Source organism: Corynebacterium sp. TAE3-ERU16, assembly GCF_019209935.1.
GTDB classification, from domain to species: domain Bacteria; phylum Actinomycetota; class Actinomycetes; order Mycobacteriales; family Mycobacteriaceae; genus Corynebacterium; species Corynebacterium antarcticum.
In genome coordinates this window covers 1-57,167 of record NZ_JAHUTN010000010.1, presented here as the reverse complement: position 1 = coordinate 57,167, position 57,167 = coordinate 1, and the positions used below count along the sequence as shown (strand labels likewise).

Annotated in this window: 51 protein-coding genes; 14 read left to right on the top strand and 37 right to left on the bottom strand. The window is 68.0% G+C overall.

What is annotated here, in order from left to right:
• The first annotated feature begins 4 nt into the window (after positions 1 to 4).
• A complete protein-coding gene (locus KRX55_RS10320; RefSeq protein WP_218407650.1) occupies positions 5 to 436 on the top strand; it encodes a DUF2631 domain-containing protein in 432 nt (143 codons plus the stop codon).
• A 195-nt stretch (positions 437 to 631) separates the two neighbouring features.
• Here KRX55_RS10320 and rlmN read toward each other — a convergent pair whose 3' ends face one another.
• Positions 632 to 1,729: a 23S rRNA (adenine(2503)-C(2))-methyltransferase RlmN gene (gene rlmN, locus KRX55_RS10315; protein WP_200257079.1), complete on the bottom strand. Its 1,098-nt coding sequence runs from the start codon at positions 1,727 to 1,729 to the stop codon at positions 632 to 634.
• An 83-nt stretch (positions 1,730 to 1,812) separates the two neighbouring features.
• Between rlmN and KRX55_RS10310 the strand changes: the two genes are divergently transcribed.
• Positions 1,813 to 2,187, top strand: a complete 375-nt coding sequence (locus KRX55_RS10310; protein ID WP_218407649.1) for a LapA family protein — start codon at positions 1,813 to 1,815, stop codon at positions 2,185 to 2,187.
• Between the two features lie 87 nt (positions 2,188 to 2,274).
• On the opposite strand, the gene KRX55_RS10305 is transcribed toward KRX55_RS10310, so the two are convergent.
• The 5 genes from KRX55_RS10305 to rpsB all read right to left on the bottom strand — a co-directional run bounded on the left by KRX55_RS10305 (position 2,275) and on the right by rpsB (position 7,126).
• A complete protein-coding gene (locus KRX55_RS10305) occupies positions 2,275 to 3,333 on the bottom strand; it encodes a phosphatidate cytidylyltransferase (protein ID WP_218407648.1) in 1,059 nt (352 codons plus the stop codon).
• A 100-nt stretch (positions 3,334 to 3,433) separates the two neighbouring features.
• Positions 3,434 to 3,991: a ribosome recycling factor gene (frr, locus tag KRX55_RS10300; RefSeq protein ID WP_200257073.1), complete on the bottom strand. Its 558-nt coding sequence runs from the start codon at positions 3,989 to 3,991 to the stop codon at positions 3,434 to 3,436.
• 147 nt (positions 3,992 to 4,138) lie between these two features.
• A complete protein-coding gene (pyrH, locus tag KRX55_RS10295; protein ID WP_200257071.1) occupies positions 4,139 to 4,870 on the bottom strand; it encodes a UMP kinase in 732 nt (243 codons plus the stop codon).
• Between the two features lie 214 nt (positions 4,871 to 5,084).
• Positions 5,085 to 5,912 (bottom strand): translation elongation factor Ts, encoded by an 828-nt coding sequence (tsf, locus tag KRX55_RS10290; protein ID WP_218407647.1) that lies wholly within the window; start codon positions 5,910 to 5,912, stop codon positions 5,085 to 5,087.
• Between the two features lie 341 nt (positions 5,913 to 6,253).
• A complete protein-coding gene (gene rpsB, locus KRX55_RS10285; RefSeq protein ID WP_218407646.1) occupies positions 6,254 to 7,126 on the bottom strand; it encodes a 30S ribosomal protein S2 in 873 nt (290 codons plus the stop codon).
• 427 nt (positions 7,127 to 7,553) lie between these two features.
• Here rpsB and KRX55_RS10280 point away from each other — a divergent pair, with 427 nt between their 5' ends.
• The gene (locus KRX55_RS10280) at positions 7,554 to 8,087 is read left to right on the top strand and encodes a murein hydrolase activator EnvC family protein (protein WP_218407645.1); all 534 of its coding nucleotides are present in this window, start codon (positions 7,554 to 7,556) and stop codon (positions 8,085 to 8,087) included.
• Here KRX55_RS10280 and KRX55_RS10275 read toward each other — a convergent pair.
• The 8 genes from KRX55_RS10275 to rplS form a co-directional block, all read right to left on the bottom strand.
• On the bottom strand, positions 8,062 to 8,949 hold the full coding sequence (locus KRX55_RS10275; protein WP_218407644.1) for a tyrosine recombinase XerC: 888 nt from the start codon (positions 8,947 to 8,949) through the stop codon (positions 8,062 to 8,064). The two genes, KRX55_RS10280 and KRX55_RS10275, sit on opposite strands and share 26 nt — an antisense overlap.
• A gap of 322 nt (positions 8,950 to 9,271) precedes the next feature.
• Positions 9,272 to 10,468, bottom strand: a complete 1,197-nt coding sequence (gene dprA, locus KRX55_RS10270; protein WP_218407643.1) for a DNA-processing protein DprA — start codon at positions 10,466 to 10,468, stop codon at positions 9,272 to 9,274.
• A complete protein-coding gene (locus KRX55_RS10265) occupies positions 10,461 to 11,990 on the bottom strand; it encodes a YifB family Mg chelatase-like AAA ATPase (RefSeq protein WP_218407642.1) in 1,530 nt (509 codons plus the stop codon). The genes dprA and KRX55_RS10265 overlap by 8 nt, the downstream gene beginning before the upstream one ends.
• Positions 11,977 to 12,342 (bottom strand): YraN family protein, encoded by a 366-nt coding sequence (locus KRX55_RS10260; protein ID WP_218407641.1) that lies wholly within the window; start codon positions 12,340 to 12,342, stop codon positions 11,977 to 11,979. The genes KRX55_RS10265 and KRX55_RS10260 overlap by 14 nt, the downstream gene beginning before the upstream one ends.
• Before the next feature lie 775 nt (positions 12,343 to 13,117).
• Positions 13,118 to 13,423, bottom strand: a complete 306-nt coding sequence (locus KRX55_RS10255) for a DUF2469 domain-containing protein (protein ID WP_198736179.1) — start codon at positions 13,421 to 13,423, stop codon at positions 13,118 to 13,120.
• Positions 13,420 to 14,094 carry a ribonuclease HII gene (locus KRX55_RS10250; RefSeq protein ID WP_218407711.1) on the bottom strand — a complete coding sequence of 225 codons (675 nt, stop codon included), beginning with the start codon at positions 14,092 to 14,094 and terminating at the stop codon, positions 13,420 to 13,422. Before KRX55_RS10250 ends, KRX55_RS10255 begins: the two co-directional genes overlap by 4 nt.
• 44 nt (positions 14,095 to 14,138) lie before the next feature.
• The gene (gene lepB / locus KRX55_RS10245; protein ID WP_370625827.1) at positions 14,139 to 14,963 is read right to left on the bottom strand and encodes a signal peptidase I; all 825 of its coding nucleotides are present in this window, start codon (positions 14,961 to 14,963) and stop codon (positions 14,139 to 14,141) included.
• Positions 14,964 to 15,124: 161 nt separating this feature from the next.
• Positions 15,125 to 15,466: a 50S ribosomal protein L19 gene (rplS, locus tag KRX55_RS10240; RefSeq protein WP_218407639.1), complete on the bottom strand. Its 342-nt coding sequence runs from the start codon at positions 15,464 to 15,466 to the stop codon at positions 15,125 to 15,127.
• A gap of 254 nt (positions 15,467 to 15,720) precedes the next feature.
• Here rplS and KRX55_RS10235 point away from each other — a divergent pair, with 254 nt between their 5' ends.
• Positions 15,721 to 16,191: a rhodanese-like domain-containing protein gene (locus KRX55_RS10235; protein WP_218407638.1), complete on the top strand. Its 471-nt coding sequence runs from the start codon at positions 15,721 to 15,723 to the stop codon at positions 16,189 to 16,191.
• A 23-nt stretch (positions 16,192 to 16,214) separates the two neighbouring features.
• On the opposite strand, the gene KRX55_RS10230 is transcribed toward KRX55_RS10235, so the two are convergent.
• The gene (locus tag KRX55_RS10230) at positions 16,215 to 18,536 is read right to left on the bottom strand and encodes a Tex family protein (protein ID WP_218407637.1); all 2,322 of its coding nucleotides are present in this window, start codon (positions 18,534 to 18,536) and stop codon (positions 16,215 to 16,217) included.
• 100 nt (positions 18,537 to 18,636) lie between these two features.
• On the opposite strand from KRX55_RS10230, the gene KRX55_RS10225 reads away from it, so the two are divergent.
• Together KRX55_RS10225 and KRX55_RS10220 are read left to right on the top strand one after the other, a co-directional pair.
• The gene (locus tag KRX55_RS10225) at positions 18,637 to 18,993 is read left to right on the top strand and encodes a GntR family transcriptional regulator (protein WP_218407636.1); all 357 of its coding nucleotides are present in this window, start codon (positions 18,637 to 18,639) and stop codon (positions 18,991 to 18,993) included.
• Positions 18,994 to 19,012: 19 nt separating this feature from the next.
• A complete protein-coding gene (locus KRX55_RS10220; protein ID WP_218407635.1) occupies positions 19,013 to 19,972 on the top strand; it encodes a hypothetical protein in 960 nt (319 codons plus the stop codon).
• Here the strand turns inward: KRX55_RS10220 and trmD are convergent.
• Positions 19,969 to 21,207, bottom strand: coding sequence for a tRNA (guanosine(37)-N1)-methyltransferase TrmD (trmD, locus tag KRX55_RS10215; protein WP_218407710.1), 1,239 nt, complete (start codon positions 21,205 to 21,207; stop codon positions 19,969 to 19,971). The genes KRX55_RS10220 and trmD overlap by 4 nt on opposite strands.
• A 5-nt stretch (positions 21,208 to 21,212) precedes the next feature.
• Positions 21,213 to 21,725, bottom strand: a complete 513-nt coding sequence (gene rimM, locus KRX55_RS10210; protein WP_218407634.1) for a ribosome maturation factor RimM — start codon at positions 21,723 to 21,725, stop codon at positions 21,213 to 21,215.
• Positions 21,726 to 21,836: 111 nt separating this feature from the next.
• Between rimM and KRX55_RS10205 the strand changes: the two genes are divergently transcribed.
• Together KRX55_RS10205 and KRX55_RS10200 are read left to right on the top strand one after the other, a co-directional pair.
• Positions 21,837 to 22,667 (top strand): class I SAM-dependent methyltransferase, encoded by an 831-nt coding sequence (locus tag KRX55_RS10205; RefSeq protein ID WP_218407633.1) that lies wholly within the window; start codon positions 21,837 to 21,839, stop codon positions 22,665 to 22,667.
• Positions 22,668 to 22,674: 7 nt separating this feature from the next.
• Positions 22,675 to 23,076: a cupin domain-containing protein gene (locus KRX55_RS10200; protein WP_218407632.1), complete on the top strand. Its 402-nt coding sequence runs from the start codon at positions 22,675 to 22,677 to the stop codon at positions 23,074 to 23,076.
• Between the two features lie 56 nt (positions 23,077 to 23,132).
• On the opposite strand, the gene KRX55_RS10195 is transcribed toward KRX55_RS10200, so the two are convergent.
• Positions 23,133 to 24,752, bottom strand: a complete 1,620-nt coding sequence (locus KRX55_RS10195) for an ABC-F family ATP-binding cassette domain-containing protein (protein ID WP_218407631.1) — start codon at positions 24,750 to 24,752, stop codon at positions 23,133 to 23,135.
• A 221-nt stretch (positions 24,753 to 24,973) separates the two neighbouring features.
• On the opposite strand from KRX55_RS10195, the gene KRX55_RS10190 reads away from it, so the two are divergent.
• Entirely contained in the window at positions 24,974 to 26,452 is a 1,479-nt protein-coding gene (locus KRX55_RS10190; protein ID WP_370625826.1) for a peptide MFS transporter, read from the top strand.
• A 496-nt stretch (positions 26,453 to 26,948) separates the two neighbouring features.
• On the opposite strand, the gene rpsP is transcribed toward KRX55_RS10190, so the two are convergent.
• Complete coding sequence (gene rpsP / locus KRX55_RS10185) at positions 26,949 to 27,434, bottom strand: 30S ribosomal protein S16 (protein ID WP_218407629.1); 486 nt, start codon at positions 27,432 to 27,434, stop codon at positions 26,949 to 26,951.
• Positions 27,435 to 27,801: 367 nt separating this feature from the next.
• On the opposite strand from rpsP, the gene KRX55_RS10180 reads away from it, so the two are divergent.
• Positions 27,802 to 28,023: a hypothetical protein gene (locus tag KRX55_RS10180; RefSeq protein WP_218407628.1), complete on the top strand. Its 222-nt coding sequence runs from the start codon at positions 27,802 to 27,804 to the stop codon at positions 28,021 to 28,023.
• Between the two features lie 19 nt (positions 28,024 to 28,042).
• On the opposite strand, the gene ffh is transcribed toward KRX55_RS10180, so the two are convergent.
• The 4 genes from ffh to KRX55_RS10160 all read right to left on the bottom strand — a co-directional run bounded on the left by ffh (position 28,043) and on the right by KRX55_RS10160 (position 33,712).
• A complete protein-coding gene (gene ffh / locus KRX55_RS10175; protein ID WP_218407627.1) occupies positions 28,043 to 29,707 on the bottom strand; it encodes a signal recognition particle protein in 1,665 nt (554 codons plus the stop codon).
• Positions 29,708 to 29,812: 105 nt separating this feature from the next.
• Entirely contained in the window at positions 29,813 to 31,945 is a 2,133-nt protein-coding gene (locus tag KRX55_RS10170) for a [protein-PII] uridylyltransferase (RefSeq protein ID WP_218407626.1), read from the bottom strand.
• Positions 31,946 to 31,950: 5 nt separating this feature from the next.
• Positions 31,951 to 32,289, bottom strand: a complete 339-nt coding sequence (locus tag KRX55_RS10165; RefSeq protein ID WP_218407625.1) for a P-II family nitrogen regulator — start codon at positions 32,287 to 32,289, stop codon at positions 31,951 to 31,953.
• Positions 32,290 to 32,383: 94 nt separating this feature from the next.
• Positions 32,384 to 33,712 carry an ammonium transporter gene (locus KRX55_RS10160; RefSeq protein WP_370625825.1) on the bottom strand — a complete coding sequence of 443 codons (1,329 nt, stop codon included), beginning with the start codon at positions 33,710 to 33,712 and terminating at the stop codon, positions 32,384 to 32,386.
• A 278-nt stretch (positions 33,713 to 33,990) separates the two neighbouring features.
• Here KRX55_RS10160 and KRX55_RS10155 point away from each other — a divergent pair, with 278 nt between their 5' ends.
• On the top strand, positions 33,991 to 34,542 hold the full coding sequence (locus tag KRX55_RS10155) for a DJ-1/PfpI family protein (RefSeq protein ID WP_218407624.1): 552 nt from the start codon (positions 33,991 to 33,993) through the stop codon (positions 34,540 to 34,542).
• Positions 34,543 to 34,601: 59 nt separating this feature from the next.
• Here the strand turns inward: KRX55_RS10155 and KRX55_RS10150 are convergent, their stop codons facing one another.
• A complete protein-coding gene (locus KRX55_RS10150) occupies positions 34,602 to 34,778 on the bottom strand; it encodes a transposase (RefSeq protein WP_218407623.1) in 177 nt (58 codons plus the stop codon).
• A gap of 59 nt (positions 34,779 to 34,837) precedes the next feature.
• Between KRX55_RS10150 and KRX55_RS10145 the strand changes: the two genes are divergently transcribed.
• The gene (locus tag KRX55_RS10145; protein ID WP_218407622.1) at positions 34,838 to 35,743 is read left to right on the top strand and encodes a hypothetical protein; all 906 of its coding nucleotides are present in this window, start codon (positions 34,838 to 34,840) and stop codon (positions 35,741 to 35,743) included.
• 232 nt (positions 35,744 to 35,975) lie between these two features.
• Here KRX55_RS10145 and ftsY read toward each other — a convergent pair whose 3' ends face one another.
• The 12 genes from ftsY to KRX55_RS10085 form a co-directional block, all read right to left on the bottom strand.
• Complete coding sequence (gene ftsY, locus KRX55_RS10140) at positions 35,976 to 37,994, bottom strand: signal recognition particle-docking protein FtsY (protein WP_255567762.1); 2,019 nt, start codon at positions 37,992 to 37,994, stop codon at positions 35,976 to 35,978.
• Between the two features lie 199 nt (positions 37,995 to 38,193).
• Entirely contained in the window at positions 38,194 to 41,844 is a 3,651-nt protein-coding gene (locus tag KRX55_RS10135; protein WP_218407621.1) for a hypothetical protein, read from the bottom strand.
• Between the two features lie 157 nt (positions 41,845 to 42,001).
• On the bottom strand, positions 42,002 to 45,487 hold the full coding sequence (gene smc / locus KRX55_RS10130; RefSeq protein ID WP_218407620.1) for a chromosome segregation protein SMC: 3,486 nt from the start codon (positions 45,485 to 45,487) through the stop codon (positions 42,002 to 42,004).
• Between the two features lie 25 nt (positions 45,488 to 45,512).
• Positions 45,513 to 46,019: a hypothetical protein gene (locus KRX55_RS10125; protein WP_218407619.1), complete on the bottom strand. Its 507-nt coding sequence runs from the start codon at positions 46,017 to 46,019 to the stop codon at positions 45,513 to 45,515.
• Complete coding sequence (locus tag KRX55_RS10120) at positions 46,016 to 46,309, bottom strand: acylphosphatase (protein ID WP_218407618.1); 294 nt, start codon at positions 46,307 to 46,309, stop codon at positions 46,016 to 46,018. Before KRX55_RS10120 ends, KRX55_RS10125 begins: the two co-directional genes overlap by 4 nt.
• Before the next feature lie 130 nt (positions 46,310 to 46,439).
• Complete coding sequence (locus KRX55_RS10115; RefSeq protein WP_218407617.1) at positions 46,440 to 47,915, bottom strand: alanine/glycine:cation symporter family protein; 1,476 nt, start codon at positions 47,913 to 47,915, stop codon at positions 46,440 to 46,442.
• A gap of 34 nt (positions 47,916 to 47,949) precedes the next feature.
• Positions 47,950 to 48,834: a bifunctional DNA-formamidopyrimidine glycosylase/DNA-(apurinic or apyrimidinic site) lyase gene (mutM, locus tag KRX55_RS10110; protein WP_218407616.1), complete on the bottom strand. Its 885-nt coding sequence runs from the start codon at positions 48,832 to 48,834 to the stop codon at positions 47,950 to 47,952.
• 9 nt (positions 48,835 to 48,843) lie between these two features.
• Positions 48,844 to 49,644, bottom strand: coding sequence for a ribonuclease III (rnc, locus tag KRX55_RS10105; protein WP_370625824.1), 801 nt, complete (start codon positions 49,642 to 49,644; stop codon positions 48,844 to 48,846).
• Positions 49,641 to 50,177 (bottom strand): YceD family protein, encoded by a 537-nt coding sequence (locus KRX55_RS10100; RefSeq protein ID WP_218407614.1) that lies wholly within the window; start codon positions 50,175 to 50,177, stop codon positions 49,641 to 49,643. The genes rnc and KRX55_RS10100 overlap by 4 nt, the downstream gene beginning before the upstream one ends.
• Before the next feature lie 72 nt (positions 50,178 to 50,249).
• Positions 50,250 to 51,023 (bottom strand): DivIVA domain-containing protein, encoded by a 774-nt coding sequence (locus KRX55_RS10095; protein WP_218407613.1) that lies wholly within the window; start codon positions 51,021 to 51,023, stop codon positions 50,250 to 50,252.
• A 171-nt stretch (positions 51,024 to 51,194) separates the two neighbouring features.
• Complete coding sequence (gene gdhA, locus KRX55_RS10090; protein ID WP_218407612.1) at positions 51,195 to 52,538, bottom strand: NADP-specific glutamate dehydrogenase; 1,344 nt, start codon at positions 52,536 to 52,538, stop codon at positions 51,195 to 51,197.
• A gap of 173 nt (positions 52,539 to 52,711) precedes the next feature.
• On the bottom strand, positions 52,712 to 53,776 hold the full coding sequence (locus KRX55_RS10085; RefSeq protein WP_218407611.1) for an esterase/lipase family protein: 1,065 nt from the start codon (positions 53,774 to 53,776) through the stop codon (positions 52,712 to 52,714).
• A 60-nt stretch (positions 53,777 to 53,836) separates the two neighbouring features.
• Between KRX55_RS10085 and KRX55_RS10080 the strand changes: the two genes are divergently transcribed.
• Positions 53,837 to 55,009, top strand: a complete 1,173-nt coding sequence (locus tag KRX55_RS10080; RefSeq protein ID WP_218407610.1) for a glycerate kinase — start codon at positions 53,837 to 53,839, stop codon at positions 55,007 to 55,009.
• Here the strand turns inward: KRX55_RS10080 and KRX55_RS10075 are convergent.
• The gene (locus KRX55_RS10075; RefSeq protein WP_218407609.1) at positions 54,979 to 55,377 is read right to left on the bottom strand and encodes a hypothetical protein; all 399 of its coding nucleotides are present in this window, start codon (positions 55,375 to 55,377) and stop codon (positions 54,979 to 54,981) included. The genes KRX55_RS10080 and KRX55_RS10075 overlap by 31 nt on opposite strands.
• Before the next feature lie 31 nt (positions 55,378 to 55,408).
• Between KRX55_RS10075 and KRX55_RS10070 the strand changes: the two genes are divergently transcribed.
• Complete coding sequence (locus KRX55_RS10070) at positions 55,409 to 56,788, top strand: DUF4921 family protein (protein ID WP_218407608.1); 1,380 nt, start codon at positions 55,409 to 55,411, stop codon at positions 56,786 to 56,788.
• The last annotated feature ends 379 nt before the right edge of the window (positions 56,789 to 57,167 follow it).

Below are 57,167 nucleotides of genomic sequence, written 5' to 3'. Positions count from 1 at the left end.
TGACGTGTCTGGTTCCGACCACAACGTTCCCCAGGTCCACAACGGAGTGTCGACCCTCGATGAGCCTTCGGCAGCCTGGGGCTGGCACGGTCTCAGCCGTCAGGCAGTCCAGATCTCGGGCTGGATTTCCGTCGCGTTCCTCCTCGCCTACCACTTCGGCAACCATCACGGACACGTGGAGACGATCTGGCTGTTCGCCATCACCGCCCTGATCGTGGTCGGGCTCCTGCTGAACCTGTTCCAGCCGAAGCTGAACCAGGTACGCACCGTCACCGCGCACAACAAGCCCATCGACCACGTCGAACCCGACTGGGCCCACGATCAGCACACCCTCAGCGGCGTCTACGCCGATCTCACCGATTCGCAGCTCCGTTCCCTGAACATCGATCCGGCCACCGTCCGCGGACGTTCCGGGAACCACGCCATCGACGCCTGATTCTCTCCGCGTAGATAGAGAAGGACCCGCGATCCACCCCGGATCGCGGGTCTTCTTCTGTCCCGGACGCTGGCCGGGTGCTCATCCGTTCCGGGCGTTGCGCGCCGGCCGACCGTGCGGCGCGACTCCGGGCGGACGTCCCGAGGTCGGTCAATCCGCGGACGGCCGCGGGTGTCTTTCGGAGTCGCGCAGGTGTCAGCGTTCCTCGGCGGCGAGCTGGCCGCACGCGGCGGCGATCTCCTGGCCGCGGGTGTCCCGGACGGTACAGGCCACGCCCTGTGCGGCGACGCGGCGGACGAACTCGTTCTGCCGGTCCTTCGGTGAGGCGTCCCACTTCGATCCGGGGGTCGGGTTCAGCGGGATGAGGTTCACGTGCACCCGTGCGCCCAGTGCGTTCCTGAGCTTCTTCCCGAGCATGTCCGCACGCCAGTCCTGGTCGTTGATGTCCCGGATCAGCGCGTACTCGATGGACACCCGGCGCCCCGTCCGGTCCGCGTAGTACCGGGCGGCGTCCAGGACCTCCTCCACGGACCACCTGTTGTTCACCGGTACGAGCGAGTCACGGAGTTCGTCGTCCGGCGTGTGCAGCGAGACCGCGAGAGTGACGGACAGTCCTTCGTCGGCCAGCCGGCGGATGGCGGGTGCCAGTCCCACGGTGGACACCGTCACGTTGCGCTGGGAGATCCCGAATCCGTGGGGATTGGGTTCCGTGATCTGCCGGACGGCGTGGACCACCCGCTTGTAGTTCGCGAGCGGCTCCCCCATCCCCATGAACACGACGTTGGAGAGCCGACCGCCCTCGTCCCGCATCGTCGCCGCCGCCGCGCGGACCTGGTCCACGATCTCCCCGGTGGAGAGGTTGCGGTCCAGTCCGCCCTGGCCGGTGGCGCAGAACGGGCACGCCATACCGCACCCGGCCTGCGAGGAGATGCACAGCGTCGCGCGATCGGGGTAGCGCATGAGCACCGACTCGAGCAGAGTTCCGTCGTGCAGGCGCCAGAGGGTCTTGCTGGTCTGGCCGGCGTCACAGCTGATGCTCCGCACACACGTCATCATGTCCGGGAAGAGAGCCTCCCGGACCGTGTCGCGTTGCGCGGCCGGGAGATCCGTCATCGTGCGGGGATCGGCCTCCAGCCTGCCGTAGTAGTGGCGGGCGAGCTGATCGGCCCGGAATCTGGGTAGGCCCAGGTCCTTCAGAGTCTCGATACGGCGTTCGGCGTCGAGATCGGCGAAATGGGTGGGCGGCATTCCCCTTTTGGGGGCGGCGAAAACCAGGGGTAGTTCCTTCGTCATAATTCCCCCATCATTACACGTCACCGACCGAAGGTTGGAACCGGTGGGTTGTGCATCCCGCGCCGGAGCCGTTGAATGGGGGTATGACCCTAAACAACGAGCCCGAGCACACCGCCGGCGCCACCCCGACGCCTGACGCTTCAACCCAGGTCCCCGCATACCCGGATTCCGGTGCGGAGACGACGCCGGAATCACCGAAGCCCACCACCGTGAAGCGCCGTACGCTCGCCGGAAGCACCTGGGTCGCGATGATCGTCGGTGCTCTCCTGCTGATCCTGCTGCTCATCTTCATCATGCAGAACCAGCAGGCCGTCGAACTCACACTGTTCGCCTGGACGTTCACGGTTCCAGCCGGAATCGGGGTTCTCCTCGCCGCGATCGCCGGAGCCCTCATCATGGCCCTGGTCGGCGGTGTCCGGATGCTCGAACTGCGTCGTGAGCTGAAGAAGCTGCGCTGAACCCCACCGACGAAGAGCAGAAAAACGCCTCCGCCCGATCGTTCTACGGGCGGAGGCGTCTTCCGTGTCACGGACCCGGAAAACGGCTCAGGTCTGCAGGAAACTCAGCACGAGCCAGGTGACCATCGCCGACGGAAGCAGTCCGTCCAGCCGGTCCATCAGCCCGCCGTGACCCGGCAGCAGGTTCGACATGTCCTTGACGCCGAGCTCGCGCTTGAACTGGCTCTCCACCAGATCACCGAGCGTCGCACAGATGACGAGACCGGGGCCCAGGACCAGTCCCCGCCACCAGATGTCGTCCAGGAGGAAGTGGACGAGGAGCACTCCGGAGACGGTGCCGAGGAGCAGGGAACCGGCGAAGCCCTCCCAGGACTTCTTCGGGCTCACCGCGGGCGCCATGGGATGCGCCCCGAACAGGACCCCGAAGATGAAGCCGCCGATGTCCGAGGAGATCACGCACACCATGAAGGTGACGATGAACAGCGGCCCCGGCACCCCCTCCCGCGTGATCAGGGAGAGCATCGCGGCGAAGGAGGCGAACAACGGGATCCAGGTGAGGACGAAGATCCCGAGCGAGGTGTCGCGGAGATAGTTCTGCGGAGCGGTGTTCGCTCCGTGGTGGAACAGCCTGCCGAACATCAGTACGAGGACACTCACCACGAATCCCGCGACCAGGCCCTTCGTCCCGAAGGGCCACGAGAGCCAGAGCATCAGTTGTCCCCCGACCAGGAGGATCACACGTGGGATGACGTACCCGCTCTCCTTCAGCCGCGAGTGAACCTCCCAGGTCGCGACAGCCACGGCGGCCGCCACGAGCGGATACCAGCCGAAGGGCACGACGAAGATCATCAGGAGGACGAGAGCACCGAGTCCCGCACCGACCCCGACCGCCTTCTTCAGGTCCCGTCCGGCGGAGTTACGGGGTTTGGGGAGGTGGTCGAGGCCCAGCGCGCGCAGGGAGTCGGTGACGTCGCCGCTGCCCCCGCGGAGTCCTCCCGAGAACAGGCGCCTGACCGACTCATCCGAATCGGCCAGATCCTCCGGGTCGGAGTCAACGGGGTCGGCGGACAACCACAGGTCGGGGTGCCCGGCTTCCCGGGCATCGTCCCCGCCGTGTTTCCGGGGTGAGAGGTGGTTTTCAGACATGACTCATCCGCACTGTGGCCCCGCCGGACGCTGCCGGCGCCCGCTCCGGGGTGTCCGCGGGCGCGGGCAGGGGTCGTGGACCGGATTCGATGGCGGCCATCTAGACCTCCATCAACTCCTTCTCCTTCTTCTCGACGAGCTCGTCGATCTGGCCGACGTACTTCTGGGTCGTCTTGTCCAGTTCCTTCTCGGCGGCGATCACCTCGTCCTCGCCGGCCTCGCCGTCCTTCTGGATCTTCTTCAGGATCTCCATGTGCTTGCGGCGTACGTTGCGGATGGCGATCTTCGCGTCCTCACCCTTGGACTTGGCCAGTTTGACCATGTCCCGGCGGCGTTCCTCGGTGAGCTGGGGAACGGTGACCCGGAGGACCTGCCCGTCGTTGGTGGGGTTGACCCCGAGATCCGAGTTGCGGATGGCGTTCTCGATCTCGTTCATCACGTTCTGCTCGTAGGGCCGGATGATGAGCATCCGGGGTTCCGGCACCGAGATCGTCGCCATCTGGGTGATGGGGGTCGGCACACCGTAGTACTCGGCGACGATGCCGTTGAACATACCGGGGTTGGCGCGACCGGTTCGGATGGTGGTGAGATCATCCCGGGCGTGCTCGACGGAGCTGGTCATGCGTTCCTCGGCTTCGAGGAGAGTGTCATCGATCATGGTGGGTTCGACTGTTCCTTTTGGACTCGGTCGGCCCGTCCCCCCGGTCTGCACCACGTCGAAGACGGCGGGGCAGCGCAATCGTTGACTGTGCGGGGAATGGGGACTGGCCTGGACTGATTTATTCTGTTGCTCCCGATAAATCTATCAGGACTGGACGAGGGTTCCGATACGTTCGCCGGTGACGGCGCGTGCGATGTTTCCCTCGGTGAGCAGATTGAACACCAGGATGGGCATGTTGTTGTCCATGCACAGGGAGAACGCCGTGGCGTCGGCGACCTTCAGCCCCTTCTCGATGCAGTCTCTCGGGGTGATCCGGTCGAACAGCTCGGCGTCCGGGTTCTTCCGCGGATCGGAGTCGTAGACACCGTCGACGGCCTTCGCCATGAGGAGCACGTCGCAGTCGATCTCGAGGGCGCGTTGGGCGGCGGTCGTGTCGGTGGAGAAGTAGGGCATGCCCATGCCCGCACCGAAGATGACGACCCGGCCCTTCTCCAGGTGGCGCTTGGCCCGCAGCGGAAGATAGGGCTCGGCGACCTGCGCCATGTTGATCGCGGTCTGGACGCGGCAGTCGATTCCGAGCTGGACCAGGAAGTCCTGGAGGGCGAGACAGTTCATCACGGTCCCGAGCATGCCCATGTAGTCGGAGCGGGCACGGTCCATGCCCCGCTGCTGGAGCTGGGCCCCCCGGAAGAAGTTGCCGCCACCGATCACCACGGCCACCTCGGTGCCGTTCTGCACGACCCCGGCGAGCTGCCGGGCCACGTTCTCCACGACGTCCGGGTCGATGCCGACGTTGCCCCCGCCGAACATCTCCCCACCGAGCTTCAACATCACCCGTTTGAATCCCTGACGTCTGACGCCCGCTTCGTCGGCCATGCCGCACAGTCCTTCCGTTGTGGTTCACGTTCTCGATGTTCTACCACCGGCCGATCTTACCTGAGCACGGTCGGACAACCCGATAGCCGCAGGTACACGGCACAGGCGGACCCGCGGCTCACGGTTCCGCTCCGTGAGCCCGCACCGACAACGGGAAAGTCCCCGTCCCGGGTCTCCCGGGGCGGGGACTTCACGTGAGGATGGCGGGGCAGCTCTAGTGCTGGCCGACCTCGTAGCGGACGAAACCGGTCAGCGTGACGCCGGCCTCCTCCATGATGGCCTTGACGGTCTTCTTGTTGTCCGTCACGGAGGCCTGCTCGTTGAGGCAGACGTCCTTGAAGAAGCCGTTGAGACGACCCTCGACGATCTTGGGCAGCGCCTTCTCGGGCTTGCCCTCCTCGCGGGAGATGGTCTCGGCGATGTTGCGCTCCTTCTCGACGACGTCGGCCGGGACGTCCTCGCGGTTGAGGTAGGTGGCCTTCATCGCGGCGACCTGCATCGCGGCGGCGTGGGCGGCGGCACCGGCTGCCTCGCCCTCGCCGGTGTAGGCGACGAGCACGCCGACTGCGGGCGGCAGGTCGGCGGCGCGGTGGTGCAGGTAGACGGCGACGTTGTCGCCCTCGACGGTGACGGCACGGCGCAGCTCGAGCTTCTCACCGATCTTGGCGGACAGCTGCTGGATGGCCTCCTCGGCGGTACCACCGTCGACCGGGGCGTTCTTGAGTTCCTCCGTGCTGTTCGCCTTGACGGAGGCGGCGGCCTCGGCGATCTTGGCGGCGAAGTCCTTGAACTCGTCGTTCTTGGCGACGAAGTCGGTCTCGGAGTTGACCTCGATCATGGTGTTGCCGGAGACGGCGATGAGGCCCTCGGCGGCGGTGCGCTCGGCGCGCTTGCCGACGTCCTTGGCGCCCTTGATGCGCAGGAACTCGATGGCCTTGTCGAAGTCGCCGTCGTGTTCCGCGAGGGCCTTCTTGCAGGCCATCATTCCGGAGCCGGTGATGTCACGGAGCTTCTTGACGTCTGCAGCGGTGTAGTTCGCCATTATGGGGCGATCCTCCTTGATTGGTTGTGAAAGTAGAAATCTGTGCGGTGACGTTCGTCGTGGACGAGCTTAGCCAAACGCCGGCGCGCTGTGTGCCGGACGTGGGGCATCCGCGACGCGTGGAATCCCATTGGGTTTCCAATGTGCCTGACCGTTGGCCGCTTCGCGACGCAGGTGTGCGACCGGAGGTACCGTGTGCGACACGAAACCCCCGCGCCCGTGTCCTCCCCGGCCCCCACCCACGGTCGGTGGGTGGTCGCCGTGCGGTGGCGGAGTGTTCTCTCCGTCACCGCACGGTGGCTGGGTCGCGGCGAGGGGGTGTGATCAGGCGGAGGTGGTGACTACTCCGCGGCGGTGGTTTCCTCGGTGGACTGCTCGGTTGCGGCAGTCTCTTCCTTCGGAGCGGATTCCGCGACGGCCTCGGTGGCCTCGACCTTGGCTGCGACCTCGACCTTGGCGGTCTCCTCGGTTGCCTCGGCCTTGCTCTCGCCTGCGTTCTCCTTGGCTGCGGCCAGCTCACGGTCGGAGCGGGCCTTCTTGCCTGCCTCGACGGCGGAGGAGATGATGCGGCTCAGCACGGAGATGGAGCGGATCGCGTCATCGTTGCCCGGGATCGGGAAGTTGACGACATCGGGGTCACAGTTCGTGTCCAGAACGGCGACGACCGGGATGTTCAGCTTGTGGGCCTCACTGACGGCGATGTGCTCCTTGTTGGTGTCGACGATCCACAGTGCGGAGGGCACGCGGGTCATGTCGGAGATACCACCCAGGACGCGCTCGAGCTTGGTGCGCTCGCGGGTCAGCATGAGGACTTCCTTCTTGGTACGGCCCTCGTAGCCGTCCTCGGCCGCGTCCATCGCCTGCAGTTCCTTCATGCGGTGCAGACGCTTGGAGACGGTCTGGAAGTTGGTGAGCATGCCACCCAGCCAACGGTGGTTGACGAAGGGCATGCCGACGCGCTCGGCCTCGGTGGCCACAGCTTCCTGGGCCTGCTTCTTGGTGCCGACGAAGAGGATGGTGCCGCCGTGGGCGACGGTCTCCTTGACGAACTCGTAGGCCTGGTCGATGTAGGTCAGCGTCTGCTGCAGATCGATGATGTAGATGCCGTTACGGTCGGTGAAAATGAAGCGCTTCATTTTCGGGTTCCAACGGCGGGTCTGGTGTCCGAAGTGGACACCGGCGTCGAGAAGCTCGCGCATGGTCACAACTGCCATGGTGATGCTCCCTTTCTGTGCTCGGAGTTTCGGTTTTTGATTGTGCGGGTTTTTGTCCCGCACCCTGGCGACCGACACCCGGCCCCTCACCCGCACACCGTCCCCCGCGTGAGCGGGGGCGTTGAGCGGGACCTCGAGTGGCCTGTATTCAGGTTTCCGGCAGCTGGCCCGATCGGTCCCGGACCCCGGAGAACGGGATCGGATCGATCAGGTGCGTCCGGCACGCGGCCGCGCGTAGTCAGCGCACCCGGGAACGGGCACACTGCTAACCGGAGATTATAGCCCTGAACTGCCGGTTGAACCAAAAGATCGGTCCAACACACCCCGAATGCCGGAACCTGTGAACCAGGGGCAACAAATGCCCCATCATCCACAGGTCTTCCACCGCACGCATACCCCGTCACGAACCCTCGACCAGGATCGGGGCATGAGCACGCGGAGCAGGAACACCCGGTGGTCTCCCCGTCTGGCAGCGGCCACTTCCCTGAGCCTTCTGTTTGCGCTCCCGACGACCACACACCCCGACGCTGTACCCACCGCTGACGCCTGGGTCTCCCCCACCACCGGCGGGGAAAGCCCCGGACCTGTCCTGCGCCCGTTCGACCCGCCCGCACACGACTGGCTCCCTGGGCACCGGGGCGTCGATCTGGAACTGCCCCGCGGCCGGCCGGTCCGGGCGGCCGGCGACGGCACGGTGTTCTTCGCCGGCACAGTGGCCGGAACGGCGACGGTGTCCATCGACCATCCGGACGGTACCCGAACCACGTACCAGCCGGTCATCGCGGCGGTGACCGCCGGCGACACCGTGACGGAGGGGCAGGTCATCGGCAGGCTCGGTACCGATCCGCGCGGCTGGCCCGGTCTGAGCTGGGGCGCCCGCCGGGGCGGGGCGTACGTCAATCCGCTCGGTCTTCTGCCACTGCCGCTGATCAGGCTCAAGCCCGTGGATGGGCCTGCCTGAACGCCTCCCCCAGGCGAGCGGTGGAGACGTGGGTGTAGATCTGCGTTGTCTGCAGCGAGGAGTGCCCCAGCAGCTCCTGAACCTCCCTGATGTCCGCCCCTCCGTCGAGCAGATGGGTGGCGGTGCTGTGCCGGATCCCGTGGGGCGTGAGCCCCTCCACGCCGGCCGCAGCGGCTGCGGCGTGCACGATACGGCGCACCTGCCGGGGATTGATCCGCCCACCCCGCACACCGACGAACAATGCCTTCTCCGCACCGGTGGCCAGATGCCCGCGCCCCTTCTCCAGCCAGGTGCCGACCGCCGTCGCGGCGGTGGAACCGAACGGGAGGACCCGCTGCTTGTTGCCCTTGCCCGTGACCCGGGCGGTTCTGGCGGCGAGATCGACATCGGCGACGTCGAGGCCGCAGAGCTCGGATATCCGCAGCCCTGTCGCATAGAGGAACTCGAGCATCGCCACGTCCCGGAGCTGCTCCGGTTCACTCGCGGCGTCCGCGGCCTCCACGATATCGACGGCCTCATCGACATTCAGGACCCGTGGCAGGTGCCGGGACGTCCTGGGCGTCGCCAGCCTGGCTGCGACATCGGTGTCGAGGTACCCCTGGCGGGCGGCCCAGGAACTGAACGAGCGGGCGGCGGCGGTGCGCCGGGCCAGGGTCGCGCGGGCGAGACCGGAGCGGTGTGCGTCGGCGAGCCACGTCCGCAACGTGGCCTGTGTGAAGTCACCCCATCCGGACATCGACCGGAGCAGTGGCGAGAGGTCGCTCCGGTAGGCGCGCACGGTGGCGTCCGAGCGGTTCTCCACGAGCGAGAGGTGCTCACAGAAGTCCTCGAGGGCCTCCGGGAGCGGACCGGTTGGTGTCATCGGGTCGTACACGGCTCTCCCCTTCCGTAAGTGGCCGCTCGGTGGGTGGTGCCGGACACCGGACATGCGGAAGGCGGCACGATCATCGCTGACCGTGCCGCCTTCGCATCTGACTCACCCATATGCATAACCCTAGCGCCATCATCAGCCTCATCCAGGACTTGGAGGTGCGGACACCGCCCGGTGCGTGAGAAGCTTCAGAGGCAGTTGCTACAAGGAACCAGCCCGAACCTTGAAGCAGTAACTTAGGCTTGCCTCTGCAACTTTAGGGTCGGCTTCATCATCATGCAACCCTCTGACTGAAATTTCTTCCGCCGATCACCTAACCGGACCGCCGCCACGACACTCCGTCCCGCTGGACGAGGCCCTTCTGCTGCAGGTCAACCAGTATGTGGACCGCCAGAGAAACTGTGATGCCAGCTTCCGCAGCCACGTCTTCTGTGACACGGCTCTCACTGGAGGTTGCGTCGAAAACCTTCAGTTCCGTGCGGCTCAACGCCTGGATCCTGTCGGGTGGGAAAGCAAACTCGTACTGCGCCTGCGCGTCGACGGTCCCGAGCGGTTCGATCAGTTCCCGGATCTGTTCAGCCGACGTAACCAGCTGTGCGTCCCCGTTCCGGATCCGCTCATGACACCCGAGTGATCCGTGCCCCGTCACCGGACCGGGTACGGCCATCGCCACCGAACCGAGCCGCGCCGCCCAGGTCAGGGTGTTGAGCGCGCCGGAACGCCAGGCCGCCTCCACCACGACGGTTCCGCCGCTGAGCGCCGCGACGAGCCGGTTTCTGGTGAGGAACCGGTGCCGTGCCGGATGGACACCGGGTGGATACTCCGAGAGGACGGCGCCGCGCGCACCGTCACCGGCGATGCGGTCGAACAGGGCGGCGTTTCGGGCCGGGTAGGTCCGTCCCGGGCCGCATGCCGCAACGACGATGGTGGGAGTCCCGTTCGCGAGTGCGGTCTCGTGTGCCACGGTGTCCACCCCGAGCGCTCCCCCGGACACGATCGCCCACCGGGACGCCGCGAGGCCCTCCACGAGCATGCGGGTGACCTCCCAGCCGTAACGGGTGATGGCGCGGGTGCCGACGACGGCGACCGCCCGATGTGTCAGCTCCGCAGCTGATCCTCCCCGGGCCCACAGCGCGTGCGGTGCCACGGCATCCCGGCCACCGTCCCGCCCGACGTGGTCACTCGCGGCACCGACGAAACCGAAGGCCCTGTCCAGGGGTTCGGACGGCCATTCGGCGTCGTCCGGGGTGATGAGCCGGGCCCCGTTCCTGTCGGCCGTGAGGAGGTCCTCCGCGGCGCTGTCCGTCCGGTACCGGGCAGCCGTCTGACCGAGCAGTTGCCCGATCCACGGCTCCCGCCGCCTGACCCCGTACGCGATGGCCTCGACGTCACGGTCCTCGGCGAGCAGCTGCTGGAGCGGCGCCGACGGACCCTCGATCACCCGCGAGAGGTAGGCCCACGCGTGTCGCCGGGCCGACCATCGGTCGTTGATCGTGATTCTCTCAGGCATCGGTCTCACCATCGTCCATTACGCCGGAGTGGCCCAGGGCACGGGCGACGTGATCCAGATCAGGGATGTCCTTGCCCTCCAGATCCGCGAGTGTCCAGGCGACCCGGAGGGTCCGGTCGACGCGCCGCTGGCTGATCCGGCCCCGCGCCGTGTGCGCGGCGAGCAGCTCCATGGCCACATCGTCGGCGGGATGTTCCCGGCGCAGCACCGTTCCCCTGACATCGGCGGTGAGCATCGTATCCAGCCCGGCACGCCGCCACCGGTCCGCCGCCCGCTCCCGGGCGGCGGCCACCCGTCCGGCGATCACTTCCGAAGATTCCCCGTCCCCGGGTGTGATGACCGTAGACCTGGCCCGGGTCCTGACGTGGAGGTCGATCCTGTCCCGCAGCGGCCCGGAGAGATTGTTGAGGTACCGCGACCGCTCCCCGGAACGGCACCGGCACCGACGGGGATCGTCTGACGCGCAGCGACACGGGTTGGCGGCCATCACCAACTGGAAGCGGGCGGGGAATGTCACGTCCCGCCTGGCCCGGAGGATCCGCACCGCACCGGTGTCGAGCGGGGTCCGGAGACAGTCCAGGATGCGGGCCGGAATCTCACTGACCTCGTCGAGGAAGAGGACACCGTGGTGGGCGAGACTCACCGCCCCCGGCAGCGGACTCCCCCCACCGCCGAGCAGCGCCGCGCGCGTGACACTGTGGTGGGGAGCGATGAACGGAGCCCTGGACACGACACCGGTGAACGTCCGCCCGGCCACGGAGTGCACGGCGGTCGCCGCCAGGCACTCCCGCTCCGTCAACGGCGGGAGAATCCCCGGGAGACGTGCCGCGATCATGGACTTCCCGGAGCCGGGTGGACCGATCATCAACATGTGATGGCCACCGGCCGCGGCGATCTCCGCGGCCAGCCGGGCCTCCGGCTGGCCCACGACATCCGCGAAGTCCGTGTTCACCCGAGGCTCGGCGACGCCGGATCCAACATCGTCTGCTGCGGTCAGCTCACCGGCGCCGGTCGCCCACCGGAGAACCTCGTCGAGGGTATCGGCGATCATGACGGGAAACGACGGAATCAGTGCCGCTTCACCGGCGTTACCCCGGGGAATGACGGCTCCGGTCAGTCCCGCCGCGCGGGCCGCGAGCAGACACGGCAGGACCCCCGTCACCGGGCGGATCGCCCCGTTGAGACCGATCTCCCCAAGCACCAGCGTCGAGGCCAACCGGTCGCCGTCCGCCGGGACCGATCCTCCGGCTTTCAGGATCGCGAGCGCCATCGCCAGGTCGAACCCCGAACCGGATTTCGGCAGTGACGCCGGTGAAAGACTGACCACGATCCGGGTGCGCGGCCACGACAACCCTAAGTTCTGGCACGCGGTACGGATCCGGTCCCGCGCCTCGCTGACGGCGGTGTCCCCGAGCCCGAGGACACTGATGCCGGGCAGACCACGTCCGGTACTCACCTCCACATCGATGACGGTGGCCGTGACACCCCTGACCGCTGCGGTGCGGGTCCTACCGAGCGCCACGGTCGATGTCCTCCCAGCACTCGATCGACCAGTGACCCGCGTGCGGGGTCACCAGAACCGCGTCGAAACGCACCGAATACGCGGGATGCTCCGCCAGCCAGACAGCCGCAGCGCGCTTGACTCTCGCAAACTTACGGGGCGAGATCGCCTCAATCCCACCGAACCACGCCGTGGAGCGGGTCTTCACCTCGACGAAGACGACGGTTCCGTCAGCAGCCTCGACGATCAGATCGATCTCCCCCTGAGGACAGGACATATTCCTGGCGAGGATGCGGTCACCTTTGGACGCGTAGTGCCGGGCGGCGGCTTCTTCACCGGCACGGCCTAGTTCAGCAGGTGTGGGAATGGACATTCGGGCGACTCCCGGAGGATCGACGACGGGGCTCCCACCCGTTGCCTGACGCGCCGTCGGTGGGTGACCTCACCGTCCCCCGAAACACATGCATCGGAGGTTCCACATCGCCGGGCACTGTGCATTACCCACCATGAACCGGAGTTTGTCCACCGGGGGCTCGCGAATCACATGAAAGGGCCGATGCAGAGGGCAGAGGACATTCGAGACAGCTAGCCCCTGCGACCGGCGTCTACCGATCCCGTATCCCGATAGCAGCCCCGGGAAACCGAGAGCACGCCAGAGCGGATGCACGAGAATCTAACCAGCCTTGACGTCCAGCTCGATGCCAACTTCATCGAGAAGGTGGCCCCTCCCCTATTGCGGCCTTTACCGACGCTGGTGACTCAAATCCATTAACCGGTGCCGATCCAACTGAATCTTCGCTGCCAGCGACGGTGCCTCACCAACGGCACCCGGACGGTTCCCTTTGGCGAATTAAGCGTGACTACGAAGTCGGAAACCCGATCACGCGATCTTTCTACCGCCACCGGTTCCCAGATCAGAACCGAGCGATGACCGGATACAACGCGTGGGGACGAAGCAAAGGGATTCGTGACCGTACAACAAATGTCCACTATCGGAGTCGGGAAACAAAACGACGGTCCGGCTCCCTGAAAAGATCCGACCCTACCGGGCACCACGGTACGAAGGCACCGGCGAACCTGTCGGGATGTAATTCGGAAGCCGAAACCGCCCGACCCACGGAACCCGCTCCGAAATCGCTGACCCCGAATCACTCCGGGATGATCATCTCCGGTTTGTCGAGTTCCTCGATGTTGACGTCCTTGAACGTGATCACGCGGACGAAGCGCACGAAACGTGCGGAGCGGTACATGTCCCAGACCCAGGCGTCGGACATGCGTACCTCGTAGTACACCTCGCCGTTGGCGTTGCGCGGGATGAGTTCCACGGCGTTGGCGAGGTAGAAGCGGCGCTCGGTCTCGACGACGTAGGAGAACTGGCTGACGACGTCCCGGTACTCGCGGTACAGCGACAGTTCGACCTCTGCCTCATAGTTCTCCAGTTCCTCGGCGCTCATTCGTGCCAGACCTCCTCGGGGCCGCGTGTGACAGCTGACGCTGACCCGGCGCACCACTGTCGGTGTGCCGTGGCCACATTGGCGTAAGTGTAGCGGTGGACGGGGCTTGCGCCGTGGCGGCGCACCGCGTCCATGTGCGCGGAGGTTCCGTACCCCTTGTGTCCGGCGAAACCGTAGCCGGGGTGCGTTCGGTCGAGTTCGACCATGATCTCGTCGCGGGTCTGTTTCGCCAGGACGCTGGCTGCGGCGATGCACCGGGCTGCGGCGTCGCCACCGATGATCGGCAGGCTGGGTGCCCCGAAGCCGGGGACCCGCATGGCGTCGGTGAGGACGTATCCGGGCGGGGTGGCGAGCTGGGCGACCGCGCGGCGCATTCCGGAGATGTTGGCGTGCTGGATGCCCCAGCGGTCGATGTCGGCGGCGTCGATGAGCACGACCGACCACGCCAGTGCGGTGTCCTTGATCAGCGGTGCGAGGCGGGCGCGGAGCGCGGGACTGAGCTTCTTCGAGTCGGTGAGGCGTTCGAGTTCGGGGATGGGCCGGTCCGGGAGCACGCACGCCGCTATGGAGATCGGTCCGGCGCAGGCGCCCCGCCCGGCCTCATCGACACCGGCGACGGGTCCGAGACCGTGTTTGTCGAGGGTGTGCTCGAGGGTCCGGGCGTGGGGCATCCGCCGGATCCGGATCCGGCGCACGGTGTTCACCGCCACGACGGTCAGTTCTGGATGTCGGGATCGTCGACGAGGCCGATGCGGCTGATCGGCAGGATGATGGCCTGCACCTTGCCGCGGATGTTCTCCTCGGGGATGGTGCCCTGGAACTGGTCACCCAGGTGGTAGCGGGAGTCCGCGGAGTTGGTGCGGTTGTCGCCCATCACGAAGATGTTGCCCGCGGGGACGGTGATCGGGCCGAAGAACGCGCCGCCGCACTCGACGGAGCCGGTTCGTTCGTCGATGGGGTAGGTCGGGGGCCGCTGGATGAAGGAGTCGTCGACCTTCTTGCCGTCGACCATGACTCCGGGGTCGCCCGCCTGGCATTCGATGGTCTGTCCGCCGGTGGCGATGATCCGCTTGACCAGCGTGTTCTCGTCGGGGGCGACGAGTCCGACGTAGGAGCCGAGGTTCTGCAGGCCACGGATGGCGGCGTTCTCGGAGCGGTGCGTGGTGAACTGGGAGTTCCAGGAGTCCGTCCCCTTGAACACGACGACGTCGCCGGGTTTGGGGTCGCTGAACCGGTAGGTCAGTTTGTCCACGGCGATCCGGTCGCCGGTGCACCCCTCACAGCCGTGCAGGGTGGGTTCCATGGACTGCGAGGGGATCAGGTAGATCCGGCCGACGAACAGCTGCATGATCGCCACAACGACCAGGGTGAGGACGACGACCACGGGGATCTCGACGTACCACGGGTAGGCGCTCTTCTTCTGGCCGCGGGGTTCGTCTACGGGATCTGTGGTGTTCTCCGTGTGGCCGTGTACTTCCGTCTCCTCGATCTCGTGCGGTGTCCGATCGGAGGCGGGTGTGGGGTTCGTCGGTTCGTTCACGTCGGACCACGTTACCAGCACCACCGCCGCATTCATCGGAGCAGCGTATCCGGGGAATCGTGGTCCGGGAAAAGGAAAACCACCCCGGCCCTCCCGCCGGAGCGGGAGGTGAGGTGGTCGAGGCTGCATCCGACGGCGCGTCAGCGCCTGTCGGGTGTGGGTCAGCGCTTCTCCTTGATCTTGGCTGCCTTGCCGCGCAGGTTGCGCAGGTAGTACAGCTTGGCACGACGCACGTCACCGCGGGTCAGTACCTCGATGTGGTCGATGTTCGGGGAGTGGACCGGGAAGGTACGCTCCACACCGATGCCGAAGGAGACCTTACGGACGGTGAAGGTCTCGCGGATGCCACCGTTCTGGCGACGGATGACGACACCCTTGAAGACCTGGATACGGGACTTTTCGCCCTCGATGACCTTCACGTGCACGTTGACCGTGTCGCCGGCGCGGAAGTCCGGGACGTCGTCGCGCAGCTGTGCGGCATCGACCTTGTCGAGAATATTCATGTGTTGATTCCTTAGCTTCTGGTGCTGGACAGAGGACCCTGGCGGCTCTTCCCACTCAGATCGGGCGCTCGGCCGGTTCGTGCCCGGTACATGTGCGTCGTCACCGGGACACACCCGGTATGACAACTGCCCAAGTATGCCACCATCAGCGCGCGTTCACAAACCCGCGACGGACACCGCCCGCGCCGGTCCACGGCGCTCCTGCCGGGCGCGCGGCACACCGGTGCGGGAGCACATGGGGCATGATCGGATGCATGAAGAAGATGATCTGCGTTCTCGTCCTCGGCTCGACACTGCTGGCGTCCTGTGCCGGAGGGGGCGATGCCCCGGAGAACGACGCCGCCACTACGGTGACGTCGACCGGATCGGCGGGCGCATCGACGTCGACCACCCGGGTCCCGGAATTCGACGGCGGGCACGTCTCCCCCGCCGAGTTCGCGGCGGCAGTTGATTCCGGTGCGACGGTCCTCGATGTGCGGACCCCGGAGGAGTACCGCGAGGGACACATCCCGGGGGCCCTGCTCCTCGACGTCAACGCCGACGATTTCGACGCGCTCGCCGGGCATCTGAACGAGGACACCGACTACGCCGTCTACTGCCGCAGCGGTTCCCGGTCCCGCGAGGCGATCGAGCGTCTGCGGGATGCCGGGGTCCGGCGGACCGTCGGGCTGGAGGGCGGGGTGAAGGCGTGGCCGGGTGACGTGATCCCGGGAGAGCCGAGCTAGCCGGCGAACTGACCCGGGGCGTCTCAGTTCCCGAAGCCGGCCTTCTTCAGCGCGTCCGCGAGTGACCCACCGGGGGAGGGTCTGCCGCCGGCGTTGCCGCGGGCGCCCTGTCCCCCGCCGCGTCCCTTCCGGCCGCCACGGTTGCCACTGTTCCGGGTGCCGCCACCTGCGCCGCCGCGCTGCGGTTTCGGTGCGGGGGCACCTGGTTCGTCGTCGAGCCGTAGGGAGAGCCCGATGCGTTTGCGGTCGACATCGACCTCCATCACCTTGACCTTGACGACCTGTCCGGAGCGGACGACGGTGTGCGGGTCCTCGACGAACTTCGTGGACATGGCGGAGACGTGGACGAGTCCGTCCTGGTGGACGCCGACGTCGACGAACGCGCCGAAGGCCGCGACGTTGGTGACGGTGCCCTCGAGGATCATGCCCGGGGTCAGGTCGGAGATCTTCTCCACACCCTCCCTGAATGTCGCCGTGGTGAACTCGGGCCGGGGGTCGCGACCCGGTTTGTCGAGTTCGGCGATGATGTCTGTGACGGTGGGCAGGCCGAAATTGTCGTCGGTGAAGTCGGCCGGGTTCAGGGACCCGAGGACCCGGGAGTTACCGATGAGGTCGGAGACGCCGAGTCCGGTCGCTTTCGCGATGCGGCGGACGACGGGGTAGGCCTCGGGGTGGACGGCGGAGGCGTCGAGGGGGTCCTCGCCGCCGGTGATGCGGAGGAAGCCGGCGCACTGCTGGAAGGCCTTGGGGCCGAGCCTGGGCACGTCCTTGAGGGCGCGGCGGGAGGGGAAGCGGCCGTGCTCGTCGCGCCAGCCGACGATGTTGTCGGCCAGCGTGGAGCTGATCCCGGCGACGCGGGTGAGCAGCGGCGCGGAGGCGGTGTTGAGGTCCACGCCGACGGCGTTGACGGCGTCCTCGACGACTCCGTCGAGGGTGCGGGCGAGCTGCGTCTGGTTGACGTCGTGCTGGTACTGGCCGACACCGATGGATTTGGGGTCGATCTTGACGAGCTCGGCGAGCGGGTCCTGGAGCCTGCGGGCGATGGACACCGCGCCACGCAGGGAGACGTCCATGTCGGGGAACTCGGCGGCGGCGAGGCTGCTCGCGGAGTAGACGGAGGCGCCTGATTCACTGACGACGACGGTGGTGGGCTTGCGCCCACCGGCCCTGGCCAGGAGGTCCGCGACCTGGTGGGAGAGTTTCTCGGTCTCCCGGCTGGCGGTGCCGTTGCCGACGGCGATGAGTTCGACGCCGTGGGTGGCGCACAGGTCGGCGAGTTCGCGCACGGCGCTGTCCCACCGGTTCTGCGGCTGGTGCGGGTGGATGATGGTGGTGGCCAGGACCTTGCCGGTGGGGTCCACGACAGCGGTCTTCACGCCGTTGCGGTAGCCGGGGTCGAGGCCGAGGGTGGCGCGTTGGCCGGCGGGCGCGGCGAGCAGGACGTCGCGGAGGTTGGTGGCGAAGACGTCGAGGGCGCCGGCTTCGGCGTGTTCCTTGAGGCGCATGCGGACGTCGAGTCCGGAGGAGACGTAGAGCCTGGTGCGCCAGCCCCAGCGGACGGCATCGGCGAGCCAGGTGGAGGCGGTGACGTCGAGGTCGAAGCGGTCGGCGATGAGTCCCTGGTAGAACTCGTCGTCGCCGGCGTCGAGGTCGAGGTGCAGCACGCCCTCCTTCTCCCCGCGCAGCAGGGCGAGGATCCGGTGGCTGGGCAGCCGGGTGAAGGGCTCGGAGAACTCGAAGTAGTCCTTGAATTTCGCGCCCTCCTGTTCCTTACCCTCGACGACGGTGGCGGACATGCGTCCGCGGCGGTACATCTCCTCGCGGACCTCGCCGACGAGGTCGGCGTCGGTGGCGAACCGGTCGATGAGGATGGCGCGCGCCCCGTCGAGCACCTTCTTCGTGTCCTCGAAGCCCTCGCAGATGTAGCCGGCGGCGGCCGCATCGGCGTCGGTGCCCTGTTCGGTGGTGAGCGTGTCGACGAGGGGTTCGAGGCCGGCTTCCCGCGCGGTGTCGGCCTTGGTCTTGCGGCGCTTCTTGAACGGCAGGTAGAGGTCCTCGAGGCGGGCCTTTGATTCGCAGGCGGCGATGAGCGCCCGGAGGTCGTCGGTGAGCTTCCCCTGCTCCTCGATCGCGGCGAGGATGGTGGCTTTGCGGTCCTCGAGCTCGCGCAGGTAGCCGAGCCGCTCCTCCAGTTGCCGGAGCTGGGTGTCGTCCAGGCCACCGGTGGCCTCCTTCCGGTAGCGGGCGATGAAGGGCACGGTGTTGCCTTCATCGAGGAGGGCGACGGTGGCCCGGACGTGGGCTTCCGGGACTCCGAGTTCACGGGCGATGGTGGAGATGATCATTCGCTCCAGTCTAGTGGCCGGTGCCGGGGCTCTTGACACCCCTTCGGATGGTGCTAGTTTGATTAGCACTATCAGTTCTTCATTCTTCCGGGAGGACCACGTGCTGATCACCCTGGACACCTCGTCACCGGTGCCCGTCTACACCCAGCTCGTCGCGGCGCTGACCCGGTCGATCACCGACGGGGATACACCCGCGGGCGCAAGGCTGCCGTCGGCCGGGGAGCTCGCCGAGGCACTCGATCTCAACCGGAACACGGTGCTGCGCGCCTACCGCCAGCTCCGCGACCGGGGCCTGGTGGAGCTGCGCCGGGGAAAGGGCGCCACGGTGCTCCGACCGCCCGAGCGAACCACCGCCGTGGAGAACGCCCTGGACACCCTCGCCCACCTCGCCAGGGAGTCGGGTGTCTCCCTCGACCAGCTCACCGCGTCCCTCGCCGCGCGCGGCGTCACCGGATGACCCAGAACGGAGCCCAGCCATGAATCCCGCGACCCGCTTCCGGATCCTCGCCCTCGGGGTACCGCTGCTCATCGCCGTCACCCTCACCGTGATCGCCGCCGTCATGTTGCAGGGGCACCGGGGCGAACTGGCGACGCACTTCGCCCTCGACGGAACCCCCGACGGCTTCATGCCTCCCACCGCGTTCCTCCCGGTGGTCGGCGTTACGACCATCGGAACCGCGGCACTGATGGGCGCGTTGGCCGGAACCCGCCAGCGGTTTCTCGCCGGCTGCGCGGGATTCACCGCGACCTTCATGGGCGCACTGGAGATCCGGACCGTCCACGTCAATCTCGCGGCCTTCTCACCGCAGGATGTCCGGCTTCCCGCGATCGAGGTCCTGCTGTTCCTGGTGCTGTCTGTGGCGGTCGGGGCGCTGCTGGCTCGGGCGGCGACGCCCGTGCCGAAGGAATCCGACGGGGAGCGGGTCGCCGCGGTGGTGCCGGTCTCCGGGTCCCGGCGCGCCGTGTGGTTCGGCCACGCGACCGCCCGCCCGTGGCTGATCGCGGTGACGGTGGGCATCGGCGCCGTGTTCACCGTCATCGGCCTGCTGATCCCGGACGACACCGGTGGCACGGACCGGGTGATGATCGGCTCGGGCGTCGTTCTCGTCGTCGTCGGACTGATGTTCACCCGGGTCCGGGTGCGCGTCGACCACCGTGGTCTGACCTGGTCGCTGTGGCCGGGACTCATCCGTTCCACGATCCCCCACGAGAAGATCACCGGGGTCCGTGCGATCGACCTCGACCCCCGCGAATGGGGCGGCTGGGGCTGGCGCCTGAGCGCACGCGGTACCGCCCTCGTCCTGCGCGGCGGGCCGGCGATCGTGCTCTCCCGCCGGACCGCGGCCGATTTCGCCGTCACCGTCGATGACGCCGACACCGGGGCGGGGCTCATCCAGGGATACCTCGACGCCCTCCGGGAGGAGAAGGAGAGCTAGGGTCTCCAGGCGCAGGCGGCGCCCGAGCCGGGCTCGGTGTGGCCCTCCCCGGAGGTGCCGTACCAGTAGGTGTCTTCCGGCAGTTGGGCGACGACGGCCTTCGTGACGGCCCGGAGATCGAGGGCCGAGACCCCGTTGACGATCACGCGGTGCAGCACCTCGGAGGTCGGTGCGTGACCCTCGGCCTGCATGAACTGGGCGACGAGCATGTTCTCCGGCTCGCAGGACAGCGAGATCTCCTCGGCGTGCACGGTGGCCTCCAGGTAGCCGGCGCGCTCGAGACCCCGGCCCAGCTTCCGCGAGATCTTCCGCCACTCCCCCGGTGTGATCAGCAGATTCAGGTCGGTGGACACGGGCCGTGGTGCGGTATCCGCGAGGATCTTCTCGTCGTCGGTGTTCAGGGCGTTCTCCAGTCGTAGTTTCTCGATGAGTTCGGGGCGCCGGTCCGCGGTACGGAGCAGTGACCGCTCCCGCCGCCAGGCGTCGACGTGGGCGTGGTTGCCGCCGATCAGCACCTCGGGGACCTCGAGCCCGCGCCACTCGCGGGGTTTCGTGTAACTCGGGCCCTCGAGCAGCCCGTCGGAGAAGCTGTCGTCCACGTGGCTCTCGGCGTTGCCGAGGACCCCGGGGATCAGCCGGACGATGGCTTCCGCCATGACGAGGACCGCCACCTCGCCACCGATGAGCACGTAGTCCCCGATGGAGACCTCACGCACCCGGTAACGGTGTGCGGCGTCATCGACCACCCGTTGGTCTATGCCCTCGTACCTGCCGCAGGCGAAGACGATGTGGTCCTCGTGGGACCAGGCGCGAGCCATCTCCTGGGTGAAGGGCGCACCGGCGGGGGTCGGGACGATGAGCAGCGGGGCGGTGCCGTCCTCCCCGTCGCGGACGTCACGCCGGGTGTCGTAGCCGGTGAAGTCCGCGCCCGACAGGTCGTCGTGCCGGGGGCGGTCGACGTGGGGCTGGGCGGAGTCGAGTCTGTCGGCGACCGCGGCGGGGCCGGTTCCGGCCGCGATGTCGTCGAGTGCCGGACCCCACACAGTGGGTTTCATCACCATTCCGGGGCCGCCGCCGTAGGGCGGGCCGTCGACGGAGCGGTGCACGTCCGTGGCCCAGTCGCGCAGATCGTGGACGCCGACGGAGAGGATCCCGCGTTCGATGGCCTTGCCCAGCAGGGCGTGCCGCAGGGGATCGAGATAGGCGGGGAAGATCGTCGCGACGTCGATGCGCAGCCCGCTCACAGGTCCAGCAGCCCTTCCGGCGGGGTGATCGTGGCGGTCCCCGACCCGAGGTCGACGTCGGGGACGATGGCGTGGACGAAGGGGATGAGCACGTCCTTGCCCGTGTCCAGTCGGACCTCGAGCGTCTCCCCGGCGGGGCCGTGCAGGACGCCGGTGACCTCGCCGATCTCCGCTCCGTCCTGCACGATGCGCAGGCCCTCGAGCTCGTGGTCGTAGAAGCCCTCCTCACCGGGCTCCGATTCGCGGGGGGCCCCGAAGAACCGGGTGCCGCGCAGCGAGTCGGCGGCGTTCCGGTCGGCGATCTCCGCGAACTTGATCAGCAGCCGGTTCTGGTGCCCGCGCACCGAATCAATGGTGAGTTGGTGCTCGCGCCCACCCTGGCGACCGGTGAGCACCTCACCGACGACGAAGCGTGCCTCCGGTTCATCGGTGGTCACCTCCACCGAGACCTCGCCCCTGATTCCGTGGGACTTCACCACGCGTCCGACCAACAGCTCCACATTCTCCATGGCCAATGATCCTAACCGACCCGGAACAGGCACCCGAACATCCGGGAATGTGGACGATGTTTGATTAGGCTTGCTTGTGTACGCTCTTTCCCCCGCTGTCAGGAGAACACCATGTCCCAGAAGCCGGCCGAGAAGCCGCAGAACACCAGCACTCCTCTTCCCGCGAGCGACCGGGAGGCAGGCAAGGCCCCCGGACACTGGCTGCTCGCCAGGGTCGGGAAGAAGGTCCTGCGCCCCGGTGGACGTGAGACCACGGAGTGGGTGATCAACCACCTGCCCGTCGAGGGCCACGCTGTCGTGGAGTTCGCCCCGGGCCTCGGGGTGACGGCCGCGGAGCTGCTCGCCCGGAAGCCGTCCAGCTACGTCGGTGTCGACGCGGACGCGGACGCCTGCGCGATCACCGGTTCCAAGCTCCCGCAGGATGACCCCGACTTCCGGATGCAGCTCGGTTCCGCGAAGGAGACGAACCTCGAGGCCGGGTCCGCCGATGTCGTCATCGGCGAGGCGATGCTGACGATGCAGACCGACAGACACAAGCTGGAGATCATGCGGGAGGCGCACCGGATCCTGCGCCCCGGCGGCCGGTACGGCATCCACGAGCTCGGTCTGCACCCGGACAACCTGGATCCGGTGATCAAGAACCGCATCCAGAAGGATCTGGCCCGCGCCATCAAGGTCAACGCGCGCCCCCTCACCACGGAGGAGTGGACGGCCCTGGCGGAGGAGGCCGGTTTCCGGGTCGTGGATGTCTACCATGCCCCGATGGCGCTGCTCGAGCCGAAGCGTATGGTCGCTGATGAGGGCCTGCCACGGACCCTGAAGATCATCTTCAACGTCCTCCGCCAGCCCGAGATCCGTAAGCGGGTGATGACGATGCGCCGCACGTTCACCACCTACGCCGACAACCTGAACGCCATCGGTATGGTGCTCGAGAGGAAGTGACAGGAACATGGAGATCCCGGTCAACCAGCCGGACACCTTCGGCGAGCCCGAACATGAGACCACCGGAACAATGACGGTGCTGGACCTCGTCGAGGAGGCTGCGGACGCCAACCCCGACCGCAGGGTCCCGGCCGTGAAGCGGATCCTGGAGGGCAACGGGGCGAACATCATCACCTTCAGCTTCGCCCCGGGGCAGCGGCTCAACGACCACAAGGCCGCCCACCCCATCACAGTGCAGTGTCTCACGGGGACGCTCGACTTCACCTGCGGCGAAGAGACGGTACGGATGAAACCCGGAACCGTCCTGCACCTGGACGACCACGTCGTGCACCGCGTCGACTGTCCCGCCGACGCCGCCGGGGAACGCAGCATCCTTCTGCTGCACATGCTCACCGGCGAACGGCACTGATCCACCATCGCGAGGGAGGACGGCCCCCAATTTAGCCCCGGTGTCCGCACCGGGGCTCAGTGCCGTTCCCGGACCTGTCCGCCGGACACCTCCAGTACCCGGGTCGCCCGGAACGTATCCCGCATTCTGCGGTCGTGGGTCACGAGCAGGACGGTACCGGGGAAACTCTCGACCGCCTGCTCCAGCTGTTCGATGGCCGGGAGGTCCAGGTGGTTGCTCGGCTCGTCGAGCACGAGGAGGTTGGTTCCGCGCACCTGCAGCAGTGCGAGGGCGGCGCGGGTCCGCTCCCCCGGAGAGAGGGAGTCGCAGGCGCGGTGGACGTGGTCGCCGGTGAGGCCGAACTTGGCGAGCAGGGTCCGTAGCTCCGCGGTGGCGAGATCGGGTTCGTGCGCACCGAACACGTCGACGAGTGGTTCGGTACCGCGGAACACCTCGCGTGCCTGGTCGATGCGTCCGAGTCGGACACCGGACCCGAGTGCGGATGGATCGGTGAGCAGGCCGAGCAGCGTGGATTTGCCCGAACCGTTGGCGCCGGTGATGAGGATCCTGTCCCCGTAGCTGATCTGGAGATCGACGGGGCCGAGCCGGAAGTCACCGAGATCCACCACGGCGCCGTCCAACGTCGCCACGACGTCCCCGGAGCGGGGTGCCGCCGCGATGTCCATCTGCAGCACCCATTCCTTCCGCGGTTCCTCCACTTCCTCGAGCCGGTCGAGGGCACGTTCGGACTGGGCGATCTTCCCCGCCTGCTTCTCACTGCGCTGCCCGGCGCGATGTCTGATGTGTTTGTCGTTGTCGGTGGATTTCCGGATCGCGTTCTTCGTTCCCTTGTCCAACCAGGTCTTCTGGGTCTGGACCCGGTCCTTCAGGGCCCCGACCTTGTCGGCGTATTCCTCGTATTCCTCCCGGGCACGCTCCCGCGCCCGCTCACGTTCGACGAGGAAGGACTCCCAACCGCCGTCGTAGACGGTGATCTGGCGCTGCACCGAGTCCAGTTCCACCACGCCGGTCACGGTGCGGGAGAGGAACTCACGGTCGTGGCTGACTATCATCATGGGCCGGTGATCGGAGGCGACGAAGTCCTCCAGGATCTCCAGACCCGCGAGATCGAGGTCGTTGGTGGGTTCATCGAGCAGCAGGATGTCGTGTCCGGCGAGCAGGATCACCGCCAGATTGGCGCGCGCCGCCTGACCTCCGGAAAGTGCCGCCATGGGCAGGTCGGGGGCGACATCCAGCCCGAGGCGCTCCGCGACGCGCTCGTACCTTTCGTCGAAGTCCGCACCCCCGAGATCGAGCCATTCCTGGAGTGCGGCACTGTAGGCGTCACCGGTGGCGTCGTCCCCGGTGGCCAGCGCCTCGGCGAGAGCGTCCATCCGTTCCAGGGCACCGGTCACACCGGTGCGCCTGGCGATGAAGGCGCGAACGCCCTCCTCCTCACGTTCCACCTCCTGCTCGAGGAGCCCCACGGTCGCATCGGGCGGTGAGAGCAGGCGCTCACCGGTGATCTCGGCACCGGTGTCCGTATCCGCGCAGACGGCGAGAAGAGTGGATTTACCGGCTCCGTTCGGTCCCGTCAGCCCCCACCGCTGCCCGTCCGCGACCACGAGGTCGAGATGCTCGAACAGGGAACGCGCGCCATGGGCGGCGCCGAGATCACGCAGGGTGAGTATGGTCATGCAGACAGGGTACAGCCGTGGACACGCGCGGATGACCGAGGAGCGCTGTTCCCCGGTGATGACCGGGTAGATGTCTTCAGCCACCACTGCGTCGCTCCACCGGTGTATCGGGTACGTGAGGAAGGAACGGGGCTCGTCCGGGGCACCTCAGGTCAGGCGAGCAGGCGGCGACACACGGCCCACCTAGTGGGGGAAGCGAGGTAACACGCATAATGGAGGACATGACTAGCTCACAGCAGGTCGGCGGACCGGCAAGAGAGAAGACCTTCTTCGGCCAGCCATGGGGCCTGGCCAACCTCTTCGGTGTGGAGATGTGGGAGCGTTTCAGCTTCTACGGCATGCAGGCCATCCTCGTGTACTACATGTACTTCTCCGTGGGCGAAGGCGGGCTCGGCATGGACAAGGCCCAGGCCACGTCCATCATCGGCGCCTACGGCGGTCTCGTGTACATGGCCGCACTCGCCGCAGCTCTGGTGGCCGACCGTTTCCTCGGATCCGAACGGACACTCTTCTGGTCCGCGGTACTGGTCATGCTGGGGCACATCTCCCTCGCGGTGCTCCCCGGCGTCATCGGCCTCGCCATCGGTCTCATCGCCATCGCGCTGGGATCCGGTGGCGTCAAGACCAATGCATCGGTGGTGCTGGGGCAGTTGTACTCCCGGACCGACACACGCCGTGACGCCGGTTTCTCGATCTTCTACCTCGGCGTCAACATCGGTGCTCTCGCGGGGCCGATTCTCACCGGATGGTTGCGCGTCACCAACGGGTTCCACTGGGGCTTCGGTCTCGCCGCGGTGGGTATGGCCGTCGGTCTGACCCAGTACATGCTCATGCGGGGAATGACCATCGGTGCCGCCGGTCACGATGTCCCGAATCCTCTGCCCAGTCGGAAGTACCCCCTGTGGTTCGGGGGTGCCGTCGTTCTCGTCGGCGCCTGTGTCCTGCTCGTCAGCACCGGAACCGTGAAGGTCCAGTGGCTGTCCAACATCGTCACGGTCGTCGCCCTCATCGCGGCTGTCGTGCTCTGGTGCCAGATGTACTTCTCCCCGCTCACCACCGCCACAGAGAAATCCCGGCTCATCGGCTTCATCCCGATCTTCATCTCGGGATCGCTGTTCTTCGGAATCTTCCAGCAGCAGTTCACCGTCATCGCCATCTTCTCCGAGACGCGGCTCAACCGGACGATCTTCGGTGTCGAGCTCGCACCCGAAACGGTCCAGTCCATCAACCCGGCCTTCATCATCCTGTTCTCCGTCGTCTTCGCCACCGTATGGACGAAACTGGGCGACCGGCAGTGGTCGAGTCCCGTGAAGTTCGGTGTCGCCAACGTCATCATCGGTCTCTCCCTGTTCTTCTTCCTGCCGTTCGCCGGCGGTGGACCGAACTCCACACCCCTCTACGCCATCATCTGGATCCTGTTCCTGTTCACCATGGCGGAACTCCTCCTGTCCCCCATCGGTAACTCACTGGCCACCAAGCTCGCACCGGAGGCCTATCCGTCCCGGATGTTCGCCGTCTGGATGATGTCCCTCGCGACCGGCACGGCTCTGGCCGGTAGCCTCGCCGGCTACTACCACCCTGAGGACGCCTCCTCTGAGCGCACCTTCTTCATCGTCATCGGTGTCGTCTCGGTGATCCTCGGTGTCCTGCTGATCGCGGCGAAGAAGTGGATCACGGCGAAGTTCGTCGACGTCCGCTGAATCCACAGCACCGGCAACAAACCCCGCAGGCTGTCCACCGTCTGATGTTTCCCGAGTACACCTGACTACCCGGAGCCCCGGGGAGTGGGCGAACGGACTCGGTCGACACCACGGGAAATTCGTCTGCGGCCCGGACGACACCCTGCGCGGGTGTACGGGGCAGATCCCCGCGGACCGGAGAACAGGGTTCGGTCCTCCCGCGGCGGGTCGGGTGGTAACCGGTCGTCGGACCACATCCCCGTGTGAACGGAATTCCGGGCGCCGTCGGCGCCCACCACGGTTCGGTCAGCGGCCTCCCGCGGACGTGTCGGTCCGATCCCGTGGCCCTCGCCCACGATGGTTGCACCCCGGAGGTTCCCACGGCGGATCTGCCGCCGGAGTCGCGGCAGCTCCCCGGCCATAGCCCGGATACACGGGGAAGCCCGTGGTCACCGATGTTCGGTGACCACGGGCTTCCCCGGATCCCGCCGGAGCGGAACAGAGAACTCGAGCAGAACTACTCCGCTGCGGCTTCCTCGGACTTCTCCTCGGCCTCGTCCTCGGCCTTGACCTCGTCAGCGGCGGCCTTCTTGGCTGCCTCTTCCTTCTCTGCGCGGGACTTGCGCTTCTTCTCCGTGATGGCCTCGGCGGAGGGGCCCTCGTTCGCCTCGGCGAGCGCGGCGTTGAACAGGTCCAGTTTGCTCGGCTTCGGCTCGGCGACGCGCAGGGTGCCCTCGGCACCCGGCAGGCCCTTGAACTTCTGCCAGTCGCCGGTCACCTTGAGCAGTGCGAGAACCGGCTCGGTCGGCTGAGCGCCGACGGAGAGCCAGTGCTGTGCCCGCTCCGAGTCGATCTTGATGACGGAGGGATCGGACTTCGGCTCGTAGATGCCGATGTTCTCGATGACCTTGCCGGAACGGCGGGTCCGGGCGTCGGCGACGACGATACGGTAGTGCGGGGTGCGGATCTTACCGAGACGCTGCAGCTTGATCTTGACGGCCATGTGAGGCTCCTTCTTGTTGTTCGGTCACCGGGCAGTACAGACGCCCGCCGGATCAGCGGGCCGGTTCAACCCTTGGATTTAACCTGCGCGTGACCACCGGCCGACCGGGGTCGGGGACGGTGTTACGCAGGAAGGTCTCTTGCTCGTTGCCGTGGACCACCGGTGAAATCCCCGGTCAACCGGGAGGTTCTCCCAGTCATCCCGGGAGAGATCCGGGCTCCGGGCCACCGGTGGTTCAGCGACGGGGTCCGCCGCTTCGACAACCTGGAAAATTGTACCAGCTGTCCGGGAAAGGATCCAACGATCCCGGCCAGGACCGGGCGCGTCTCAACGGTTTCCACCCGATTCTCTGGCAGGGTTGGGTGACATGAACACCAGTCAACGTGCGGCCCGCGATCTCCTCCGGGTCCAGCAGGCCAGTATCGAGGAGGCCGAGGCCGTCGAGCGACTGCGGCAGTCCGTCAGCCGTGCGGTGCGGTCCGGCGCGTCCTGGGGGCAGATCGCCGCGCACCTCGGAGTGACCGAACGCGCGGCGAGACGCCGTTTCGGTTCACCGCCCGCGCCGGAGGACCAGACCACCCTGTTCTGATCCCCGGTGGGCCGGTGCCCTACTTCTTCTTCCCGCCCTGACCGAAGTCCAGGTTGTCGAGGTCGATGTTCTCCATCCCCTTGGGCATCTTCGGCATTCCGGGGAGTTTACCCAGCCCGCCGAGCCCTGGCAGCTTGCCGCCGCCCATCTGCTCCTGCAGCGCCTGCAGTTCCTCCATGCCCGGCATGCCCGCGCCACCCATCCCCGGCATTCCCGGCATGCCACCGGGCACACCACCCGGCATCTGCGGCTGCGAGGGCCCCTTCTTCGGGGGCTTGCGCTTGCCGTTCTTCTTCCTGCGGCCCTTGGGCTTCTTCTTCGTCGCCTTCCGGCCCATGCCCGGCATGCCGAACTGGCCGGCCATCTGACCCATCATCTTCTTCGCCTCGAAGAAGCGCTCGACGAGCTGGTTCACCTCGGAGACGGTGACACCCGAGCCGGCGGCGATACGTTTACGCCGGGAGGCGTTGAGGATCTTCGGGTTGGCGCGCTCCGCGGGCGTCATGCCCCGGATGATGGCCTGGATGCGGTCGAGCTGCTTCTCGTCGACCATGTCGGCCATCTCATTCATCTGCTTGCCGCCGGGCAGCATCTTCAGCAGGTTTCCGATGGGACCCATCCGGCGGATCATCAGCATCTGGTCGAGGAAGTCCTCGAGGGTGAGTTCCCCGGAGCCGAGCTTCGCGGCCGTGGCCTCCGCCTTGGAGTGGTCGAGCATGGACTCGGCCTGCTCGATGAGGGTGAGCATGTCGCCCATGCCGAGGATCCGGCTGGCCATGCGCTCGGGGTGGAAGACGTCGAAGTCCTCGAGCTTCTCGCCCGTGGAGGCGAACATGATGGGCTTGCCGGTGACCTCACGGATCGACAGCGCGGCGCCGCCGCGGGCGTCGCCGTCGAGCTTGGTGAGCACGACACCGGTGAAGTCGACACCGTCGCGGAAGGCTTCGGCGGTCTGGACGGCGTCCTGACCGATCATGGAGTCTATGACGAAGAGGACCTCGTCCGGGTCGACGGCGTCGCGGATGTCGCGGGCCTGCGTCATCAGGGTCTCGTCGATGCCGAGGCGACCGGCGGTGTCGACGATGACGATATCGTGCTGCTTCGCCCGGGCTTCCTCGATACCGCGACGGGCGACGTCGACGGGATCACCGTGGGAGGTGCCCATCTCGTGGTCGGAGGAGTCCACGGCGGTCCCGGGGTCCGGGGCGAAACAGGGCACCCCGGCGCGCTCGGCGACGATCTGCAGCTGCTGGACGGCGCCCGGGCGTTGGAGGTCGCAGGCCACGAGTATCGGGGTGTGCCCCTGCTTGCCGAGGTGGTGGGCGAGCTTGCCTGCGAGGGTGGTCTTACCGGCACCCTGCAGGCCGGCGAGCATGATGACGGTCGGCGGGGTCTTCGCCAGCTGGAGACGACGGGTCTCACCGCCGAGGATGCCGACGAGCTCCTCGTTGACGATCTTGATGACCTGCTGCGCCGGGTTGAGGGCCTCGGAGACCTCCGCACCCGCGGCGCGTTCCTTGATGCGCCTGACGAAGCCGCGGACGACGGGCAGGGAGACGTCGGCCTCGAGCAGGGCGAGCCGGATCTCGCGCGCGGTGGCGGCGATGTCGGCTTCACTCAGCTTGCCTTTGCCCCGCAGCCCCTTCAGGGCTCCGGTCAACCGGTCAGACAGAGACTCAAACACGTTCCACTCCCCTATTGGGCGGCTCGACAACACTGGTAGTTTCACCATGGTAGCCCACGCGACCATGGCACCCTACCTGCAGGTGACCGGTCGCGGTGGGCCGCGTCAGGCGGCGTTGAGCACCCGGTTGACGTCCCGTTCGATCCCGGCACGGTCGGCGGCACCGCCCCGCAGCCGGAAGCGGGCGACCATCGTCGCCCCGGGTGTGGCGGCCTCCATCCAGTCGATGTCGGGCAGGACACTCATCACCGCACCGATCACGCCGGGCCGGTCGATGGTGCGGACCTCGAGGGTCCGGCCGGTCCATGCGGTCGCCGTCGCCGCGGGGCGGACCTCCGGCAGGGTGGAGAACACACCTGAGGCGTAGGCCTGGATGAAAGCCCGTTCATCGATGTCGTCGGGGCGTTTCACCGCCCGGGGCCGGACATCGAATTCCGCCCGGCAGGTGCCGTCGGAGGCGTCGGTCACCATGCGGGAGCCCTGGATGTTCCATTCCTTCGCGGCGATGAGCGCGAGCACCCGGACGATCTCCCGTTGGTAGGCGCCACGCCAGTGCACCCGGAGTTCACCGTTGTCCCGTGCCGTCAGCCCGAGTGGTGTCGGGGCGGTGACGAAGGGACGGGTCGGGACAACAGCGGTCAGGGCCCGGCGCGCACCTGCCGCGAGGAGGTTCACGGCCTGTTCCACGCGCGCGGTCCACACACCGGGACCGGTGGACAGGGCGTCGGCGCGGGTGAGCTGCTGCAGCAGATCGAGGGTGAGCAGGTCGTAGCCGACCGCGTCGAGCAGCGCGCGGACCGTCTCCGGATCGGTGGGGTCCCGGCGCAGCGCGAACTTCATCAGTGTCGTGTGCTGGGCGACGACGGTCTGGGCGCAGCACCGGTCCCGGAACCCGAGGCCCATCCGCGCGGTCATCCGGGTGATGATCTCCGCGCCCACCTGTGAGTGCGGCCGGGAGGCTCCCTTGCCGATGTCGTGGATGAGTGCGGTGAGCAGCAGCAGATCCGGTCGCGGCACGTCCACCGTGGATTCGGCGCACAGACGGACCGTGGCGATCAGGTGCCGGTCGATGGTGTGCACGTGACTGCGTTCCCGCGGCATGAGTCCCCTGATGCGGGACCACTCGGGGACGAGGGGGGTCCACAGGCCGTGCCGGTCCATGCCGTCGATGATGGTTTCCGTGTGCTCGGGGGACGCGAGCAGCGCCACGAAGTCGTCGGCGGCGTGGGCCGGCCAGGGGTCCGGGAGCGCGGGAACCCGTCGCAGCCGGTCCCAGACCGCGTCCGGTACGGTCAGCCCGGTCCGGGCGGCCGCCGCCGCGACCCTCAGCACCAGACAGGGATCATCCATGTCCGGGTCGCGGGAGAGGGTGATGTATCCGCCCCCGTCGACGACGTCCACGTCCAGTGGGCGGCGCGGGGTCCGGCGGATGCCGCCCGGGGTCGGGAGAATCGAGCGCGCTGTGGCCAGGGCATCGGTCAGGGCGTCGTCGGTGGCACGGGCGGCACGCGCGATGGCGCGGGCGAGTTCGTAGCGGTCGGGATAGCCGAGCCGGAGCGCGATGTCGTGGGCGAACTCGGGGTCGAGGACGTCCCGCGGGCGGCGGGCCTCGTCGTGGAGCAGGGTGCGGATGTCGAGCAGCAGGCCGCGCTGCTCAGCCAGCGGTGGAGCGTCGCACAGGTTGCCCAGGGCGAGGGCCGCGATGAGTTCCCCGTCCCGCAACCCACCCCGTCCGTGCTTGAGGTCCGGGTGGGTCATGGCGACCACGGATCCCGACCGGCGCCACCTGTCGATGGCCGTGTCGGTGATGTGGTTGAAGCGTTTCGGCAGGGTGCGGCGCCACTGCTGCAGGACCCTGCGGCGGGCGTCGGCGACGAGGTCCTCGTCGCCCGCGAGGTGGCACAGATCGAGCAGCCCGAGCGCCGCGGTGGTGTCCTCCGCGACGATGTTCACGCAGTCGTCCGGGGTGCGGACGGAGTGGTCGAGACGGATGTGGGCGTCCCAGACGGGGTACCAGATGTCGGCGGCCTCCGCCGGTGGCGGACCGGTGTGCAGGAGCATCAGGTCGATGTCCGACTGCGGGGTGAGTTCGCCACGGGCCAGCGACCCCGTGGCTGCGAGGGCGCATCCCGCGGGGATGTCGATGTCCGCGATGATGCCCAGCGCCCGCGTGAACGCGGTCTCCCGGAGCTCGGGGGCGCTGGGCGGGGTGGAGGTCTCCGCGGGGCTGTCCTGCACGGGGACTAGACCGCGTCGGTTCCGCGTTCGCCGGTGCGGACGCGGATGATCTCGTCGACGGTGGTGACCCAGACCTTCCCGTCGCCGATCTTGCCCGTCCTGGCGGCGTCGACGAGCGCGGTGACGGCCTCCTCGGCGCGATCGTCGGTGGTGACGATCTCGATGCGGATCTTCGGGACGAAGTCGACGGCGTACTCCGCTCCGCGGTAGACCTCCGTGTGCCCCTTCTGCTGACCGAAGCCCTGGGTCTCGGTGACGGTCATGCCGTGCACACCGATCTGCTCGAGGGCCTGCTTGATGTCGTTGAGTGTGAAGGGCTTGACGATGGCGGTGACGAGTTTCATCTGTTTCTCCTGGGGATCGCTGGGGAGCATGTGGAGGGACCGGGAGCGGGTTCTCCCGGCCACTCTACCGCCCGGGACATTCGGGTTCGGCGGATCAGCGGATCGCGCCACCGGCCTGCTCATAGGCCGATTCCCCGTGCAGAGCGAAGTCGATGCCGTTGTGCTCGGCCTCCGGGTCGATCCGCCACCCGATGGTGGCCCTGATCGCGAACGCGATCACCGCGGTGACCACCCCGGAGAGCAGCATCGCGACAACGGCGACGAGGATCTGGATGACGAAGAGCTGGAATCCGGCCCAGCCGCCGCCGGTGAACCATCCGGTGTCCGTGGCGAGCAGCCCGACCCCCACGGTGCCCCACAGCCCGGCGACGAGGTGGACGCCGACGACGTCGAGGGAGTCGTCGAATCGGAAGCGGTACTTGAGTCCGACACCCAGTGCTGCGAGTCCACCGCCGACCGCCCCCAGGATCAGGGAGGTGACCGGGGTCAGGGCGCCTGCGGCCGGGGTGATGGCGACCAGACCCGCGACGACACCGGAGGCGGCGCCGAGGGAGGTGGCGCGGCCGTCCCGGATGCGCTCGACGATGAGCCAGCCACCGATGCCGGCTGCCGCGGCGGCCGTGGTGTTGAGCCAGGCCAGACCTGCGATTCCATTGGCGGCGAAGGCGGAACCGCCGTTGAATCCGCACCAGCCGAACCAGAGCAGCCCGGCGCCGAGCATGACCATCGGCAGGTTGTGCGGACGCTGGACGCTCTTGAGGAAGGTGCGCCGGTGTCCGACGATGACGGCGAGGACCAGGGCCGCGGTGCCTGCGGAGATGTGCACGACGGTGCCGCCGGCGAAGTCGATCGGGGCGATCCGGGCGATCCGCTCGCCCTCCTCGACGACGGTGCCGAAGATCCGGGCGGAGATGCTGCCGTCATGGTGGCTGAGCAGTCCCCCGCCCCACACCATGTGTGCGAGCGGGAAGTAGGCCAGGGTGACCCACACCCCGATGAAGATCAGCCAGGAGTTGAACTTCACCCGGTCCGCGAGTGCGCCGGAGATCAGGGCGCAGGAGATGACCGCGAAGGTGAGCTGGAACCCGATGTCGATCACGTTGGCGTAGCCGGCCGCGCCGACGACATAGGTGCCGTCCGGGTTCACGATCGAGTCCCGTAGTCCGAAGAACTCGAACGGATCGGCCACGAATCCACCGAAGGAGTGGGTGCCGTAGGACATCGACCAGCCGACGAGAATGTAGATGACGGTGACCACGGCAAGTGCGCCGAAGGACATCATCATCATGTTGAGCACGGATTTCTGACTCGACATGCCGCCGTAGAACAACGACAGCGCCGGTGTCATGAGCAGGACGAGGGATGCGGAGATGAGGATCCACGAGGCGTTCCCTGATGCTGCCATTGTCATGTCTGGGGTCACGGTGGGCCTCCTGGTCGTACGCGGGCCCCATCGGTTTTCGGGACCCTCCACGTGTGACGGGGAAGATGATTTCCCCTTCACCACAGCTCTAACTATAGTCCGACAGGTTTAGTTTTCTATAACTGGACAGGTTTTACCCCCGTCCCCCTCTCCACCCGATGCGCGACCTCCGAGAATGCGGAACCCGACACATCCGCTCCCCCGCGCTGCTACGTTGAGGCTCATCGGGCCGGGTACCCGGCCCCGACCCCCACAACCAGCCCCGGGAGGGTTACCCCATGAGCGAGAAGATCCTGATCATCACCGGCGACGGCGGAGAGACCCTCGAGGTCCTCTACCCCTACGAACGGCTCCGCGAAGCCGGATACACCCCGGTCATCGCGGCCCAGAGCACGGACCGCAAGATCCAGCTCGTCGTCCACGACTTCGCCGACGACTTCGACACGTACACCGAGAAGCTCGGCCACATGTGGCCGGCCGACGTCGCCATCGACGACGTCGACCCCGCCGAGTACGCCGGACTCATCATCCCCGGCGGTCGCGCGCCCGAGTACCTCCGGCTCAACGAAAACGTCCTGAACATCGTCCGCGCGTTCTTCGACGCCGACAAGCCGGTCGCCGCGACCTGCCACGGCCCCCTCATCCTCGCGCGTGCCGGCGTCCTCGACGGCCGCGAGTGCGCGGCATTCGGCATGTGTGAACCCGATGTCACCGACGCCGGCGCCACCTACGTCGACGCCGCCGACGTCACCTCCGGGAACCTCGTCACCGCACGGGCCTGGAACGACAACGGCCCGTGGATGGGCGCCTTCCTCAAGCTCCTCGGCTAGGGCGTGTCTCCCGTTCGGCGTAGCCGGGTCAGTGTGGCGCAGAGGATGACGGCGCCGCGTTAGATGATGGCATTCCTGTCGTAGCGGGTGTCCGGACCTCTCCGTTGTTTGACCGGTGCAGAGGACCGCTCGACGATGTTTCGTCCCTTGTGGAGGTCGGCGTCGAAGACCGGGGGTCTGCTGCCCCGGCGCCTTCGCGCGGCGATCGTGCCACTCTCCAGGAGGGAAGAACTCATGGAAAACGCATCTGACCAGAAAATGCGTCCGGCACCCCTCTCATCCCAAAGAGTTGCCGATGTATGCGCGTCTGAACCTGGTGGGGCCTGTGGGGATCGTCGGCATTCACATGGCGCTCACCCATTCACTGCCGACAGACCTGCAACTACCCGCAGGCTGGTGGGGTGCACCGCCGATGCAGGATCACACCGTTGTCAGAAGATACGGCTTGTCTGCAGCTGGTGGCTTGGCAGTCGCCGGCATCATCGCCCCATGGACACACGAGCTGTCCTGGCGGATGCCGCGACGTGCGCGAGTCATCGTCGGCGCGGTTGCGTGGATAGCCGCCACAGTGATTGCGGTGGCTCATGTCAGGTGGGCGGCCAGCTTCGGATTCGAGCGGAATCAGCGCAATTATGCGGGTACCCACGAATACCGGATGTTTTATGGTGTGGCCAATGCTGCATGTATCGGCATCCTCTGGGGAGTGTGGGCGCGCCAACGCGTTATCCCCGCTCTGCTGGCGTGTAGTGCTTCTGCGGTGGTTGTCGGCGTCGCTGTTGCTGTGCTCGCTGTGGATGCACCGACCAACTTGAGTGCGAGTGTGCCTCTGGTGTTTGGTGTCGGACCGGTTGCTGTCCAGGTCATCGTCCCGGTTGTGCTGGCGGGTGTTGTCTTTGTCGCGGGTCAGCTCGCGCGGAAAGCTCGTCATGGTCAAGCTGTGGCGTGGGCTGCTTTGGCCGCGGGGGTTGTCCTGTGGGTGAGCGCGGGGATCATGCGTCCCGGTGCCTTCCCCATGGGAGTGTTGTGGGGCGAAACCCGAACCGGGGTGTTTCCGGATTTTTCTGCAGTGTCTGTGGCACCTGTGTGGATGCCGGTGGAGTGGTTGGAGGTCGTGGCGGTGGGTCTGATGCTGGCAGGGCCGGTGATTTCCAGGAGCATTGCGGCTCGAGCTGATGGACTTGACATATACGGACGACGCTGAGTGCTCGGGCAATCACCTTATTCAGGGGCCGATCTTCAAGAGTGAGGGGAGAGTCTCTTTTCGCTTCAGGAGTCACGAGATGTGAAGGGTCTCGCGAGGATTCGCAGGACCCTTCAGTAGGAGACACGCCCTGGGAGCAGGCACCTCCGCCACCACCGGCGGCCACCTTGAACAACGAGAACCGCCCCGGGACTGTCCCGGGGCGGTTCTCGTTCGTCTGAAGCAGCGGTGGTCAGCCGAGCAGGGCGTCGACGAAGCTCTCCGGCTCGAACGGCGCCAGATGGTCCGCGCCCTCACCGAGTCCGACGAGCTTGACCGGAACGCCGAGCTCCTCCTGGACCTGGAACACGATGCCACCCTTGGCGGTTCCGTCCAGCTTCGTCAGCACCACACCGGTGATGTCGACGACGTCGCGGAAGATCCGGGCCTGGGTCAGGCCGTTCTGTCCGACCGTCGCGTCCAGCACGAGCAGGACCTCGTCGACGTGGGTCTTCTTCTCCACGACGCGCTTGACCTTGCCGAGCTGGTCCATCAGGCCGGTGGAGGTGTGCAGGCGGCCGGCGGTGTCGATGAGCACCACGTCGACGCCCTCGTCGACGCCACGGGCGACGGCGTCGAAGGCGACGGATGCCGGGTCCGCACCTTCCTTGCCGCGCACCGTGCGTGCACCGACCCGGCGCCCCCAGGTCTCGAGCTGGTCCGCTGCTGCGGCACGGAAGGTGTCCGCGGCTCCGAGCAGCACGTTGTGGCCCATCGCCACGAGCACGCGGGCGAGCTTGCCGGTCGTGGTGGTCTTGCCCGTGCCGTTGACGCCGACGACGAGAACCACGGCGGGTTTTCCGTCGGCGGGCATCGCGCGGATCGAGCGGTCCAGTTCTGGCTTGCAGGCCTCGATGAGGGTCTCGCGCAGCATAGCGCGGGCCTCCGCCTCGCTGGACACGCCGCGCGCGGCGATCTTGTCGCGGAGCTGGTCGACGACCCGCATCGTGGTCGGGGTGCCGAGGTCAGCCATGAGCAGCGTGTCCTCGATCTCCTCCCACGCGTCCTCGTCCAGGTCACCGGCGGTGAGGATGCCGAGCACGCCCTGACCGATGACGTTCTGCGACCGCGACAGCTTGCCGCGCAGTTTGCCCAGCCGCCCCTCCGCGGGGGCGATCTCGTCGATGTTGCGCTGCGTGGCGGCGTCCACGGACTCCGACTGCGCGGGTTCCGCGGGGGCGGGCGTCTCGGCGCGCGCGGCCTCGGCGGCCTCGGCGGCGGCCTGTGCGGACTCGGCGGCCTCCGCGGCCTCGATCACGCGCGGATCATCGTCGGTGGCTTCCTCGACGCTCTCCGGTTCCTCCGTGACGTCGGCCTTCTCGTCCTCGGCTGCGTAGGTGTCGGCGTCGACGACATCGGTGTCGTCGGCCAGATCCCGGAAGATCGGGGCTGCCGGTTCAGCGTCGGACGGCTCGGCGGTGGTGTCCGCGGCACCTTCGGGTGCGGTCGCGGCGGAACCGGTCCGGTCGGGTTGCGGGGTCGTGTCCTCCGGGGTGACAGCCTCCGGCTCGTCGTGGGAGACAGCCTGCTCGACGTCGTCCTTCTCATCCACGGGTTCCGGCTCCACCGGTGCCGGGATCGGGGTCACGGACTCGCCGTGCTGAGGGGTCTGTGCCGGGGTCTCCGGAGCGACGGCGTGCTGTTGCACGGGGTGGGCGTCGGAGACAGACTCGGCACCGGCGGGCGGAGCCGGTGTGCGCTGCGGTTCGTCGACGTTCTGTTCCGGTGCGACCTCCGGCCCGGGTTCGGGCGCGGGCTTCGATCCGGGTTCTGGTTTCGCTACGGGCGCCGGAGCCGGTATGGGGCTGACCTGAGGTGCAGGTTCCCCGGCCTGAGGTGTCTGATTCACCCGGTCCCCGGTGGCGGGCTCCCGCCGTGTCTGGTCAGCCGCCGCCTGCTCCCCGGCGGGCTTCTCCGGTGCCACGGCGCCATCACGCTGAACCGGCTCCGGCTCAGCCTTCTTGTCCTTGACGGCGGGGGCGAAGTTGAATCCTCCCTGTGCGGTGTAGTTGCCGGATTTCTCGGCCTGGGTGAGCTCCTTCGGCTCCTCGACCTCCGTGTCCTCACCGAAGCTGATCGTCTTGGCCTTCTTGCGCTTCAGGCCCCAGACGATGAGCAGTACGACGATGAGCGACACCAGCACGATGCCGGCGATGATCTGGTAGGTCGGGTTCGTGGCGAACTGATCCATCACGTTCTGCAGGTTGTCCATGCGTACATGGTTTCACATCCGGGAGGCGTGCGCTCCCGGGGCCTCGCTCATCTCACGGAGATCACCGTGATTCCGGCGGCGGATGGTTCCCCACGCCGTCCGGGCGCACCGGGACACCCGGGCCGGCAACTCTGGCACATCTCCGTGCGCACCCCGCGAAGCCGGATGCCCGGTTCCGCGGGGTCCGTGTTCCCTGCCCCTAGTCCCCGATCCCGGGGTTCGTGACGGCGAGGACCATCGCCTCGGCGGCGATGAGGTCTCCGGTGACGAGGTCCGGGGTGAGGTCGGCGAGGCGGCTCCATCCGGGGGTCGCCGCGGTGAGCAGCTTGGATTTGCCCATCAGCCCGTGGGCGTGCATCCGGGCGGCGAGCGCGAAGACGAGGGACACGACGGGGGCGAGTGCCCAGGTGTTCGCACCGGAGTCGGTGTCCACGCCCTCGAGCTTGTCGAAGCGGACCCGGGCCGAGGAGTAGAGGCGCCTGTTCGCGCCGCGCATCGCCTTCATCAGCGCCGCGGCGGAGGTCACCATCTCGCGGTCGGCGAGCAGGTCGTTGAGATCGTGGCGCTTGTTGAACGTCTCGAACACGGCGAGGAGTCGGGCACTGTCGTCCATGATGGGGCCGGGGACGATCTCGGCCTGGGCGAAGAACATCTTGAGCAGTGATTCCTGCTGCGCCTCGTCCATCTGGGCGATCTGGACGGTGGACCGGTCGATGCACGCGGTGTCGAGGGTGGCGTCGCGGCCGGTGGACAGGGTCTCCACGAGCCGCTTTCCGGCGACGTCCTCGAGCCGGTCGAGCAGCGCACGGAGCCGGGTGCGGGGTTCGCCCGCCTCGACGGCGGCGTGGACGGCGGGGAGCTGCGCCAGGAGTTCCAGGGTGCCGATCCACGCGGTGCGGTGGATCGCGACGGCGGCGTCCCGCGGGTCGGGCACGGGTGCGGTGCCGTGCTCCCCCGCGTCACCGTCGTCTGCACCGGGATCAACGGCGAGTGCGGCGAACGGCCCGTGGACGAGCCCGGAGACGACGACCTTCCCGGGCTGCGCTTCGCCGGGGACGAGGGATGCCGACAGCCCGGCGAGCGCGGCCGCCGGGTTCGCGGCGAGCGCGGTGCTGACCGCTTTTCGGAGCTGGACCGCGCCGACCGCGGCTTCACTGTCCGGATCGGTGGTCACGCCCGTGTCCGGGGTGAATCCGGCGAGGAAGTCCCAGAGCACCGGCATGACGGAGGCGTCGGTGGGCGCGGTCTCGGAATCACCGGAGAGGAATGCGGAAAGTTCGTTCAGCGGCCCACTGCTGCCGGTGTAGTGGCCGGGTTGGGGCGCGGTGAGCGCGGTGGCGCCGGGCACGATCGGTGCGCGCAGCACCGAGAACGGGTCCGCGGAGTGGAGCTGGACGGTGAGTTCACCGGCGCCGACGAAATCGGCGGGGAGCTCGGTGCGCTTGCCGGCGACGGGGATCGTGCGGGCGAACACCCAGGGCGCCGCGGCGGGCCACACCCACGCGCCCAGGGCACGGTCCCGGGCGAGGCCCTCGAACACGAGGTGTCCGTCCTCCACCGTGACGCCGGTGGCGTGGGGTGCGGGGTCGATGAGCGCGAGGTTCACCGACACCCGACGGTCGCTGCGGGGGTCGGTCCACTCGAACTCCATCCGCCCGCCGGGCAGGACGGCGGTGGACGCGGCGAGCTGGGTCATGGGCGCGGTGTAGGTGATCCCGTCCTCGGCGGTGAGCCGTACGGTGCGCAGTGGCGCGCCGTGATGGTTGCGGACGGTGACCTTCGGGTCCCCGAGTTCCCCGGTGGCACGGATGCGGAGTACGCCGCCGGCGTCGAACTGGCGGGGACCGCAGACGAGCCGGGTGGTCCGCCACATCGGGGGCTGGGTGGTCAGGGGTACCTCGAAGGTGAGCCGGGGCGGGGTGAACCGCAGCGGCATCGCGTCGCCTTCGTCGGTGGTGATGACGACGTCACCGCCGGCCTCGTCCGGGGCGACGTGGATGGTGCGCGGCTGCGCGGTGAAGGGCTTGTCCCCGGGCCGGATGGTGCAGCTCGCCTCGCTGAGTCCGCCGGTGGCGGGGATCCGGACGGACCGGCAGGCACCGTGGATGTCGGTGGTGGCGTCGAGTCCCTCGACGATGGCGTACTCGTGGCGGAAGGACTCGTTGCGGGGACCGCGGAGGCGCACGAGGTACTCCCCCACCCACGGCGCGTCGTAGAGCTCGGGGTCGAAGATGTCGAAGACCCCACCCTCGGCGGGGATGATGAGCGGTTCGGCGGGGGCGACCTCGTCGCCGGCGTGCCCGGTTCCGGCGTACGCGGAGATGGACAGCCACCAGGTCTCCTCGGCTCCGGAGACCGTCGGCGGGAACTCGGCCAGCAGTGAGGCGGAGTGGATGGGCAGTCCGCCGAGGCTGCGGAGATCCGCGACGGGGTCCCCGGGGTCGCGGAACATGACGCGCTGCCGGGGGTCGACACAGCGGACGTTGTGCATCGGTGACGGGGTCTGACCCGGGCGCAGGACCTGGAGGGATGCGGCCTGCGAGGAGTCGACGCGGCGGGCGGTCCACCCGGCCCAGCCGTCGACGGCGCGGGAGGAGACGACGGGGATGTCCTCGCCGGTGACCACGTCGACGAGGCGGGAGTCGTCCGGAGTGACGACGATCAGCTCGGGGTGGTGCAGGGACGCGAGGTCGGTGAGGTTCTGTCCCTTGACGGAGAACACCAGGACCGGATCGTCGGAGTCGACGACCGGGACGACCCAGGTGGCGTCGTTCGTGATGTCGGCGACGGTGATCTCCCGGAGCTGGCGTTCGACGTGGAGGTCGAGCAGCTCGGAGAATCCGCCGGTCTCTCCCCAGCTCCGGCCGGTGCGGTAGATCCGGGTGGTGCCCTCGACGGACACACGCCACTGGACCTCGGCGTCCTGGCCCTCGGGCAGCGCCTGTTCGGGCAGCCGGAGGCACACCTTGCCGCGGTGGGCGTCGAAGATGATGCGCGGGGTGTGTTCCCGGGTCGCGACGCCGACGGCGGAGCCCCGGCCCGCGGTTCCGACGGGGCGTTCCCGCAGTTCAGCGGCGACCGCACCGCGCAGAAGCACCGGCAGCGTCACCTTTCCGCGATTGTCCTTTCCGGCGAGGGCCGCGCGCCAACCGCGGGGATCGGTGCGGGTGAGTTCCCTGAGTTCGATGACACCGGCTATGGCATCGGCGAGGATCTCCGGGGCCGCCGCGGCGACGTCTGCGGTGACCGGCAGCGGGGTCTCCGGATCATCGTCCTCGTCGTCTGCGGGGAGATTCTCCGCGTAGCTGCCGTCGGCGAGCATCGACACCGTGTCCGGACCGGTGAGTTCCCGCCCGGAATCATCGAGCGCGTCGAGGAGTTCGAGCAGACCGGGCACCTCGTTGCCGGTGACGCCGGCGTGGGTCGCGAGCAGCAGCACCGGGTCCCCGAGACCGTCCGGGATCCGGAGCCCGACCCGGCGGACGAGATCGACGGTGACCCCGGCGAGTTCTGCGGTGAGGCCGTCCGTGGGGGCCAGACCGAGGCCGTGCAGGTACTCGTCGAAGAAGCTGGAGCGGTCGGTCATCCTCGCGGCGCGCGCGACGAGGGTGACCACGGCGACGGTCGGGGTGACGTCGACGAGACCGGTGATCGTCGCACCGGCCGCCATCTGGCGGGAGAGGAACGTCCCGTAGAAGCGTTCGATGCACTCGATGTCATCGGATTTCAGCCCCGTTCCGGTGACCCGGTCCCGGTCGGCGAGGACCTGTGCGAGTTTCAGTTCGGTCTGGGATGCCCAGCCGAGGAGGGGGTCGTTCAGGTCCGCGATCGGATTGACGCTGCCGCTCATGACGTCGTGTGTGCCCCTTGGAGTGTGCCGGTGGATGGGTTGGTCTGCCGAGCAGACTGTTCGATTCTAGCGCCCCCGTCCGCCGCACGTGCGGACACCATTGAAACCCATGGTCCACACCCCTGAGCAGCAGGTTCGATGCCCAACCTGGGGTCGGTCAGGTCTCATCGGTGTCGTCCCGCGCACGGGTGGCGGGCGACATCCGCTGGCTGATCACGCGGGTGACACCGTCGCCGCGCATGGTCACGCCGTAGAGCACGTTGGCGACGTCCATCGTCGGTTTCTGGTGGGTGATGACGATGAGCTGACTGGACTCGCGGAGTTCCTCGAACAGGTTGATCAGGCGACGCAGGTTGACGTCGTCGAGGGCGGCCTCGACCTCGTCCATGACGTAGAACGGGCTGGGGCGCGCCCGGAAGATCGCCACCAGCATGGCGAGTGCGGTGAGGGACTTCTCCCCGCCGGAGAGCAGCGACAGCCGCTTGACGCGCTTTCCGGGCGGCCGGGCCTCGACCTCGATGCCGGTGGTGAGCATGTCGTCCGGGTCGGTGAGCACCAGCCTCCCCTCCCCGCCCGGGAACAGGGTGGAGAACACGCGGGGGAACTCGTCCTCGACATCGCGCCAGGCGTCGGTGAACAGCTGGAGGATCTTCGCGTCGACCTCCTCGATGACCCCGGTGAGATCCCGTCGGGCCTGCTCCACGTCGGCCAGCTGCGTGGCGAGGTACTCGTAGCGCTCCTCCAGGGCCTTGAACTCCTCGAGGGCGAGCGGGTTGACCTTGCCGAGGGAGGCGAGATCCTTCTCCGCGCGCTTGAGGCGCTTCTTCTCCGCGGCGCGGTCGAAGTCCTCGCCCGGGGTGTAGTCGGCGAGGATGACCTCCACCGTCAGACCCAGCTGCCCGGTGATCTGTTCCTCGGCCTGTTCGATGCGCACCTGTGCCTGGCTGCGGGCGATGTCGGAGGCGTGTGCCGTGTCGGTCAGCCGGTTGAGTTCCATCCGTGCGGCGTTCACCGCATCCTTGGCACGGGCGAGCCGTGTTGTGACGTTGGCCCGGGCCGTGTTGAGTTCGTCCCGCCGGGCCGCGGCCCGAGCGGTGGCGTCCGCGGTGCGGTCCGCGACCTCCCGGGCACCGCGTTCCACGGCGGCCGCGAGTTCGGCCGCCGCCCGACGGGCGGCCATCGCCCTCTCGTGCCGGGCCTTGGCCTGCCGTTCGTGCTCGGCCTGACGGCGCAGCGCGTCGCCTCTCCCCCGCAGCTGCCCGGCGCGTTCCTCGGCCGTCCGCAGTGCGAGGCGGGCCTCGACCTCCATGGCCTTGACCTGTGCGAGCGCGGAGGCGGCCTCGTCCCGGGCCGCGGTGGAGGGCTCGTCGGGTTCATCGGTGTCCTCGACGCGGGTCAGGCGGTCGAGGGTCTCCTCGAGCTGTCCGGCCAGTTCGTTCCGGCGGAGTTCCGCTGCGGTGACGCGCGAGGCCATGCGCTGGTGTTCGGCGCGCGCCGCTTCGTGGCTCCTGGCCAATCGGGTCGCATCCCGGTTGAGGGTCTCGAGGTCGCGGTCGTGCTCACGGAGCGCGGCCTTCGCCGCCGCGGCGTCGACCCGCGCCTCCTCGGCCGCGGTCGCGGCGCCGGAGAGGGTGCCTGCGAGCTCGGAGAGTTCCGCCTCCGCGGTGGCGAGTTCCCCGCGGGCGGCGTCGATCTGCGCGGTGATCTCCACGGCGGTTCCGACCCCCTGTCCGAGGGTCAGCCACCCGTGGCCGCGCAGTGTGCCGGCGCGGGTGACGGCCTTCAGCCTGGGGTCGTCGCCGACGGCCTTCCGGGCCGCGGTGTCGTCGTCGGCGAGGACGACGTCGACCAGGAGCCTCACGACGGCGGTGCGCACGCCCGGGTCGAGGTCCAGGTGGTCGAGGAGCCAGGTGCATCCGGCCGGCAGATCGGTGTCGAGGCGCCAGTCCCCGCTCCCGGCACCGGTCGTGTCGATGAGTGTGGTGCGGGGGATGTCGGCGCCGTCGAGTTCCCCGAGGACGGAGTCGTCGATGTCGCCGGCGACGGCCTCCGCCACGGGGCCGAGGGCCGCGGCGACGGCCTTCTCCGTTCCCGGTTCCGGGCGGATGAGGGTGGCCAGAGGTGCGAAGCCGTCCCCGAGTATCTCGGCTGCGTCGACGGTGGGCACGGTGGATTCGAGGGTGTCGATCCGCGAGGTCAGGGACGACACCCGGCGTTCCAGGGCGCGTTCGGCGTCGCGCAGCTGGTCGAGTCTCGCCTCGGCGGCCTGTGCCTCGGCGGATGCCCTGGTGTGCGCCTGTTCCAGTGGTTCGCGGTCGGTCGACGAGCTCTCGATCCGGGAGGCGATGGCCTCGGCCTCCGCGCGGGCGGCGTCCGCCCTCCCGAGGGTCTCCTCGAGCTGCTCGGTGAGCCGTTCGATGTCGGCGTCGGCGGCCTCGATCCGGCTGCGCTGGGATTCCTCGGCGGCGAGGAGCCTGACCACGCCCTCCCGCCGGTCGGCGATGGCGCGCATCTGGGCGAGGTGTTCGCGTTCGAGTTCGCGGGCGGTCTGTTCGCGCTCCTCGACCTCCTCCCGGATGGACTCGAGGCGCTCGGCCGCCATCTCCACGGCCTCCTCGAGACCGGCGAGTTCCTCGTCGGCGCGCTCGGCGCGGCGGGCCAGGTCATCGGGGTCGGGTCCGGAGTATCGGATGTCGGAGACCTGGTTCGCGGCGCGATCGGCGGCGATACGCACCGTCGCGGAGACGCGTTCGGCCAGTGCGGACAGGGTGAACCACAGGTTCTGGGCGGCCTCGACCTCGGGCGTGATCCGGGCGAGTTCCTCCTCGAGTTCGAGCTGCCTGCCGGTGTCCTCCTCCAGTTGTTCGGTGACGTCGCGGACCCGGGCCGCGAGCAGCTCCGCCTTCGCCTCCGCGTCCTCGGCGTCGGCGCGCAGCCGCACCAGCTGGTCACCGGCGAGCCGGAGGCGGGCGTCCCGCAGTTCGGCCTGCACCGTCGCCGCGCGCTTCGCGGCCTCCGCCTGCCTGGCCAGTGGCTTCAGCTGACGTTTGAGTTCGCCGGTGAGGTCGGTGAGCCGGTCGAGGTTGGCCTGCATGCCGACGAGCTTGCGGTGGGCCTTCTCCTTGCGTCGCCGGTGTTTGAGCACGCCGGCCGCCTCCTCGATGAAGGCGCGCCGCTCCTCGGGCCTCGCCTCGAGGATCTGGGCGAGGCGCCCCTGCCCGACGATGACGTGCATCTCGCGGCCGATACCGGAGTCGGACAGCAGCTCCTGGATGTCCATCAGTCGGGCTCTCGTCCCGTTGATCTCGTACTCGCTCGCGCCGTCGCGGAACATCCGCCTGGTGACCGAGACCTCGGAGTAGTCGATGTCGAGGGCACCGTCGGCGTTGTCGATGGTGAGGGTGACCTCGGCGCGGCCCAGCGGTTTGCGGTCGCCGGCGCCGGCGAAGATGACGTCCTCCATCTTCCCGCCGCGCAGGGTCTTCGCGCCCTGCTCCCCCATCACCCACGCCAGCGCATCGACGACGTTGGACTTACCGGATCCGTTCGGGCCGACGACGGCGCAGATGCCGGGTTCGAATTTCAGGGTCGTCGCAGACGCGAAGGACTTGAATCCCTTGAGCGTCAGCGATTTCAGATGCACCGGAAAATAGTAACACCGGCCCCGGTCAGCGGTTTCGGGTGAGTTCCCCCGGTTCCAGCTCGTCGAGGAGCACGATCCTCCGGTCCCCCAGATCATGGGCGAGAGTGGCGTCGACGGCGGCCAACCGCGCCTCCAGGGTGCACGGGCCGTCCGTTCCCGGGAGGGTTCCGGCGACGAGCGCGAGCCGGACCTCGGTCCCGGTCTCCTGCACGACGGGTCGGACCCCGAAGCAGCGCGTGGTCCCGGTCATCCCGGCGATCCGGATGGTCCGCTGGTCGAGGACCGCATGGTCCTCGATGCGGGCGGCGTGCTCGTCGTGCATCCCGTCGGACGGGGTGTCCACGAGGTACTCCGCGAGGGGCACCACACCGGTTCCCGGGTCGTCGTCTTCAGCCGGGAGGTCGGCGACCGGACCGGTCGAGGGGGCGGGGCCGGAAGGAGCGGTGTCGTCGGCGCGCGGCGAGCATCCGCAGAGCGCAGCTGCGGCTGCCGCAACCGCGGCGAGCGTGAGTGACACCGTCAGCCGACTCATCGTTCGGTGAATCCCGATTCTCCCCGGGGTTCGGACCACTGGTCGATCACCTTGTCGACCCGGCCGGGGCGTCGGGTGGTGCTGGGCTGCTCGGCGAGCCGACCGAGGAGGGCGACGCACGCCTGTTCCTCCCCCTCCGCGATGACGAGCACGCGCCCGTCCGGATAGTTGCTCGCGGAACCGGCCAGCCCGAGCTCCTTCGCCTGGCAGCGGGTCCACCAGCGGAACCCCACCCCCTGGACATGCCCGTGAACCCACGCCGTCAGCCTCGTCCGATCCCCTGCACCCATCGTTTCCGTCCTCCGTGACCATCATCGTGGTGAAGATCTGTCCTGCGGATCACTGTACCGGGCGGCGGGACGCGGAGAGGGGCACCGCCCGACGTACGGGACGGTGCCCCTCCGGGGGAGATCGCTGCGCCTACCTCACACGGCGGGAGACCTCGTCGTAGCGCTCGTCGCGCTGGAGGACCGCGTCGGTGCCGTCCCAGCACTCCATGTTCTCCCAGCCACGGAGCCGCGGAAGGTCATCGCGGTGGAACACGGGGTTGAGGCCCTTCGCCCGCTGCTCCGAGAAGTGCCTGAGAAGTGCCACGGCGACACCGCCGAGCGGGATGATGGCGATGAGGTTGGCGGTGGCCATCAGCCCGGAGAACGTGTCCGCGAGCGCCCACACGAGCGGGACGGATCCGAGTGCGCCACCGAACACGCAGAGGACCACGAGAGCCCGGAAACCGTTGAGCACGGTCTTCGACCCGGTGAGGAACTCGATGTTCGTCTCCCCGTAGTAGTAGTTGCCGATCACGGAGGAGAACGCGAGGAAGATGATGATCACGGTGAGGAAGTGGATGCCCCAGGTACCGACGCTGTCGGCGAGGGCATTCTGCGTGAGCTCCATGCCGCCACGCGTGTCGTCGTAGTCGGGCTTCGACAGCAGGATGATGAACGCGGTGACGGAACAGACGACGATGGTGTCGAAGTAGACGCCCAGGGTCTGGATCAGCCCCTGCTTCGCCGGGTGCGAGACCGTCGCGGTGGCCGCTGCGTTCGGCACCGAACCCATACCGGCTTCGTTGGAGAACAGGCCCCTGCGGACGCCGTTCATGATGACGGTACCGATCGCGGCACCGGTCACCGACCGGAATCCGAAGGCCTCCGCCCAGATGTTGGCGACCATTCCGGGGACCTGCCCGATGTGGATGACCACGACGATGATGCCGACGATGATGTAGGCGACCGCCATGACGGGGACGATGATCTGGGTGACAGCGCCGATGCGCTGGATCCCACCGAAGATGACGGCCGCGGTGACCAGCGCGAGAACGGCACCGACGATGATCTTGACGACCACCGGATTCGATGCCTCGAAGGACGTGGTCATCGAGTCGGCGATGGAGTTGGACTGCACGGCGTTGAACACGAAGCCGTAGGTCAGGGTGATGAGCACGGCGAAGATGACCGCCAGCCAGCGCCATCCGAGGGCCCTCGTGATGTAGTAGGCGGGGCCACCCCGGAAGGAGTCCCTGTCCCGCACCTTGTACACCTGCGCCAGCGTCGACTCGACGAACGAGGTCGCCCCGCCGACGACGGCGAGCGTCCACATCCAGAACACCGCACCGGGGCCGCCCATCGCGATGGCGATCGCGACGCCCGCGACGTTTCCGGTACCGACCCGGGAGGCGGCCGAGACGGTGAACGCCTTGAAGGCGGAGATGTTCTTCCTGCCCTTTTCGACGGGTGTCCGCTCCACGATCGAGCGGAACATGTCCGGGATGAACCGGATCTGGACCACGAGGGTGGTCCAGCAGAAGTAGAGCCCCGCCCCGATGAGCAGGACGAGCACGAATTGCCAGTAGAAGTCGTTGAACTTGCCGATGAAGTTCTGAAGTTGTTCCATGCGGAGAAACGTTAACCCAAAACTGGGGAAAAAGTCAGTATCTGCGTTGGCAGTTGCCGCAGAAGTGGCTGGAACGGTTCATGAAGTGCTCGCGCCGGATCGTGAACCCGCAGCGCACACACGCTCTTCCCGCTTGCCCGTAGACGTTGAGCGAACGATCAAAATAGCCTGAATCGCCGTTCACGTTCACGTACAACGCATCGAACGAGGTTCCGCCCTGGGCCAGCGCGTCACGCATGACGCCGACTCCGGCGCCCAACAGGTCGCCGATCCGCGTCACCGACATTCGTGAGGCACGCTGTCGGGGATGGACCCGGGCCCGCCACAGCATCTCGTCGGCGTAGATGTTGCCGATCCCGGAGACGATATCCTGGGCGAGCAGCAGCCGTTTGATCTCGGTGTCCCGGGCTTTCAGGGTTCGCGCCACGGCACCGAAGTCGAGATCAGGTTCGAGCAGGTCGGGGGCGATGTGGGCGACCCGGAGCGGCACTTTCCGTGGTGCCGTACCGGGCGTGGCCGGTCGCCCGCACACCAGGGGCCCGGTGGACCAGTATCCGAAGGTCCGCTGATCGACGAACCAGACCTCCCGCCCGTCATCGAGGACGGCGCGGGCCCGCAGATGTCTCCGGTTCGGATCGTCGGTTCCCGCACCGGGATCCTTGATCAGCATCTGTCCACTCATGCCGAGATGCACCAGAAGCGCGGTCTCTCCAGGTTCGAGGACCAGCCAGAGGAACTTGCCCCGGCGTTCGACGGAGGCGACGGTGCGCCCGGTGAGCGCCGCCGACACCTCGGCCGCGCCGCCGGGATTGTTCCGCGCCGCGCGCGGGTGGCACACCTCGGCCCGACTGACCCGGCAGTCGGTGACCAGGCGGGCCAGTCCTGACCGGACCGTCTCCACCTCGGGTAACTCAGGCATGGACGGTGCTCAGGAATGCTTCCGGCCGGACGCCGCCTCCCGGGCGACGGTCTCGGGCGAATCGGGCCCGAAGTCGAGCTCGTCGCGCAGCCGCGCGTACGCGATCGCCGCGGCGTCCTGCTCGGCGGTCTTCTTGCTCGACCCGTGTCCGGCACCGAGATCCCTGCCTGCGACGGTGATCCGCGCGGTGAACTGACGGTCGTGGTCCGGGCCCTCGGAGGTGACGGAGTACTCCGCCATGGGCAGTTTCCGCTCCGCGAGGCGTTCCTGCAGGGAGGTCTTCCAGTCGTTGTGCATGCCCGTCGCGGCGGCCGTCTCGATGAGGTGGGAGAACAGCCGGAGCACCACGGAGCGGGCGACCTCGAACCCGTGCTCGAGGTAGATCGCGCCCAGCAGTGCCTCGGTCGTGTCGGCGAGGATCGAGTCCTTGTCGTCACCCCCGCTGGCCCGTTCCCCCTTGCCGAGGAGGATGAACCGACCGAGGCCGATGTCGCGGGCGACCTCGGCGAGTCCGTACCGGCTCACGATGGAGGCGCGCATCTTGGAGATGTCACTCTCCGAACGCGTCGGATGCAGCTGGTAGAGCCTGGCCGCGACGGAGAGGCCCAGGACCGAGTCACCGAGGAACTCGAGGCGCTCATTGTTGGGCAGGTGCCCGTTCTCGTTGGCGAAGGACCTGTGCGTCAGTGCGAGCCGCAGCAGCTCCTCCGGGAGGTCGACACCGAAGCTCGCCAGCAGGGGCGTGTGGTCGACGGCGGCGAAGGATCTCTGGAGCGCCTCCACACCGGTGAGACGTTTTCTGGAGGTCACAGGAACTTCTCCAGACCGGCCCAGCGGGGATCCGGGAGGTTCTTCTCGTCCCTCCCCGACACCCCGTCGGGTTCCGGGGTGCGCTCGGAGTCGCATTCGCCGATGCCGAAGTAGTCGCAGGTCGGTGAGAAGGGCAGGTTCAGCCCGACCACATCGGTGAGCGCCTGCTGGATGTCGAGTTCCGTTCCCTCGATGCGCGGCGGGTTCTCCTCCGCGTCATCGTCCGCGGAATCGCCCCTGACGAAGTCGTCGGAGGCCGCGAACACCTCGTTCACGTGGAAGGAGTGCTCGACGTCCAGGGGGCGGAGACAGCGGGCGCATTCGCCGGTGAGTGGTGCGGTGACCGTGGCGTCGACGAGGACGGCGTCACCGAGGGGTGAGAGGAAGGCGTCGACGGTGACGTCGGCGCCTTCGGCGATGGCGACCAGGGGTAGCCCTATCCGTAACGGACTCGGGCCGGTCTGGGTGCACTGTGTCGGGGTGGCCGAGGAGCGCAGCAGTGCTGCGACATCAAATACAAATGGTGAGTTCATGACGTCCCACAGCCTACCCTCTGGGCGGACAACCGCCCAGATCGCCGGAACCCGCGGGGAACCGGGCCGGAGCTACTCCTCGTAGCCGCGGGCGGAGTAGCGGGTGCCGCGTTCGGGGCGCTCGGGCCGGTCCCGGTGCTCGGGACGCTCACCGCGGCCGGCGGCACCGGCTCCGCGGCGCAGCGCGGCGCGATCCTTGGACACGCTCCGCAGCGTCGCGGACAGTGATTCCTCGAACTCGGCGAGCTTCGAGTCGACGAAGGCGTCGCATTCGCCGCGCAGCCGGTTGGAGTCGGCGTGGGCGGAGTCGACGATCCGGTGGGCCTCCTCGTTCGCCCTACGGACGACCTCGGACTCGCTGACCAGCCGGTGCTGCTCCGCGAGCCCCTCGTCGACGCTGCGCTGGTAGGTCTCGTTACCCTTGGCCACGAGACGTTCCGCCTCGGCGTTGGCGCGGTCGACCGTCGCCTCCGCCTCACGCCGCGCATCAGTCACGAGACGCTCGGCCTCCTCCTCCGCGCGGGCGACGAGGAGGTTGGCGTGGTTCTCCGCGTCGGCGACCATGGCGTCGGCGTCCGTGCGTGCCGTGGACACCAGTGCGGAGGCCTCGTTCTCCGCCTCGGTGACCAGGTACTCCGCCTGCTCCTCGGCACCGCGGATGAGGTCATCCCGCTTGTCCAGGACGTCCTGGGCGTCATCGACCTCCTGCGGCAGGGCCTCGCGGAGGTCATCGAGGAGCCGGAGCATCTCCGTCCGGGGCACGAGGCAGTTCGAGGACATCGGCACGCCGTAGGCCTGCTCCACGGTGGCGTTGAGCTCGTCAAGGGATTCAAATACGCGGTACATGCCACATACGGTACCCAACAATCGACGCCGGGGAGTGAGGACACAGTACGGTTCCTGCAGCCCGTCCACCCACGGACGTGAAACGACCCCGTTCCCGGATTCCCGCCATGACTGGCGGGCCGGTGAACGGGGTCGTCGCGGTGATCACGGATGTGATCCCCGGGGGTCGGACTAGATGACGCCCTGGGCGATCATCGCGTCGGCGACCTTCTTGAAGCCGGCGATGTTGGCGCCGATGACGTAGTCACCCTCGTGGCCGTACTCGCGGGCGGTCTCGTCGCAGAGACGGAAGATGTTGCTCATGATCTCGTGCAGACGCTTGTCGGTGTACTCGAAGGTCCAGGAGTCGCGGCAGGCGTTCTGCTGCATCTCCAGAGCGGAGGTGGCGACACCACCGGCGTTGGCGGCCTTACCGGGGCCGAAGTGGACACCGCGCTCGCGGTAGACCTCGACGGCGTCCGCGGTGGAGGGCATGTTGGCGCCCTCGGCGACGAACCTGCAGCCGTTGTCGGCGAGCTTGGCGGCGTGCTCGCCGTCCAGCTCATTCTGGGTGGCGCAGGGCAGGGCCACGTCGCACGGGAGATCCCAGATGGAACCGTCGGTGTGCAGGGTCGTGCCCTCAACCTCGTCGACGTACGCGGAGATGCGCTCGCGGCGGACCTCCTTGACGTCCTTCAGCTTGGCGACGTCGACACCGTTGGGGGTCTCGACCCAGCCGGAGGAGTCGGAGAACGCGATGACGGTCGCGCCGAGCTCCTGGGCCTTCTCGATGGCGTAGATGGCGACGTTTCCGGAACCGGAGACGATGACCTTCTTGCCCTCGAAGGACTCACCGTGGGCGGCGAGCATCTCCTTGGTGAAGTACACCAGACCGTAGCCGGTGGCCTCGGTGCGGACGAGGGAGCCGCCCCAGGTCAGGCCCTTGCCGGTGAGGACACCGGACTCGTGCTGGTTGGCGAGACGACGGTACTGACCGAAGAGGTAGCCGATCTCGCGGCCACCGACCCCGATGTCACCGGCGGGGACGTCGCGGTACTCGCCGATGTGGCGGTGCAGCTCAGTCATGAAGGACTGGCAGAAGCGCATGATCTCGGCGTCGGACTTGCCCTTGGGGTCGAAGTCGGAGCCGCCCTTGCCGCCACCGATGGGGAGACCGGTGAGGGAGTTCTTGAAGATCTGCTCGAAGCCGAGGAACTTGATGATGCCGACGTTGACCGACGGGTGGAACCGAAGGCCGCCCTTGTACGGGCCGAGCGCCGAGTTGAACTGGACGCGGAAGCCGCGGTTGACGCGAACCTTGCCCTGGTCATCGGTCCACGGCACACGGAAGATGAGCTGACGCTCGGGCTCGCAGAGACGCTCGATGAGGCCCTCCGCCGCGTAGTGCGGATCCTTCTCCAGGATGATCTTCAGGGAGTCGAGGACCTCGGCGACGGCCTGGTGGAACTCAGCCTCACCGGGGTTTCGGTTGAGCACCGTGTTGTAGTACTGGGAAACCTGTTCGTCAACGTTCATGTGGCTATATTCCTTGTCTCCGCGACCCGGTTACGACAGGGGACGGACTGCGCCGTCCCGAGACCGGTTCCCCGTTTCGCCGTGCGGCGGGACGGGGATGTCCGGGACCCCGTGGGTCGCGGTGCTGCGACGGGGTTTACTCCAGTCTTGACTGGCAATACCTGTCGCGCAACTCAAAATTGTGTGCCATAGATCACACCCTCCCGATTATGTGGCATACCCTGCAGTTTTCCGAGATTCGACTCCACCGCGATGGGCAGGATCGTTGCCCCGAGAGGCACCGGAACGCAGGAAACCTCCCCCTCCCCACCCCCGGCCTGCCAATCGACCAACAGGTATTTGACGAGGGCCACCACGGTGGGGTTGTAGGGCATGAACATGTGCCCACCGAGGTTCGCCGGACAGAGATCCTGCAGCACGATGTTCCGGGTCCGGTCACCCCGTATCGCCTGCAGGTCTTCGCGCCACATCATCTCGTCGAAACGGGTGGACACGGTCACGTAGGCGGGACCGGGGACCGTCTCCCCAGCCGCGTTGAGCTCCGTCAGGAACGGCGACCCGACGAGCAGGTCCTGCAGCGCCGGGGACAGCACCGCGTCCCGGAACGGCTGCGGGATCAGGGGGAGCACGCGGGTCAGTCCGTCCGGTCCACCTCCCCGGGTGGGGGAAGCCAGGCCGATCCAGGTCGCTGTATGTTCCCCGCCGTCGATGACGTTCGTCCAGTACCGTGCGACGGTCGCCCCCTGGGAGAAACCGATCAGGGAGACCTTCCGCGCACCGGAGGACCGGAGCGCCGCGGTGACCGTGGCATCAAGCTCGGCCGCCGATTCGGTGATCGGGCGCCACCCGAACCCGTCATCACGTCCGGGACCACGTCCGTAGTCCAGCCCGTAGACGCACCAACCTTCATCGGCCAGTTCGGCACCGAGAAGTGAGTAGTCCGCGTAGAGCGTCGAATCCGTGCCGTGGACGAGCACCACCGCCTGCTCCCGCCCCGGGGAGACCCGGCACCCCGGATCATTGACCCCCTCCGGGACCAGGGGCGGATACCCCAGCGCCCGTTCCACGGACCTCGCCGCGGCCAGGTCCGTGTTCCGGGGCCCGGTCGTCCCGTTGCCCTCCACCGGAGGGTCGGGCACCCCGGCCGCACCGACTCCCCCGCCCGTTAAACTGACCACACCGGCGAGCAGTACCGCGGCGACCATCCGTGAACCGGATGCGATCCAGCTGAATTCCATGACCCCCACAGTAGCGTCCGTGACGCCGGACCGGACAGACCCGAACAGGTGGAGAACCCCGTGACCGAACCGAACACACCGACCGGCACCACCCCGGGGCCGACCGTGGTCCTGGCCCCCGATTCCTTCAAGGGCACCGCCACCGGAGCCCAGGCCGCGGAGTGGATCGGTGCCGGATTCACCGAGATCTGTCCTGACGGGGAGATCATCCTCGTGCCGATGGCCGACGGCGGTGAGGGTACGGCCTCCTGCTTCAGTGGCGAGGTGTGCGTACTCCCGACGGTCACCGCCGCCGGACGCCTCACGGAGGCCTCCTACGTCTTCGACGCCACCGGCGGAGGGACCGGGGTCCCGCAGGCCTACATCGACGTCGCGGCAGCCTCCGGGCTCCCGGCGGTCGCGGACACCCCGGTGCCCGGCACGGGTGACACCTTCGGGACGGGCGTGCTCATAGCGGACGCGGTCTCCCGCGGTGCGGTGCACATAGTCCTGGGGCTCGGTGGATCCGCGACCGTGGACGGTGGGACGGGGATCCTCATCGCCCTCGGTGCACAGCCCCTCGACGCCGCGGGGCGGGCACTGCCCCAGGGGGGTGAGCACCTCGCGGAGCTGGCGGACATCGACACCGCACAGCTGAATGTGCGGGCCGCCGCCGTCGAGTGGACCCTCCTCGCCGACGTCACCGCACCGGTCACCGGCCCAGAGGGAGCCGCCGCGGTGTTCGGTCCGCAGAAGGGCGCGGACCCCGAACTGATCGGACGGCTCGACGCCGGCCTCCACCATTTCTGCGACTTCGCCGGCATCGACCCGGGAACCCCCGGTTACGGTGCCGCCGGAGGAATCCCCGTGGGCCTGCACTGGTTGAGCTCCGTCGTCACCGGCGGTGAACCGCGCGTGCGCCTGCGCCCGGGGGCGCGGACCGTCGCAGACGCCGTGGGGCTACCCGGCTTCTCCGCCGACGCCGATCTCGTCGTCACCGGCGAGGGACGGGTCGACGGACAGAGCTTCACCGGCAAGGTCGTGGGAACGGTCCTCGACATCGCGGGCCGGACCGGGACCCCGGCCGCGGTCGTCGCCGGAGAGATCCGTACCGACCTGCCCGAGGGAGTGATCGGCATCGAACTCGGCCCGCGGGACGGCGTCGAGGATCCGCACCGGACCGAGACCCGGTTGCGGGAGGCGGGTCGCCAGCTGGCGGAACGCTACCTGGCGACCCGGACCGACCAGGGGTAGGTGGCGGGCCGCTCGTACAGCGCCTCCTGTTCCAGCAGCACGCGGTCCCGCGGCAGAACGGCGGGCGGTGTCAGCAGCCGGGACAGGGTCATCGCCAGCTGATTCACCGACCCGCGGACCCCGTCCAGCTGGATCCGGTAGCGACAGACCGAGGCATCGGCCATGTCGAGGTCCGCATGTTCCACACGGTAGATCCTCCGGAGCTCCGCCTCCAGATCCGGGTCAACACGCGGTGAAGGGTCGAGGACGACGCTCGCGGCCTCGATCTCACCGGCCTCGACGAGCTCATCGGTCGCGCGACTGAAGCGCTCGGACAGACCGTCCGCATCCGTGTCGGGAACCAGGCAGTCAAAAACTATCGTGGGCATGCCGCCACACTAGCGAATATTCTGGAGAATTATGAGCCCCTATTTTCCCACCCGACAGACGCCGCTCACGACAATGGCGGACGGGACGATCAAGCAGGTCAACCCGTTCACCGGCACGGAGGTGTGGACGGTCCCCGGACGTGGAAACCGACCCCTGTCGGTTCCCGCCGCCGCCACGACCCCCCTCTCGGAGATCGACACCGACCACCACTGTGCCTTCTGCCCCGGCAACCTGCTGCTGACTCCCCCGGAGAAGGCACGCATGGTGCGTACCGGGGGTACACACGCGGACCACACCGCCGGTGACGGCGATGGGTGGGAGATCGTCACGGGGCTGCTCCCCCACCAGCTGCACGACACCACCGCGGAGTTCCGCCGGGTCCCCAATCTCTTCGAGATCGTCTCCTACGACTACTGGCGGGCGAACTACGGATTCATCATGGATTCCGCCACATCCGCCCGCATGGCCGCCTACATCGCGGACACCGAGGGGCGGGAACACGTGCGCCGGACCGTCGAGACCAGGCTCCGGGCGTCCGGGGTGCTCGGCGCCGACGAGGTCGCGGACCTCACCGAGTCCGATCTCCTGGAGCGCGCGGGTGGGTTCTTCGCCGGCGGGCACGACATCATCATCGCCCGCAACCACTTCGCGCCGGGGGCCACGGACACGGGCCAGCTCGCGTCCTCGGGCACGCTCACCCCGGACGAGCACGCAGCACTCATCCGGTTCACGATCGCCGCGGCGGCCGACCTCTACAACCGCAACCGCTACACGCCGTACGTGGCCGTGTTCCAGAACTGGCTCAAGCCCGCGGGCGCCTCCTTCGACCATCTGCACAAGCAGCTCGTCGCCATCGACGAGCGTGGCGTGCAGGCCGACACGGAGATCGCGCAACTGCGCGCCAACCCGAACATGTACAACGAGCTGGCGGTGGACTACGCCGGCTACCACAACCTCACCATCGCGGAGAACGACCACGCGATCTGCTTCGCCGGTATCGGACACCGCTACCCGACCCTGGAGATCTACTCGAAGTCCGCGACACCGGAACCCTGGCTGCAGTCCGACGAGGAGGTCCGCGCGATGAGCGATCTCATCCACGCGTGCCACGCCGCCGCCGGCCCCGACGTCCCGTGCAACGAGGAGTGGCACCACAAGCCCATCGACCTGGACATGCCGATGCCGTGGCGTGTCGTCATCAAGTGGCGGGTGTCCACGCTCGCGGGCTTCGAGGGCGGCACGAAGATCTACCTCAACACCATCTCCCCCCAGTCGATCAGGGACCGGATGGTGGCGGCGATGTACCGCCTGCGTGACGACGGCGCCATCGCCCCGGACCTGAGGATCGCCACCGAGTGCCGGCTGGAACGCAACAGCCTCCGGTACAACCCGTTCCTCAGCGGGCACTGAACGCACCCCGCACACCCCACCGGCCGGTGGCGGATTTCACTCGCGACCCCCGACCCGGTGTCCCCGGGTGTCCGGGACGGACCGTGAAAAGTCCCCGACCCGGACCCGTTCGTCCGGTATATCTGAACTACCGGGTACCGTCACGTTATCCGGAACGGAACCCCTGGTGACCATTTCCGGTGACCGGCACGACCCGTGGTGGGGGGGGCCGGGGGGGGGGGGCCCCCCCCCCCCCCCCCCCGGGCCCGGGCCGCCCCCCTAGAGAGTCTTATAGTTTGGCGAAAACACACAACAGCGGGTACCCGACGGCGAGTTTAACCCCCCCCCCCCCCCCCCCCGCGGGGGGGGGGCGCGCCGCCGCGGCCCCGCCCGCGGGGGG

Bases quoted from the DNA above. Each gene is read 5' to 3' on its own strand.
- rlmN (WP_200257079.1), bottom strand. From the start codon at position 1,729: ATGACGAAGGAACTACCCCTGGTTTTCGCCGCCCCCAAAAGGGGAATG.
- KRX55_RS10310 (WP_218407649.1), top strand. From the start codon at position 1,813: ATGACCCTAAACAACGAGCCCGAGCACACCGCCGGCGCCACCCCGACG.
- KRX55_RS10305 (WP_218407648.1), bottom strand. From the start codon at position 3,333: ATGTCTGAAAACCACCTCTCACCCCGGAAACACGGCGGGGACGATGCC.
- frr (WP_200257073.1), bottom strand. From the start codon at position 3,991: ATGATCGATGACACTCTCCTCGAAGCCGAGGAACGCATGACCAGCTCC.
- pyrH (WP_200257071.1), bottom strand. From the start codon at position 4,870: ATGGCCGACGAAGCGGGCGTCAGACGTCAGGGATTCAAACGGGTGATG.
- tsf (WP_218407647.1), bottom strand. From the start codon at position 5,912: ATGGCGAACTACACCGCTGCAGACGTCAAGAAGCTCCGTGACATCACC.
- rpsB (WP_218407646.1), bottom strand. From the start codon at position 7,126: ATGGCAGTTGTGACCATGCGCGAGCTTCTCGACGCCGGTGTCCACTTC.
- KRX55_RS10280 (WP_218407645.1), top strand. From the start codon at position 7,554: ATGAGCACGCGGAGCAGGAACACCCGGTGGTCTCCCCGTCTGGCAGCG.
- KRX55_RS10275 (WP_218407644.1), bottom strand. From the start codon at position 8,949: ATGACACCAACCGGTCCGCTCCCGGAGGCCCTCGAGGACTTCTGTGAG.
- dprA (WP_218407643.1), bottom strand. From the start codon at position 10,468: ATGCCTGAGAGAATCACGATCAACGACCGATGGTCGGCCCGGCGACAC.
- KRX55_RS10260 (WP_218407641.1), bottom strand. From the start codon at position 12,342: ATGTCCATTCCCACACCTGCTGAACTAGGCCGTGCCGGTGAAGAAGCC.
- KRX55_RS10255 (WP_198736179.1), bottom strand. From the start codon at position 13,423: ATGAGCGCCGAGGAACTGGAGAACTATGAGGCAGAGGTCGAACTGTCG.
- KRX55_RS10250 (WP_218407711.1), bottom strand. From the start codon at position 14,094: ATGCCCCACGCCCGGACCCTCGAGCACACCCTCGACAAACACGGTCTC.
- rplS (WP_218407639.1), bottom strand. From the start codon at position 15,466: ATGAATATTCTCGACAAGGTCGATGCCGCACAGCTGCGCGACGACGTC.
- KRX55_RS10235 (WP_218407638.1), top strand. From the start codon at position 15,721: ATGAAGAAGATGATCTGCGTTCTCGTCCTCGGCTCGACACTGCTGGCG.
- KRX55_RS10230 (WP_218407637.1), bottom strand. From the start codon at position 18,536: ATGATCATCTCCACCATCGCCCGTGAACTCGGAGTCCCGGAAGCCCAC.
- KRX55_RS10220 (WP_218407635.1), top strand. From the start codon at position 19,013: ATGAATCCCGCGACCCGCTTCCGGATCCTCGCCCTCGGGGTACCGCTG.
- rimM (WP_218407634.1), bottom strand. From the start codon at position 21,725: ATGGAGAATGTGGAGCTGTTGGTCGGACGCGTGGTGAAGTCCCACGGA.
- KRX55_RS10205 (WP_218407633.1), top strand. From the start codon at position 21,837: ATGTCCCAGAAGCCGGCCGAGAAGCCGCAGAACACCAGCACTCCTCTT.
- KRX55_RS10200 (WP_218407632.1), top strand. From the start codon at position 22,675: ATGGAGATCCCGGTCAACCAGCCGGACACCTTCGGCGAGCCCGAACAT.
- KRX55_RS10195 (WP_218407631.1), bottom strand. From the start codon at position 24,752: ATGACCATACTCACCCTGCGTGATCTCGGCGCCGCCCATGGCGCGCGT.
- KRX55_RS10190 (WP_370625826.1), top strand. From the start codon at position 24,974: ATGACTAGCTCACAGCAGGTCGGCGGACCGGCAAGAGAGAAGACCTTC.
- rpsP (WP_218407629.1), bottom strand. From the start codon at position 27,434: ATGGCCGTCAAGATCAAGCTGCAGCGTCTCGGTAAGATCCGCACCCCG.
- KRX55_RS10180 (WP_218407628.1), top strand. From the start codon at position 27,802: ATGAACACCAGTCAACGTGCGGCCCGCGATCTCCTCCGGGTCCAGCAG.
- KRX55_RS10165 (WP_218407625.1), bottom strand. From the start codon at position 32,289: ATGAAACTCGTCACCGCCATCGTCAAGCCCTTCACACTCAACGACATC.
- KRX55_RS10155 (WP_218407624.1), top strand. From the start codon at position 33,991: ATGAGCGAGAAGATCCTGATCATCACCGGCGACGGCGGAGAGACCCTC.
- KRX55_RS10150 (WP_218407623.1), bottom strand. From the start codon at position 34,778: ATGAGTTCTTCCCTCCTGGAGAGTGGCACGATCGCCGCGCGAAGGCGC.
- KRX55_RS10145 (WP_218407622.1), top strand. From the start codon at position 34,838: ATGTATGCGCGTCTGAACCTGGTGGGGCCTGTGGGGATCGTCGGCATT.
- ftsY (WP_255567762.1), bottom strand. From the start codon at position 37,994: ATGGACAACCTGCAGAACGTGATGGATCAGTTCGCCACGAACCCGACC.
- KRX55_RS10135 (WP_218407621.1), bottom strand. From the start codon at position 41,844: ATGAGCGGCAGCGTCAATCCGATCGCGGACCTGAACGACCCCCTCCTC.
- KRX55_RS10125 (WP_218407619.1), bottom strand. From the start codon at position 46,019: ATGAGTCGGCTGACGGTGTCACTCACGCTCGCCGCGGTTGCGGCAGCC.
- KRX55_RS10120 (WP_218407618.1), bottom strand. From the start codon at position 46,309: ATGGGTGCAGGGGATCGGACGAGGCTGACGGCGTGGGTTCACGGGCAT.
- KRX55_RS10115 (WP_218407617.1), bottom strand. From the start codon at position 47,915: ATGGAACAACTTCAGAACTTCATCGGCAAGTTCAACGACTTCTACTGG.
- mutM (WP_218407616.1), bottom strand. From the start codon at position 48,834: ATGCCTGAGTTACCCGAGGTGGAGACGGTCCGGTCAGGACTGGCCCGC.
- KRX55_RS10100 (WP_218407614.1), bottom strand. From the start codon at position 50,177: ATGAACTCACCATTTGTATTTGATGTCGCAGCACTGCTGCGCTCCTCG.
- KRX55_RS10095 (WP_218407613.1), bottom strand. From the start codon at position 51,023: ATGTACCGCGTATTTGAATCCCTTGACGAGCTCAACGCCACCGTGGAG.
- gdhA (WP_218407612.1), bottom strand. From the start codon at position 52,538: ATGAACGTTGACGAACAGGTTTCCCAGTACTACAACACGGTGCTCAAC.
- KRX55_RS10085 (WP_218407611.1), bottom strand. From the start codon at position 53,776: ATGGAATTCAGCTGGATCGCATCCGGTTCACGGATGGTCGCCGCGGTA.
- KRX55_RS10075 (WP_218407609.1), bottom strand. From the start codon at position 55,377: ATGCCCACGATAGTTTTTGACTGCCTGGTTCCCGACACGGATGCGGAC.
- KRX55_RS10070 (WP_218407608.1), top strand. From the start codon at position 55,409: ATGAGCCCCTATTTTCCCACCCGACAGACGCCGCTCACGACAATGGCG.